The organism is Pseudomonas versuta (assembly GCF_001294575.1).
In the GTDB taxonomy this organism is placed as follows: Bacteria; Pseudomonadota; Gammaproteobacteria; order Pseudomonadales; family Pseudomonadaceae; genus Aquipseudomonas; species Aquipseudomonas versuta.
Map to the genome: position 1 here is coordinate 3,797,844 of NZ_CP012676.1, position 57,671 is coordinate 3,855,514.

The window sequence follows — 57,671 nt, forward strand, 5'->3', positions numbered from 1 at the left end:
CACTGTCGCTGACTTGGACGACTTCGCCCACGACTTCTACAGCCTCGCGCAGAAGAGCTCATTCCGCGTGCATTTGCATCCGGTGCTGAACAAATCTGCAGCATCTGCTCAAAAAGTGAAGGAGGCGTCCTGATATGGCGTTCTCAACCCAGGACAGCGATGAAGTACTCAGCGAGATCAACGTCACGCCACTGGTGGACGTGATGCTGGTGTTGCTGGTGGTGTTTATCGTCACCGCCCCGCTACTGACCAACTCCATCCCAATCAACCTGCCCAAGACCGAGGCTGTGGCCCCGGTCGAGCAGAAAGACCCGCTGGTGGTCAGCATCGACGACAAAGGCAAAGTGTTCATCAACAAGGACGAAGTACAGCCGCAAACGCTCGAATTCAACTTGCAGGCCGCCAAGGCCAAAGACCCCGATGTTCGCGTGCAATTGCAGGCGGACAACGGGGTGAACTATGGCGAAGTGGCACGGGCCATGGCCTCGATCGAACGTGCGGGGATTACCAAGCTGTCGGTGATTACAGCGAAATAGTCCGGCGCAGGCCATCGGCACCCGTAATGCGGGGTCAGATGGCCTGAACTCTTGAGCCAAAGCCTGAGTCACAACTAAGTGTGGCAGCCCTGCCGCCGTTGCGACTCGAGCATCATGAAAAAACCCGCGCCAACTTCGACTCCGCCCGTTGACGGTGATACTGCGCTGTTCAAGAAGCTCGGCCCGGGTCTCATCACCGGCGCGGCAGATGACGATCCCAGCGGCATCGCCACTTACTCGCAAGCCGGCGCCCAGTTTGGCTTGAACACACTGTGGACCTTACTGCTCACTTTCCCGCTGATGGTCGGTATTCAAGTCATCAGTGCCCAGATTGGTCGCGTCAGTGGCCATGGCCTGGCGACCAATCTGCGTACCCATTACTCCAGGCCCTTTCTTTACACCATCGTCTCGCTGTTGCTGATCGCCAATATTGCCAACATTGGTGCCGATATCGCCGCCATGGGCGAAGCGCTCAAGCTGCTGATCGGCGGCCCGCCCCATGGGTATGCGGTCGCCTTCGGAGTGATTTCCATCCTGCTGCAGGTCTTCATTCCCTATACCCGCTATGTGCGGGTGCTGAAGTGGCTGACCCTGGTGCTGCTGGCCTACGTCGGCCTCCTCTTCGCCGTGCAGATTCCATGGAGCCAGGTGCTGTTGCGAACCCTATGGCCGCAACTGTCTTTCAAACCCGAGTACGTCACCATGGTGGTGGCCATTTTCGGCACCACCATCAGCCCCTATCTGTTTTTCTGGCAGGCGTCGCAAGAAGTCGAAGAAATAAAAGATCATCCGGGCGCGCAATCCCTGATCGAGGCTCCGGAGCAGGCAAAGGTCAACTTCAAGCGAATCCGTGGCGACACTCTGGTCGGCATGGCGTTTTCCAACATCATTGCCTTTTTCATCATGCTGACCACCGCTCTGACCCTGCATAACCACGGCGTTACCGACATCCAGACCTCGGCCCAGGCGGCCAGCGCCTTGCGCCCGATTGCCGGCGAATTCGCTTTCTGGCTGTTCGCAGGCGGCATCATCGGCACGGGGATGCTGGCCATACCGGTACTGGCAGGCTCCTCGGCCTATGCCCTGGCGGGTGCTTTCCAGTGGAGCAACAGCCTGGCCGCCAAGCCCAGGGAGGCAAAAGCCTTTTACGCCGTGATTGCGGTCTCGACGCTGATAGGAATTGCGATCTGCTTTGCCCCCATCGATCCGATGAAGGCGCTGGTGTGGAGTGCGGTGGTCAATTGCGTGATCGCCGTACCCATCATGTTCTTGATGATGCGCATGGCCTCACGCAAAGACATCATGGGTAACTTCACCATTGGCCGTGGCTTGACCCTGCTTGGCTGGAGCTGTGCCGTGGCGATGGCACTTGCGGTCATCGCCATGTTCTGGGGCATGCTCCTGAATTGAGCGGGGGCTTCAGGTAATCGGCGCCGGGTTGAACAACGTGATGTCGTTGTGCAGTTTGTGGTGTTCGGCCCAGGTGTGTTTCTTGCCGCTGGCCACGTCCAGGTAGTAGTGGAACAGCTCCCAGCCCAGTTCTTCTATCGTTGCCCGTCCGGTGGCAATGCGTCCGGCGTCGATGTCGATCAGGTCCGGCCAGCGCTGCGCCAGCTCGGTCCGGGTAGAGACTTTAACCACCGGCGCCATGGCCAGGCCATAGGGTGTCCCGCGGCCTGTGGTGAACACGTGGAGGTTCATCCCCGCCGCCAGCTGCAAGGTGCCGCACACAAAATCGCTGGCCGGCGTTGCACAGAAAATCAGCCCTTTGCGCGTGAAGCGTTCGCCAGGGCCGAGCACACCATTGATCGCGCTGCTGCCGGACTTAACGATGGAGCCCAGGGATTTTTCAACGATGTTCGACAACCCGCCTTTCTTGTTGCCCGGTGTGGTGTTGGCGCTGCGATCCGCTTCGCCTTTGGCCAGGTAGCGGTCATACCAGTCCATTTCACGCACCAGCTCCTGGGCAACGCTGCGATTTTCGGCACGGGAGGTCAGCAGGTAAATGGCATCGCGCACTTCGGTGACTTCAGAAAACATGACTGTCGCCCCCGCCCTGAGCAGCAAGTCCGAGGCATAGCCCAGCGCCGGGTTGGCGGTGATCCCGGAAAACGCATCACTGCCGCCGCACTGCATGCCCAGAATCAGTTCGGAGGCCGGTACGGTTTCGCGGCGGCGCTGATCGAGTTTCTTCAGCCGGGTCTCTGCCAGCGCCATGATCTGCTCGACCATTTCGCTGAAGCCGTGACTGGAATCCTGCAAGCGGTACAGCCACGGTTCACTGAGGTCCACCGAGCTGTCGTCAGCGTGCATCACCTGGCCGGCCTGGAGTTTTTCACAGCCCAGGCTGATGACCAGCGCTTCGCCACCCAGATTCGGGTTGCGTGCCAGATTGCGCACCGTGCGGATCGGGATGTAGGCATCGGTGGCGCTGATGGCCACGCCGCAGCCATAGCTGTGGGTTAACGCGACCACATCATCGACATGGGGGTATAGGGGCAACAGTTCGTCACGGATACGCTTGACCGCATGGTTCAGCACCCCGGTCACGCACTGCACGGTGGTGGTGATTCCCAGAATGTTGCGCGTGCCCACGGTGCCGTCAGCATTGCGATAGCCCTCGAAGGTGAAGCCTTCAAGGGGCGCCTGCGCGACCGGCACCTCAGTGGCCAGCGGCAGGCTGTCCAGCGGCGGCGCGGTGGGCATGCGCAACTGGTCTTCATTGACCCAGCTGCCCCGGGGGATGGCTTGCAACGCGTAGCCGATGGTCTGACCGTAACGGATGACCTCGCCGCCCCGGGCAATGTCTACCAGCGTGACCTTGTGGCTTTGCGGCACAAAATCCAGGGTGACCAGGCCCTCAGCCAGCTCGGTTCCGGCCGGCACGCCCTGGTCGTTAACCACCACCGCGACGTTGTCCAGAGCATGCAGCCGGATAGTGCGCGGCGAGTCGGAGTGTTCAATCAAAGTCATGGCGCCGCCCTTCAAGGATGTGCTGAAACAAGTTTGGTCAGTTGCGGCCCGCTTACCGGTGGATCTTTGAGTACCACCCGTTTGATCGGGCCAACGATGACCAGATAGCTGAACACCGCCACCAGTGCATTGCAGCCGACAAACACCAGTGCCCATTTGAACGAGCCGGTGGTGCTGATGATGTAACCGATAACGATCGGAGTGGTGATGGACGCGATGTTGCCGAACATGTTGAACAGACCGCCACTCAGACCGGCGATTTGTTTCGGCGAGGTGTCAGACACCACTGCCCACCCCAGTGCGCCCACGCCTTTGCCGAAGAAGGCCAGTGCCATGAAGCCCACGACCATCCATTCAATATCCACGTAGTTGCACGCCACGATACTGGTCGACAGCAACAGGCCGCCAATGATCGGAGCCTTGCGGGCAAACGTCAGAGAATGGCCTTTGCGCAGCAGGTAATCGGAAATCACACCGCCCAGCACACCGCCGATAAAGCCGCAGATGGCCGGAAGCGAGGCAATGAAACCGGCTTTGAGAATGGTCATGCCGCGCTCCTGGACCAGGTACACCGGGAACCAGGTCAGGAAGAAATAGGTAATGCCGTTGATGCAATACTGGCCCAGGTACACGCCGAGCATCATGCGATTGGTCAGCAACTGGCGGATGTAATCCCACTTCGGGCCGTCGACCTTTTTACCCGTGCCCTTGTCCTGATCCATGTCGACCAGGCCGCCGTTGTCGGCGATGTGCCTGAACTCGGCCTCGTTGATCATTGGATGCTGGCGCGGGCTGTGGATAACTTTGAGCCAGATCAGCGAGAACACAATGCCGATGCCGCCCATCACGATAAACACGTGCTGCCAGCCGAAGGTGTAAACGATCCAGCCCATCAGCGGGGCAAAGATCACCGTGGCGAAATACTGCGCCGAATTGAAGATGGCTGACGCGGTGCCGCGTTCGGCGGTGGGAAACCAGGCGGCAACAATACGGGCATTACCGGGAAACGAGGGCGCTTCCGCCAGGCCCACCAGAAAACGCAACATAAACAGCGCCACCACAGCGGTGGAGATGCCGAATTCACCGACATAGCCTTGCAGCACGGTGAACAGCGACCAGGTGAAGATGCTCAGGGCATAGACTTTTTTCGAACCGAAACGGTCGAGCAGCCAGCCGCCGGGGATTTGTCCGGCCACGTAGGCCCAGCCAAATGCAGAAAAAATAAAACCCAGAGTAACGGCGTCGATACCGAGGTCTTTTTGCAGGCTGGAGCCTGCGATAGCGATGGTAGCGCGGTCGGCATAATTGATCGTGGTCACCAGAAACAGCATGAGCAAAATCAAATAACGGACATGCGTCGGCTTGGTCGCTGGCATGTAGATGTACTCCCACTGATTATTTTTATGCGCGGGTAACTATTTTTTATCCTGTCGGCGCGAGCTTTTAAACCCAAACAGCTCGCGAGCAAGCTCGCTCCTACAGGGTGGATCGGTGTGTCTACAACGCAAAAGGCCGCTGATTTCTCAGCGGCCTTGGTCATTCGTTACTGCGGACCTTGCTTGTCGATCAAGGCCGCCAGGGCTTCGTATTCTTCCGGCAACAGATCGGTCAGTGGCGTACGCACCGGACCTGCGGTGTAACCGGAAATAGTGGCGCCTGCCTTGACGATGCTTACGGCATAACCGGCCTTGCGGTTGCGGATGTCCAGGTACGGCAAGAAGAAGTCATCAATGATCTTGCCCACGGTCGCGTGATCTTCACGGGCAATGGCGTGGTAGAAGTCCATCGCAGTCTTGGGGATGAAGTTGAACACTGCCGAGGAGTAAACCGGTACGCCCAGCGCCTTGTAGGCAGCGGCATAGACTTCTGCGGTTGGCAGACCGCCGAGGTAGCTGAAACGGTCGCCCAGACGGCGGCGGATCGAAACCATCAACTCGATATCACCCAGGCCGTCCTTGTAACCGATCAGGTTCGGGCAGCGCTCGGCCAGTCGTTCCAGCAGCGGCGCGGTCAGGCGGCAAACGTTACGGTTGTAAACGATCACTCCGATCTTGACCGACTTGCACACCGCTTCAACGTGGGCGGCAACCCCGTCCTGACTGGCTTCAGTCAGGTAATGCGGCAGCAACAGCAAACCTTTGGCACCCAGACGTTCAGCTTCTTGCGCGTATTCGATGGCCTGGCGGGTCGAGCCACCGACACCGGCCAGGATCGGCACACTGTTGGCACAGGTATCGACAGCGGTTTTGATCACTTGGGAATATTCGCTGGCCGCCAGGGAGAAGAACTCACCGGTGCCGCCTGCAGCGAACAAGGCAGAAGCGCCATACGGGGCCAGCCATTCCAGACGCTTGATGTAGCCCTCACGGTGGAAATCACCCTGAGCATTGAAATCGGTAATCGGAAAAGACAGCAGGCCGGAAGAGAGGATGGACTTCAGTTCTTGTGGATTCATTATTCGAACACCCTGGGAGCTAATGTGATGAAAAAACGGCAGTGCCTTCGCCGTGTCGTACGTCATCGTACAACTATAAATATAATCGTCAATCCCAATTCTTCAATTTGCCTGCACGGGGGCTCAATTGCCGAGACATCAACCTGTGCAAAGCCCTGCTATAGAGGGGTTCAAGAAGGGTTGCTGGTGGATGAAATTTAATTTAACGACAAACACAGCCCGTAGTCGCTGACGAGGCACGAGGCTGCGAGCTCTTTGGAACGCCTGCCCTGCCCTGTATCCAATGGCACACCCCGGAGGCTGAATGACGACTGCTTTGCAGTCGATCGCAGCCTCGTGCCTCGTCAGCGACTACTGGGATCGCGGGCTCAACGCTTCGATCAGCCGTGCGCTTCGGCTTCTTCGTGGGCGTGGCGCAGGCGTTCGCGACTGTTGGTCAGGTGCAGGCGCATGGCGGCCCGGGCAGCGTCCGAATCCTGGCGGGCAATGGCGGTGTAGATTTCTTCGTGCTCACGGCTCAGGCGATTCATGTACTGGCGCTGGTCATCATGGGCCAGGCTGGCGGAGTTGAGACGGGTGCGCGGGATGATGCTGGTGCCCAGGTGCGTCATGATGTCGGTGAAGTAGCGGTTGCCCGTCGACAGTGCAATCTGCAAATGAAACTGGAAATCCGAGGCCACCGCATCGCCGTCACGGGCGGTATTTTCGTTCAGGGCATCCAGTGCCGCACGCATCGCGGCCAATTGCTCGTCGTTGCGGCGCTGAGCGGCCAGCCCCGCTGACTCGACTTCCAGGCTGATACGCAGTTCAAGAATCGCCAGCACGTCACGCAGAGTGACCACAGTGGCCGGATCTATACGAAAACCGCTCGGGCTTGGCGTATCCAGCACAAAGGTGCCGATGCCATGCCGGGTCTCGACCTGACCTGCAGCCTGCAACCGGGAAATTGCTTCACGCACTACTGTGCGGCTCACACCATGGGCTTGCATGATCGCGGATTCGGTGGGCAGCTTGTCGCCTCGTTTGAGCAGGCCGTCACGAATCTGCTCGGACAGCACCGTCACCAACTCCTGCGCGAGGCTGCGGCGTTTTCGAGGAAGGCGGGGGACGTCGTTTGGGTTTTCCATGGTGAAAATCTTTCTCGGATTCAAGGGCATCGGGGCAAAACATCCACGCATCATAGCTCAAGCGGGTTGTACGATCACACGCTGACCGTGCCGATGCCCTGGCAGCCCCGGTTTAGAACGTTTTACTGGCGCTGGCCAGCAGGGTTGCGCCGCACACATCGTCATAACCGGTGTAGCTCTGGCACTCGGTTTTCGACAGGCTGGTGTCGATGTAGCTCAGTCCCCAGCTGACGCCGACAAAGTCGCGAGTGAGTTTGATTTCCCAATCGGTGTAGTCCGCCCGCCCCTTTCCACTGTCGCTGAAAAAAACATCATCCTTGTAGTCCACATATTCATAACGCACCTGCAAACCGAACTCTGCGGGTAGCAAGGTGTGATAACCGATGAAGAACGTCGACAAGTCCTCGTCTTTTTTACCTTTATGGAATTCGCCGTTCTCGTCCTCGTAGCCAGGGCCTTGCATGTTGGTGACGTATTTGCCCCCCAGCAATACACCGTACACATCCAGCACGGTCTGCACGTCGCTCTGGTTGTAGCCGCTTTCACGCGCAAATTCGTAACGGGTGTAGAAAGTATCCAGGCTGATGCTGTCGCTGATTTGCCAGGCGTAGCCCCCGTAGTACTCGATTTCCTGACGCGCTTTTGAGCCATGGCCGAAATTGACATTGGAGGTCCAGATACCGGCGTACAAACCACTGGCGTGGCTGAGTGTGATGGCCAGTTGCGCGGCGGGATCGCCCTTGGTTTGTGAGAGCCCGTTGGCACGGTAATCACTGACCAGCGTGGGGGTGATCACCAGGGAAAACTGATCGTTCAGTTCTACCGCCTGTGCGCTGAGCACAGGCGACAGGGCCAGACCGGCAAGTATGAAGACAGACACTGCGTTCATGGGTTTTCTCTTGTTTTTATAGGGTTGCATGGAAATTCGCGCACGGCTGCGCCTGACGCCACTGGGTCGTGGCGCCAGAGACCGGGTTTTTCAATCAGGCTTCGGGGGCGTTTACCTGCTTACCGCCGAAGTATGTTTTCAGCACTTTGGTATCGAACAATTCGTGGTCGCCGACGTTGAATACGTCACGATCGAGAATGATCAGGTCAGCCTGCTTGCCGGGCACCAACGAACCGATCTGCTCATCCAGCCCCAGGGTTTTGGCAGCGTTGGAGGTATAGGCATAAAACATGGTCTGACGATCGACTCTTTCTTTGGCATTGAGCACACCCATGGGCCCGTCGCGAGTAACGGCCTGGCCAATGGCGTTCCACGGGTTCGGGCTCGATACCGGCCAGTCACTGGCACCGGCAATCATCGCACCCGCGTCCTGCAGGGATTTGGCCGGGTACTGATAGCCATAAGCGAAGGCGCTGATATAGGGCTTGACCAAGTCAATGGTGTAGCTCTCTTCTATGGCCCACAGCAGTTGCATCGAGGCGATCACCCCGAGCTGGGCAAAGCGTGGAAACTCTTTAGGACTGACCAGCTGCAGGTGGCTGATGCTGTGGGCGACCGGAGCCGGATTGAGCTTGCGCGCATACTCAAAGCCGTTGAGTGACTCACGTACCGCGCGGTCACCGACTGCGTGCATATGGACGATCCAGCCACGCTTTTCAGCCGCGACCACAAGTTCACCGAAGTGCGCCGGATCGATCAGCAACTCACCCTTTTTGTTGCTGTTTTTGTACGGCACGATGACGGCTGCGGTTTGCCCCGGGTACTCCAGAATGCCATCGGCAAACACCTTGATACCGGGGAATGTCAGGTTGGGTACACCTTCGAACTGCTTCATGACCCGGGCCAGCACTTCAAGATCGGCAGGCTTGCTTTTGGAGTTGGTGAGCATCAGTGCCGCGACGTGCGCAGTCAGTTCGCCATTTTCTGCAAGCTGTCGATAAAGCGGCAGTACCCCCAGGCTTTGCTCGGTAGCGGTGAAGTCAAACAACGAGTCGCCCGCTCCAGCGTTCGAGGCAGCGTCCATCCAGGCGGTCACGCCGTATTGATTGTTGACCCTCACCGCCTCGCGGGCGGCCTTGAGCATCACTTCGGGGCTAGCCGGGGGAATCTGGCCCCGCACCTGGTCCCAGCGCGACTCGGCAAAAAAACCGGTTGGAGTGAAGTCTGCTTCATGACCCACATAGCCCTGCTCGTTGGCTGGCAGACTTTTGACCAGTGCGGCATCAATTTTTGCGCGCTTGAGCATCGCGTTATTGGCCCAGCCGGTATGCCCGTCGATACCGCTCAAGACCAGCGGCTGGTCGGCCCAACGGCCGTGATTGAAAATCTTCCCCAGCTCACGGGCCTGTTCCCAGTAAGCCGAACTGACCCCGGCAATATTGATCACATCCCCCGACCGCGCCGTCCCCGCCTTGTCTTGCTCGATAATCCATTGCTCAAGTTCGGGCAGCGGTTTTTCTTCGTCGAGCAGATTCGCCCCAAGACTGTCCAGACCCGCGATAACGGGGTGGCTGTGGGTATCAATCATCCCCGGCATCAGCACCTTGCCAGCCAGATCGACACGCTGGGTCCCGCTGTCGGCCAATGCCTGGATTTCGGAATCGCTGCCCACCTTGATGATCTTGCCGTTTTCCACCGCCACAGCGTTGGCCAGTGGCTGGCCCGGCACGCCGGTAAACACCTTGCCATTGGTGAACACCAGGTCGGCTGCGGCCAGGGCCTGCAACGACGGGAGCGCAAACAGCGCAGCCAGCACACAGGGAGTGAATCGCTTCATTGGGACGTCCTTTTTGGATTTTTTGTTGTTGTCAGACACACCTTGTGGGAGCTGGCAGCCAGGTCCCACAGGTTGATTAATGCTCGCTTCAATGCCCGGCAATTTCCTTGAGCCGGTACCAGAGCATGCCCAGCGCCAGCAAGGGCGAACGCAGGTGCTTACCGCCCGGGAACGTCATGTGCGGCACTCGCCCGAACAGTTCAAAACCTGTGCTCTGCTCAAGGCTGATGGCCTGCGCCACCAGACGCGCCGCCATATGCGTGGTGTTGATCCCGTGCCCGGCATACGCCTGGGCATAAAACACGTTGGGATGGGCCTGCAAGCGGCCGATCTGCGGCAGCCGGTTGGCACCGATGCCGATCATGCCGCTCCACTGAAAATCGATCCGCTTGCCTGCCAGTTGCGCGAAGACGTCCAGCATTTTCGGGCGCATGTAACCGGCGATGTCCTGCAAGGTGCGCCCCGAGTAATGGCACGCGCCCCCGAACAACAGCCGTCGGTCAGCCGACAACCGATAGTAATCAAGCCCTACCCGCTGATCGCACAAAGCGCGATTGTCGGGAATCAGCGTCCGGGCCAGTTCCTCGCTCAAGGGTTCGGTGGCGATGACATAGCTGGCGGCGGCCAGCACCTTGCCACTGAGCGCCGGTTCCAGATCGCCCAGATGGGCATTGCCGGCGAGTACCAGGGTGTTGGCCTTGACCGTGCCGCTGGCGGTATGGACCCGAATCTGCGGGCCATATCCGATCCGGGTGGCCGCACTGTTCTCGTACAACCGGACTCCCAACTGCTGAGCCACCCGGGCTTCACCCAATGCCAGATTGAGCGGATGCAAGTGCCCCGAGCCTTGATCCGTCAGCCCGCCCAGGTAGCGATCAGAACCCACCACCCGGTGCATGTCGGCACGCCCGATCAACTCGACCTTGTGCCGGTACCCCAGCCTGTGCAGCGACTCCTGCTCGGCCATCAGGTTTTCAACATGGCGCGCGGTGTTGGCCAGCTCGCAGAAGCCCCAGCGCAAGTCACAGTCGATCCCATGTTTTTCGATGCGCTGACGCACCAGGTCCACCGCGTCGAGCCCCAGTTGTTCCAGCACTCTGACACCTTCGCGGCCGATGGTTTTTTCGTGCGCATCAAGATCGTGACCAACCCCGCGAATCAACTGCCCGCCGTTGCGGCCGCTGGCGCCCCAGGCAATTTGCTGCGCCTCGAGCACGATCACCGAATGGCCGCGCTCAGCCAGTTCAATCGCGGTATTCAACCCGGTGAAACCCGCGCCGATGATGCACACGTCCGCCTCGGCCTGCCCCTCAAGTACCGGGCAAGTGAGCTGCTGGTTGCGGGTGGCGCTGTAATAGGTTTGCGGTAAAGACAGCATGGACGTCATAAAAGAATTGCCTGTTCAGTGACCGGGCACACGTTGGTGCCCGGCACAGGATTAACGACCGGACTTGAACTTGTTCCACGAGCGCGTCGTCCAGCGCATAAGTTCAGGTGGCAGCTCGGATGACACATAGAGCTTGGCCTGCACTGACTCGGGCGGATAGATCGACGGGTTGTGGGTGATTTCATCACCCATCAGGGCCGTGGCCCGGGTGTTGGCATTGGCATACCCCACGTACTCGCTGACTTTGGCAATCACCTCGGGTTGCAGCAGGTAATTGATAAACGCATGGGCCTGTTTGGGGTTCTTGGCATCGGCCGGAATGGTCAGCATGTCGAACCACAGGTTGCCGCCTTCTTTAGGCACCACGTAGGCAACGTTCACCCCGTTGCCCGCCTCTTGCGCACGATGGATGGCCTGATACACGTCGCCGGAATAGCCAAAGGCAATACAGATGTCACCGTTGGCCAGGTCGGTCACATACTTGGAGGAATGGAAGTAGCTGATGTAAGGCCGCAGAGGCTCCAGTTTTTTCTCGGCGACCTTGTAGTCCTTGAGTTCCAGGCTTCGGGGGTTGAGCCCCAGATAGTTGAGCATCGCTGGCATTACTTCGTCGGCCGAGTCCATAAAAGCGACGCCACAGCTTTTGAGCTTCTTGAGGTTTTCAGGCTCGAACAACACGCTCCAGGAATCTATTTTGTCGATGCCCAGAACCTGCTTGACCTTGTCGACGTTGTAGCCAATGCCATTGGTGCCCCACAGGTAAGGTACTGCGTACTCATTGCCCGGGTCGTTGGCTTGCAGCCGTGCCAACAGGGCCGGGTCAAGATTCTTCCAGTTGGGAATCTGTGACTTGTCGAGTTTCTGGAATACCCCGGCCTTGATCTGACGTCCCAGAAAGTGGTTGCTCGGCACGACCACGTCATAACCGGTGCGCCCGGCCAGCAACTTGCCTTCCAGGGTTTCGTTGGAATCAAACACGTCATAAACCGGCTTGATCCCGGTCTGTTGTTCAAAATTAACCAGGGTGTCTTCGGCGATATAGTCCGTCCAGTTATAGATATTAACCACGTCTTGCGCCGACGCCTGGCCGGCAAGGCCGCAGAGTGCCGCGAACGTCAGTTTCAGGGCGATACGTTTCATCCACATGTCCTTTCTGTGAGTCCATTTTGCAATGCATTGGCGCAGGTACCGCCTACACGCTAAACAGCAGGAACTCGCGTTCCCAAGAGCTGATGACCTGCTTGTAGTTCTCGTGCTCGACGCGCTTGACCGCCACAAAGCCCTTGGTGAAACGCTCACCCAGATATTTTTTGGCCATGCCCGACTGCTCCATGCATTCCAGCGCAGCCTCCAGAGTCAGCGGCAGGCGCAGGTTGCGCCGTTCATAGCCGCGGCCGACTACAGGCGCGCTCGGTTCGATACCCTCGACCATGCCCGCGTAGCCGCAGAGCAAACTGGCGGCCAGGGCCAGGTAGGGATTGGCATCGGCGCCGGCCAAGCGGTTCTCTACCCGGCGGTTCTGCGGGTCGGAGTCCGGCACGCGCAGGCCGACGGTGCGGTTTTCTTCGCCCCACTCCACGTTCACCGGGGCCGAGGTATCGGGCAGGAATCGACGAAACGAATTCACGTTGGGGGCGAACAGCGGCAGGGTTTCGGGGATGTATTTTTGCAGGCCTCCAATGTGGTGCATGAACAGCTCGCTCATGCTGCCATCGGGATTGGAGAACACCGAGACTCCGGTCTCCAGATCAACCACGCTCTGGTGGACGTGCATGGCGCTGCCCGGCTCGCCGGTCATCGGCTTGGCCATGAACGTGGCGCTGACGTCATGCTTGAGCGCTGCTTCGCGCATGGTTCTTTTGAAGATAATGATCTGGTCGGCCAGGGACAGGGCGGCACCATGACGGAAGTTGATTTCCATCTGGGCTGTGCCTTCTTCGTGAATCAGCGTGTCCAGATCCAGCCCCTGGGCCTCGCTCCAGTCATACATGTCTTCAAACAGCGGATCGAATTCGTTGGTGGCCTCGATCGAATAAGACTGGCGCCCGGTCTCCTGGCGGCCCGAACGGCCGACCGGGGGTTTCAACGGATAGTCCGGATCAGGGCTGCGCTGGGTCAGGTAGAACTCCATTTCCGGCGCCACGATCGGTTTCCAGCCGCGTGCGGTATAGAGGCTCAGAACCTTTTTCAGCAGGTTGCGCGGCGACAGCTCTATCGCGTTGCCCTGTTTGTCATAGGTGTCGTGAATCACCTGGGCAGTGGGCTCGGTGGCCCAGGGCACGATAAACACTGCGTCCTGGTCCGGGCGGCAATGCATGTCGATATCGGCCGCGTCCAGCAGCTCGTAGTAAATATCGTCTTCGACGTAGTCTCCGGTAACGGTCTGCAACAGGACGCTCTCCGGCAGGCGCATGCCTTGCTCGTTGAGGAACTTGTTGGTCGGCGATATTTTGCCCCGGGCAATGCCACTTAAATCAGAGATGAGGCACTCAACTTCGGTGATTTTGTTTTCTTTTAGCCAATGGCTGAGTCGATCCAGATTGCCTTTCATAACGCCTCTTACAGAAATTTGACTGAGCGCCACATGACGACTCAGTTCCATGCTGCAAGGCGATAGTGCAATCGTGAGACGGGGGGCTTCTATCCGATTTGCGCTTTTATTCACGCCCCATTTTGGGGCGCCAATAACATTCAGGCGGACTTAGCGGGGGCGCAGCAAAGTCTGGCTGGGCAATTCGCCAAACAGACTGCGATAGGACTGGGAGAAGCGCCCCAGGTGCCAGAATGACCAGCGCATGGCGATTTCAGCCACCCGGGTGTCGCCCGGGGTGCAACGCAACAAATCCCGGCGCGCGAAATTCAGCCGTCGCAAGCGTTGCCACTGGCTGGGCGAAACCCCGGCAAAAGAAGTGAAGCTGTGCTGCAACTGGCGTACCGAAACGCCGACAGCCTTGGCCAGATGCAGCACATCCAGGTGTTCCTGGGGGCAGGCCATGACCAGATCAAAAACCCGCTGAATCAGCCGCCGGTCATGGGCAAGGTGGCGCTGGCGGGTGCGGTCCGGTGCCTGGCTGGGGCAGTCGAGGATATACAGGCAATCGTCGACCAGCTGCTGCGCCAGCCCTTCCTCCACTTGGGGCGGGTGCCGGGATGCCAGTTGCTGCAATGTACGGCTCAACCAACGGCCAAAGACCTGGCTTTGCTGGGACACCAACTGCGTCAGAAACAGGCCGTCCATGTTGTTCAGGTTATCGAGCCGGTTTAAATACCGGGGGCCGATCACGACCCCGACTTCCTGATAGTTCTCGGGGGTGATCCAGGTGTTTTGTGTGTCTTCGTTAAGCAGATACAGCGAGCCGTTACGCGTATCGAAACTAAACACCAGGGAGTCTGCAGGCGCGTGAAAATGCTGTTCGATGCGCGTGTTCATGCGCTCTTCATAGGCTTCAATGCCATTGAGTTCCATGTGCACCACTGCACCATGGAAACAGCCTGCAGACATCTGCTGGTAATGCTCCTGCCAGCCCGCAATGACCAATTGCTGATCCACATCCGCCGTGTCGTGGGATTGAATCTGCATACGGCTTTCCTTCCTTGTGCCCGGGTACACGCCATCGGGACACTGCCAGTAATAATTATTATTGGCGCACCTTAGCCTAATGCCCATCAGTAAAGAAACACCCAAAGAGGTCATGTGGGGATCTGACTTTCAGGGATTGCCTGTGCGGGTTTTAGAGCAAAACCGCGGCGCCTGCATCGCGGGCAAGCCCGCTCCTACAGGGGGGCTGTGAGCCCGAATGCCTCTTGTGGGAGCCTGGCTTGCCGGCGATTGGCTGTGCGGGCCCTAGAGTAAAACCGCGGCGCCTGCATCGCGGTCACGCTTTTGGGCCTTTGACCGGCCAGGCCACGAACGGCTTGATTTCCTTGAGTACGAACATGCTCTGCATCTCTTTGATTCCCGTCAGGCGCCGGATGACCGACATGGCAAAGTCGGCAAAGGTGTCCAGGTCACGCGAGACCACTTGCAACAGAAAGTCCGCGTCGCCACCAATGCTGTAGCAAGCCACCACGTCTTCGAGGGCCATGACTTCCTGCTCGAACTTGCGGGCTTCGACTTCGCTGTGGCGATCAATGGTGACCCGCACAAACACCAGCACCCCCAGCCCGATCTTGCGGCGGTCCAGTACCGCGCGGTAGCCCTGAATCACTTTGTGCTCTTCAAGCTGGCGCACCCGGCGCCAGCAAGGCGAAGCCGACATGCCGATGCCATCGGCCAGGGTCTGATTGGTGGTGCGCCCATCCTGCTGCAAGGCCGCGAGAATTCGGGCGTCGATTGCGCTTAACGTCTGCTCGGTCATAAATACCTCCCTGTGCATTTTTACCGGTAAATCTGACTCACATTCAGCAGACCCACAACCTGAATAGACAAAATTATCCAGCACTTGAGGAATATCCTTACTCCTACAAAAAACCTCGCAAGGACACCCCAGGATCATGCTTGAATTTTCTCAGGTACTCACTTACACCGCCGCCCTGGCTGTTGCCGCGGCTATCCCCGGGCCCGGCATGGCGGCACTGGTAGCCCGCAGTGTGAGCGGCGGGGCCTTGCCCGGCTTCAGTTTGCTGCTTGGGTTGATTCTGGGGGATTTGATTTATTTATCGTTCGCGGTGTTTGGCCTGAGCCTGGTCGCCCGGCACTTCGATGCCCTGTTTGTCCTGGTACGCGGCTGCGCTGCGCTGTATCTGGCTTATCTGGCCTGGCAGTTCTGGAAGGCAAAACCCCAGCCGGTCACGGTGGGCCAACCGCTGAACAGGCAGGAACTGTTCAGCGCCTGGCTCTCAGGCCTGACCATCACCCTGGGCAACCCGAAAACCATTGCCTTCTATCTGGCGCTACTGCCGCTGGTGATCAACCTGCAGGCGGTGTCCCTGCAAGTCTGGGGCGTCATGCTGGTGCCGCTGACCATTGCTGTTTTATTTATGGTCGGCGGCCTGTTTGTGCTCGGTGCGGTACGTATCCGCCATGTCCTCGCCAGCCCGCGGGCCCAACAAGGCCTGTTCAGAGGTGCAGCGATCATCATGCTCGGCGCCGCAGCGGCCATGCTGGTTCAGGCCGCCTGACGCCGGGCGCGCATGGCTTTGATCAGGCCATCTGCGGGGCAGACAGGTCCGGTTGGGGATCAATGGTTGCCGGACCATCCGGCACCCAGAACAGGAACGGATCTTTGGCCGGACGATGGTCGTAAGGGCGCACTGCACCCTCCCCGCCGGCGCGCTGGAATCCATACACCTGACGCCGCTCGACATGAATGCTCGGGGCTGCGCCTTCACCACTGCACGGTTCGATATTCATTGCCTTCAAGGTGCTCAGCAGGTCATCAATAATCAGCTGCCGATTGAGGGTGAAGGCCGATGCAAAACAGCGCCAGAAACGCCACCCGGCACGTTCCAGAATGCGCTGGCGGCGCATGTCGCTGTCCCAGCGGTCGGGGCCGTGGAAGCGGTCGCCGTCACACTCGATTGCCAGGCGACTGTCGTTGTCGCCTTCGACCACCATGTCTATGCGGTACGCGCCAACGCCGACCTGCGGAATCACTCGGTAGCCGCGCCGGGTCAGTTCATCGTACATGTCGCGTTCAAAACCGGACTCGCACAACTCGCGCAAATCGCTGACCTGTTCGGCATCCTGAGTAAAGGGCGTTTCGAAGTGCTCAATCAGACCACGGCGCAAAGCGTCGACCGCACTGAGGTCGGTCAGCTCGACACTGCGCACCAGGTACATGCGGTCCCGCGCCCGGGACGCCGCCACGTTGAAACGCTGGGCAATCGAGTCGCGGCTGTTGGCAAAACAGTCGCCGGGGGAAGCGACCAGCGAAAGGAACATCACGTCGCGCTCCTTGCCCTGGAAAGTACGTGCATCGCCACAGCTGATCTGGAACCGGGTGATGACTTCTTCGCCCAGCTCCCGGGTCAGTATTTGCATGATGGTTTGCGCTTGCTCTGCCCCCAGTAGCGAGACCACGCCGATACTGCGCCCGGCGATCTGTGGCAGGTCGATCAAACGACGGATCTCCTCGACAATCACATTGGCTTCACCGAGGTTCAACTTGCCCTTTTTCATCCCGTCCATGACCAGCAGATCAATGAGCGGCGGGTCCAGACGCTCGGTCATCAGCGGCAGGCGCAGAGGCTTGAGTTCGTGGTTATAAAATTCGCGCTTGGAATACTCGATGATCGGCGCCACACAGCGAAAGTGCTCGCGCAGCATGGTACCGCTCTTGGCAAACACCACTTTGAACAGGTCGTACAGCGAACGCTCAGGTGACATCAACGGTCGGTAGAGCCCGACTTGATTGCCCAAAAAGCGCGTCATCATGTTCTGCACCCGCTCCTCTTCCATGCCGATACCGTCAGGGGAAACCTGTTTGTCGTCGCCTACTACCAGCACTTTTTTGGCCCGCAACAGGGCCGGTAGCGCGCTCAGGTCGGATTGCGAGGCTTCGTCGATAATCACAAGGTCGAACGCACCGTACTGCGCTGGCAGGCTCTCGCAGATCCGGTAGTGCGGCATGATCCAGCACGGGATCGCCGAAATCGCCACATCGGCAGCCAGTCGCGCATCCTGTCTATAACGACCGGCCCGCACGCCGGTGCCCTTGCCAATCTTGCGAATGGCCGTGCGGTACAGCTCCAGCGCAGCCCTGACGCTGGGGGTAGCGTTTTCTGACAGTCGCAGCCAGGTCCGCTTGACCACCGCATCCTGATACAGGCGCGACAGGCTCAGCTCCAGCTCTGCGCGCAATTTAAATAGCCGCTTGAGATCTTCGCGCCCGTCGATGCTGTCCAGGTAACTGGCCAGCCGGCTCAGGCGCCATATCTCCAGGCAGTTATCCGGGAGCAAGGCATCCACCGGCCCGGTGCACGGTTCTTCACGTAACCGGGCAGCCCAGATCAGGCCCCCGCTTTGGGCAATAACCGCGGTCACCTGCTGCACCGTATTGAGGGCGTCCTTGAGCGCCAGGACGCCGCGCAACTGGTCCATCAGCGCGGACCACTGCACCTGTATCTCAGCCACTTGTACGCCCGGCTGGCCAAGGCTCAAGTCCAGAAACCCTTGCAAGCGTTCGCTCACTGCACCGCCACAACCGGCCAGTGCCTTGTTAAAGGTTTCCTTGATTACCCAGGTGGCTGCCAGCCGCTGGCGCATCAGGTGATGACGCAAAATGCTTTCACCCTGGCCCAGTACCGCCTCGTCAGTGCGCAGGTTGTTCACCTGTGGCCACTCCGGGAGCAGCTGGCGCAGTTCGGTCTGAGCACGGGTTTGCCAACGTTCGGCGCGCACAATATCGTCGAACTGCTCAATCGCCCGGGCAGCCGCCGGCAGTTGCTCGGCATCGGCCTCGAACACCGGAAGCGGCATTTCGGCGGCCAGCGCGTTCCAGCGCAGCAGCAAGGTGCGACTGTGCAGCTGAAAGTGCACGAAGCCTTGCACATGTGCCCAGTCCTGCTCGCTTTGCGGCTTGCTGCCGAGCACCACGATGGTGTCCAGCAACTGCTTTTGGCTGCCCTTGCCGATCAGGCCGGACAACCCGAATGGACGGCGCCCCTGGGCCAGGTTATCGATGGCGGCCAGTACCTCGGGCTGGGTGTGCAGCTCGAACGGCAGGCTCACCGGTCGTGCCACAAAGGCTTTGCGCCCGGCGAGGGTGTCCTCGATTTCGACCTTCAGGCTGTCAAAAAGCGCCAGCACATCACTGTTGCCGTTGCGCATCAACCAGGCCTGCATGGCGGGCACCCAGCCCTGTTGCGCAGCCGTGATAGCGGTGCGCAAGGCCTGCAAGTGGCCGATGTGTTCGAGCAAGGCCTGGGCCTGCTCCAGGGTCGGCCCACTGCAGTCCAGCAGTCGCGGCACTTCGCCGATGCTTTCCTTGTGTTGCAACTGGCTTTCCTGCGCCAGATCCTGATGGACCTGAATCAATGTCTGCGCATCCGGAAAATCGGCCAGTTGCGGCACTTTTTGCCCCAGATAAGACAGCGCATCCTTGAGCTCAAGCCGCGCCTCGCGCAAGGCGATGATGTCTTGCAGGGTAAACAGCGCACGATGTTCTGCGCCGATGCCGAGCCGGTCAGCAAAGCGGTTTATTTCGTCCTGGGCAGCGGCCACCTGTAACGCGGCATGGGTGGGGCTCAGACGTTCACCGTCGATTTCCAGCTCTGAAAGATTACGCTCGGCCCACTGGGTGATTTCACGATCAACGGCGGATATCTGACCGTGGAGCGTGTTGATTTCGTCATCAATCTGGCCGATTTCGCGCTTGTACAGCGCCCGGTCAATGCGCTGAACCTCAGCCGAAATCTTCTGGATCGCGAACTCGAACTGCTTCATGCCGTCCGCTTCGCTGCTCAGCAAACTGATCGCCAGCGGACGAATGTCTTCGGGGAGTTTGTCCTGCAACACGGCCAGCGCCGGATCCTTCATGGAGGTCACCAGCACCCGCTTGCCATTAGCCAGGTAATGACTGATGACGTTGGCGATGGTGTGGGTCTTGCCGGTGCCGGGCGGGCCTTGCACCACAACTCCGTCGTGCACCTCCAGCAACTGGATGATTTGTACTTGCTCGTCGTTGTAGGGTTTGGGGAAGTACAGTTCGTGCACTTTTGACGCGGCTGCGTCCGTACCCTGGGTGCCGCTGACATAGGACAAGCCGCGAAACGGCGGCAGAACCACCTCCTCAAGCACGTTTGAAGGCTCGGTCAAAATCGCCTGCAATGCAGGCGGCAAATGATCGAGGTCCTCGATCCCGGCGTCAAAGCGGCCCAGGTCCTCAATAAACATATTGCTGTCGCGGGCGCGGGCAAACAGGGTCCAGGTATCAGTGACGCACAAGTGCTCGGCAGCCTTGGGCACAGAGCGGTCCCCGTCGGCAATTGTCATCGGCAAGAACTGCCCCTGGGCATCGAGCAATGACGATGCCGAACGGATCACCGGGTCGTAGCTGGAAGGGTTGAACGGGCTGATTCCCGCCTGGTCCTTCTTGAAAAAATCCTTGGCCAGCTTGTCCAGGGCACCGACCCCGGCAATATCAGCGGCCACATAGGCGTCCACTTCAAGACGCGGCTCGGCGACCCGCGGGCGCACTTCGAGCGCCATGCTGTCCGGGTTGATGTCGATCTCGACCAGTTGACTGATCAGCGGGTAGTGGATGACGCCGACCTCGGGATGTTCCCACGTCGAAACGCCCATGCCCCACACCAGCTCCAGCTGTGCGTCCCCCAGGTTGCCCTGCATCTGCTGCACCAGCAAAAACAGTTCAGCGTAGAGCTCGATACTTTTGCGCCGCTGCTTTTCTTCTTGCGCCCACATTCGCCAGGCAGTCTGACTGTAGGACTTGAGCTGAGCCTTGATCTCACCGGCTTCCAGGCAGTCTTCCAGATTGATCCACTCATCCTCCACGGGCTCTTCACTGCCCGGGGTGCCGGTGAGCGTTGCGGGTTCAGTCAGGACGCCACTGGCGCGCAACGCCTCGCGCGCCACCCGATGTTTGAGCGCAGGCTCGACTTGCGGCGTGCCCTTGAGCTCAATCCACACCCCCAGCAACGGGCTGAGCGGCGCAGGTGGCCGGGTCTCGTGCAAACGCTCGAGCCGAAGCCAGATTTCATCTTCATCGCCCACGTGAACATCCAGACTGACACCCGGTAATGAGCGCAGTTTTTCTTCACTGGCACTGAATGTGTTGTGCTGGCTGACGGTTAACGCGGGGCGCTTTTGCATGAGCGCGGTCTGTTTGACGAACTCAATCAGACTGGCGAGACGTGCACGTACTGTATCCATGTCGGGGCTGAACCACTTCGATGAGAGGGCGCGGTAGTGACTGAAAAAAACCTGAAGGCGCCAAAAAAGGTGAAAAACTCACAAGTGGCGACACGATACAGAGGTTCAGGTTGTATTCAGATACATCATTTTGTAAAAACTGCTCGCTATACAGCACGGCCCGCTTATTCCAAATAAGGTCGTCCGTCATGCCCGCCTCACCCCTGCGCCTGGCGCGGCTGATAGCACCACTCCTGTAGGAGCGAGCTTGCTCGCGATCTTTGTTAAAAAAGCTCGCGAGCAAGCTTGCTCCTATAGGAGGTTCAGGCATAAAAAAGGCCCTCCCCGAAACCGGGGAGGGCCTTTTGCATAACGCTGGGGTTTAGCCCAGGTTAACGCCAAAGTTCGATGCCAACGGTGCCAGACCGCCTGCAAAACCCTGGCCGATTGCCTTGAACTTCCACTCTTCGCCATTGCGATACAACTCGCCGAAGACCATAGCGGTCTCGGTGGAGGCGTCTTCGCTCAGGTCAAAACGTGCCAGCTCTTTGTTATCCGCCTTGTTCAGTACGCGGATGTAAGCGTTCGATACCTGACCGAAGTTCTGCTTGCGGCCATCAGCCTCATGGATGGTCACGGCGAAAGCCAGTTTCTTGGCTTCTTGTGCCAGGCCCGCCAGGTTGACGTTGATTTGCTCATCGTCACCCTCGCCAGCACCGGAGCGGTTGTCGCCCTGGTGCACGACGTTGCCGTCCGGTGAGGTCTTGTTGTTGTAGAACACAAAGCTGCCGTCGTTCAGCACTTTGCCGCTCTCGCCAACAATGAACACCGAGGCGTCGAGGTCGAACTCGGTACCGTCAGTGACGCGAGGATCCCAGCCCAGGCCAACAATAACTTCTGTCAGGCCAGGTGCTTCTTTGGTCAGGGAGACGTTGCCGCCCTTGCTCAGACTTACTGCCATGTTCGTGAACCCTTATATAAAAAGATGAATGGGTCGATTAAAACTTCAGGCCGAAGCTTTCAGCCAATGGCTTGAGGCCACCGTTGAAGCCCTGGCCTACTGCGCGGAATTTCCACTCGGCGCCATTGCGATACAGCTCGGCAAAGATCATTGCGGTTTGGGTGCTGGCATCTTCTGCGAGGTCATAGCGAACAACTTCGTTGTTGTTGTCCTGATTGACCAGACGGATGAAGGCATTACGCACCTGACCAAAGTTCTGCTTACGAGCGTCGGCTTCGTGGATGGTCACAGTGATCGCGATCTTGTCGATCTCGGCAGGCACTTTGGACAGGTCGATCTTGATCGCCTCGTCGTCGCCGTCGCCTTCACCGGTGCGGTTATCGCCGGTGTGCTCAACCGAGCCGTCGGTGCTTTTGAGCTGGTTGTAGAAAATGAAATCGGAGTCAGCGCGTACTTTGCCGTCAGCCTTGAGCAAGAAAGCGCTCGCATCCAGGTCGAAGTCTTGACCATCGGTGGAGCGAGCATCCCAGCCCAGACCCACGAGGACTTTAGTCATCCCCGGAGCTTCTTTGGACAGGGACAGGTTGCCACCTTTGGAAAGGGAAAGTGCCATGTGTAATTCTCCTTAGTAATGTGCGATCAAGCGTTCGTATCGTTTTTAACGTCGGATGGCTCTTCTTTACCGGGAAACATGATGCTGGCCACAACACCGATGGCCAGTACCACCAACACCACGATCAGGCTGGTGTTTGGATCAATTTCATAGCCATGGCCAAACAGGTGGTCGGTTGCGTTCAAGGCCAGCTTGCCGGCGATAAAGAACAACAGCGCGATAACCGATTTTTCCAGGTGAACCAGGTAGCGCTTCAGCGCTTCGAGAACGAAGTACATGGTCCGCAGGCCAAGAATGGCGAACATCATGGCCGAATACACGATCAACGGTTCACGGCTCACTGCGATCACTGCAGGTACGGAGTCGAAGGCGAACAGGATGTCCGATACCTCGACCACTACCACACACAGAAACAACGGTGTCGCGAACAAGGTGCCTTTGGCAGCCAGGCTCATTCCCTTGTTCTGCGGCTTCGTGATCTCTTTTTCAAGCTCTTTGCGCGAAACAAAGAAATTATGTCCGTGCAGCTTCGGCCAGACCGGGAACAGTTTTTGCGCAAAGCGGTAGGCCATGTGCTTGGAGTAATCCTCCTCTTCGTCCTCTTCCTTGCTGCGCAACATCATGATTGCGGTCCAGGCCACAACCACCGCAAACAGCACTTCGACCCAGGGACCGAACGCCAGCAGGCCAGTACCGATTGCCACAAAGATCAGGCGGAAGACGATGGCACCGATGATGCCCCAGTACAGAACGCGGTGACGCAGCGCATCTGGCACCTTGAACCAGGCAAAGATCGCCATGAACACGAACAGGTTGTCGACGCTGAGCACTTTTTCCAGCGCATAACCGGTCACGAACAGGCTGGCCACACTTGGGCCGTGGGCGTAGTACAGGTAACCCGCAAATGCGAGCGAGATCAGCACCCAGAACACCGACCAGACGGCGGCGTTGGTCAGCGTGACCGGTTTATCGCTTTTGTGGGTGAACAGGTCGATTGCCAGAGCAATGACCGCTAACGCCACAAATACAGCGATGGTAGTTGGCGGAAAGCCAATTGCCGTGTTTTCCATGATGTCCTCAGAGATCAAAATCGCCAGGGTTCAACCCCAGCTCATTGCAGATAGTGCGGCAAGCAGCCCGCTCACTTTCATCGAAGTTGCCGTCGGCACTGCCGATTGCGCAGCAAACACGCACCAGCAGACGGGCAGCATCTTCTTTTTTACGCAACTGACCGATCGACTTCAGGGCTTCTGCGCGACCGATCTGCTGATCAAACTCAAACTTGGCACAGACCTCATTGAAGGACTTGATCACGTCTTTGACGTCAAAAGCCTTCAACTCATTGGAGTTCTGGATGAACCCGACCATCTTCTGCTTCTCGTCGCTGCTGATGTTGCCGTCGGCAGCAGCCACCAGCGCGCATCCGGAAACCACGGCTTCCATGAACTCGCGGTTCTTGAATTTGCTGACTTCCGCCGAAAGCTTGTCACGGGCAGCGGTTGCATTGGTTTTCAGCCATTCGAGCATTGGATTCACCTTGTCAGAAATTGAGTGAGTGCCGCCGGCCTCGGCCGGCGGCCAATTACATAACGCTCATTTGGACCCGGCAGCCCAGCGCATGCCCCAGCCAAATGCTTTGTCCATGTCCGAGTGCCCTTTGAAAAACTCGACCTTGCGGTTGACCTTGACGCTGCCACCGACGTTTTCGAGCAAGGCAATGGCGCACATGCCCTTGGTGCCGCCCTCTTCGCTCAGACGCACTTCAATTGGCGGCTCGCCCGGGATGTACAGAGTAATTACGCCATCGGTGGCCTGCCAGTTCGGGGCGCCCTCATAGATGAATGCGTACACCAGCACGCGCCGCATCTTGCGCCACTCCTTGCCGTTGATGCGCAACCACTCGCCGTCGCTCACGGAGCCGGTCCGGTCGTCGCCCATCAATTGAATGAACGGCTCGTCGCGGAAATCGCCAAACGCATTGCCCAGGGCCTGAACGGCACCCTTGCGCCCGTTTTCCATTTCGTACAGGCAGCCTACATCGAGGTCGATACCGCCCGACTTGCCGCGCAGCGAGGCAAAGAAACCACCGCCGCCGCTCGGCGTGGTGCGGTTCCAGTTGAGGTTGATCTTGATCTCGCCAAAATCACCGTCCTTTTTGTCCAGGCTGATCGAAGGACGCTGCTTGTCGAGGGTGATCTTCGACAGGTTGACCCTGGATGCCGGGGCAGGGGCAACTGGTGGTGCAATCACTGGTGCGGGCGCTGCTGCAGGAGCTGGCGCTGCAATATCAACGCCGAAGTGCTGGGCCAAAGGCGCCAGACCACCGGCAAAACCCTGGGCTACGCAGCGGAACTTCCACGCCCCCTGGCGGCGATAAAACTCGCCGAGGATCAACGCGCTTTCCTGCATGCCCACCGTCGGGATCGGGGCTTCAATGCCGCCGGTCACAGACACATTAAGCTGCGGGAACGCGTCGAATCTGGCCTTGTTCTCGTAGATGGTCGCGGTCAGTGCAACTTTATCGATGGCCGCGTCAATGATGTCCAGATTGAGGCTGAACACGCTGCGCCCCGGTGCGGACTCCACCAGTTTTACGGCGCCGTTGTTGACACTCTGCTGGCCGAAGAAGCACATGTCATTGTCACCACGTACCTTGCCCGACTCATTAAGCAGGAAGGCGGATACGTCCAGATCGGCACCCGGCACCGGGGTATAGGTGATGGTCACGCTCGGGGTGCCTGTGGTCACGGCGGTGTTTGCGCCTGGAGTCAGAGTACTCATGGGCGCACCGCACTGGCGGCTTCGTTGCTCAGGTCCTGTGCTGTGCGACCGTTGGCAACCGTGCCGATGGCCGTCAGGTCCCAGCCCGCAGACGTGCGGCTGAGGTAAGCCATGACCACGCCGGTATGACGACCCTTGTCTGAAAGGTTGAAGCGCGCCAGTTCTTTGCCGGTCAGCTCATCAACAATGCGGCAGTAGGCATTTTCTACGGCCTCGAAGTTTTGCCCGGTGAACGAGTTAACGGTGAACACCAGATGCCTGACGCCCGCCGGCAGCTGTTCAAGGTTGACCAGAATCGACTCATCGTCGCCATCGCCCTCACCCGTGCGGTTGTCGCCGGAGTGAACGATGGAGCCGTCAGTGGATTTGAGCTGGCGGAACCACACCAGATCCAGCGGTTGCCTGGCACTGTCGAGCAGGATGCATGAAGCGTCCAGATCGATGGCGGTATCGCTGTTGAGCAATTTGGCAAAAAAGCCGCTCGGCTTGACCGGGTCCCATCCCAGGCCCATGCGGATTTTCTTAAGACCGGTTCCGGCTTCTTTCTCGAGAGAAATGGTTTGGTTCTTGGATAGCGAAATGGCCATGAAGCGTCTCCTTGTCTGCACTGAAGCACGATAGGTTGGTGCTGATTATTGACGTGCTTTGCTTACGCCTTGCTTACAGCTCTTCGCGCAAGCACACATCAAGTGGCCGCTTGCGACGCCACAGCGCATGAAATTCGCGCCAATGTGGTTCCTGAGCGGCTCCGAGCATTTGTTCATCGCCCCGGGTGTCACCCCAGGCGCGCAATGTGTATTGATCCAGAGGTCCGTACCTGGCTTCCAGGCGAATGACCTTTTGTTCGCAACGACAGTTGATACCGTCGATCTCACCTGTCAGAACGCCGTCGACTGAGGCCAGTCGGGTTCCGATCAGGCCGATACCCAGTTTTTTGGCGAAAGGCGCGAGCACCAGCTCAGGGGACGCCGAACAAATAGTCACCGTGGCCCCTTGCTCCAGCTGGGCGGCGACAGATGTTAAGCCCAAAGGGCGCATTAGACGCTGCCACGAAACGTCACAAAATGCTTCAGCGCGCTCCTTCACCCAAGCCTCTTTGGCACCGGTCAGATAGACCGTAATCAGCTTTTCCTTCAAGTCATTACGCGATATCTGCCCCAGCAAGTAACTAAGGGTCGATGGAATCATGCGCAGCAAGCGCATGGCGAACAGCCGGTTGCCAAAGGCAAAGCGCAAAAACGGCACAAACGTATCGTGATAGGTCAGCGTGCCATCGAAATCGAACGCGGACAGAATCTGTTTGCCTTGGCCTGATGTATTCAAAACGTCGTTCAACCCACTAATTCAGCCAATCGCAGGCTGCCTCCAAAAGTGTCCGGCGAGCAGCCGGTTTCGGGGCGAACCCCTTGCCAATGTGCTCGCTCAATAATTGTTTGCGCCCATTTGTAATGGGTCGCAGGTTCGCACATGGCGTCGTTGAACTTGAACACCGCAGGCGCCGCCTCACTCAATATGTGGCGTGCGCTGTTGAGATCTTCAAGGCTGACTTGCAACGCCCTGTGGATAACTGCAATTTGCGACGGATGAATTGCGGTTTTACCCACCAGCCCGTGGGCCATGTCAAGCGCCAGTTCCTGCTCCAGCAACTGCGGGCTATTGAGTTGTTCAAATACCGGGGCCGTAAGGGCGAAACCGGCGGAGCCCATCACCCCGCACAGCATCGGGATTACATAGCTCATGGGCGTGCTGTAAAGGGTCAGCGCCGGGCTACGACGCAAGCCCAGACACCCCATCAAATCGTTGCCTCCTATGCGCAAGGCGATGATGCGCCCCGGCAATTGCTCAAGCATTGCACTGCGCAGTTCGACCATGGCTCCCGGGTCATACACCTCGGGTGTCTCCAGGGTTGGCATCAGCATCAATTCGCTGCGAGTGACCGCCTGTTCCCACTCGCGGATGTTGCTCAGGCGCAGTTTGGGCACGACAAAACCGTCGACGTGGCGCATCAACGACCATTCATTCAGCACCGCCGCCATCGCCGCATCCCGGGGACGAACAAACAGGATCGGGCCGCCGGACGGACGGGCCCCGCGTGCCTCGATCCCCAGCAACAGATTTCTCAGATTGTTGAGCCCCTGCTGCACGTCGGTCTCGGCCACTGCGTCTTCAAGGCACACCACCAGCGAGCGCAAGCCCTGGAGCTTTTGCCCCATGACCACATCCAGAATATCGGGACGGGTGGCCGGCATATAAAGAGTGGCGCCCAAGGCATAGGCGGAATGTTTGATCATCAGCGAACACTCCTTATTACAGTGACGGCGCGATACGGCCCCAACTCTTCACCGACTTCTTCGACCTCGATGTTCGCCTGCCTTGTAAGGTGCAGCAGCAATTGAACATCCTGATCGTCGCGACTGCGCACCAGCACGTGATCCGGCACCCGACGCATGACCGCGCGCGTGGCCTCGGCGATGCCCGGTTTGACGCGGTTAGGGTTACTCACTGCAAACCGTGTCGAGATACGTTCGACCGCAGCCACGGCTGAGTGTTGCAACACTTGCGCCTGCTCCGGTGTCCAGGGCTGGGCGGCTGCCCGGGGCGCCAGTTGCGCGCGCTCGGCTTCGATGCTGTGGATAAAGTCTTGAGTCACGTCGTGGCCGGCCAGATGGTCATACACCACGCAACCATGCAGGCCGGGGTCTTGCGGCCAGATAGAACGGGAAACAAGGCCCGACACTGTCGCCCCCAGAATGCCCGAAGGGATCAACCAGTCTTCCGCCGAAGCCGCCAGCCAGGCACGCCCGCAAGGGTCGGCCAGCACGACCAGCCGCGGATCGGCCGGGAACCGCGAATCACCCGCCAGGCTGTCGCGGATTTGCCCGCTGATCGCACCTTTGCCGGTCCAGCCATCCACAAACACGATGTTCTCGGCGCCGTGGGTCTTGATGATAGCTTCGAGTGCGACGTTGTCGATTCCGCGATCACGAATAATGCTGATCCCGTAATGCCGGGCATCGCGCCCCGCCTCGACCAGCGCGCGACGCAACAACACGCCCAGCGGCAACCCGGCCCGCACAAACGACACCAGCGCAATCGTCGGGCCGTTGTAGCGCTGGTCCAGTGCCTGGGCCAGTGCCTGCACATCTGCCGCCATGCGCGCGCCATTTTGCGCCAGCGCCAGCCGGTACAAGCTTTTATGGGTCTCGGAAGGCGGATGTTCCTGGCTGATCATTTCCGAGTAGTGCCGCTGGCGGGTCTGGATCAGGCGCTCTTTTTCCTGCACATCGGTGACTTCAATCTGCATCGTGCGGAGCAGAAAATGCACGTCATCCGCGGCATAACTGCCACTGCCGACCGTTTGCAGCCCTTCGAAAGCATTACTCATGGCTGAGACTCGCCAATACATGGCTGGCCAACTGGCCCCGCTTGGGCGTACCCCACCAATCGCACTCGGTCATGAAGCCCATGTCCGAGACACTGTCGCCAAAGCCCAGCAACGGCCGTTTACCGTTGATCGCCTGATCGCGCCGCACCCATTCACGTACCGCGGCGCGCTTTTGCAGCGCCACCGGCAGGAACGCCAGGTTGTTACCGTTGCCGTGCACGTACAGCCCGTCCAGCAAACCGCGCGCCTTGACCACGGCCAGCACGCTGAGCAGTGCATCATCGGTTTCGTTGTTGTGCTTGGTAACCACGTAATTGGCCAGGCCTTGCTCTTCAACCACCCAGCCACGCAGGGAAAACCCCAACTCGGCGCCAATGGCCAGGGTTTGCTCGCTCAACTGGTGCAGACGGGTTTGCTCCAGCGCCAACTCATCGCACATATGCGCATGCCAGAGCGGATCCAGCGAACCATCAGGATTGAGAATTACCCCGCCGTGGGCACACACCGCACCGTGGACGAATGGCAATTGCACCCGTTGATAGGCCTCGATGCTGCGAGCGGTTACCGGAACCACATCGGCAGTGGCCAGCAGCCATTCGACAAAGCTTTTCTGCGTCGCGCTCATAAAGCCGTTGGGCTCACCGTCCACATCCAGCGTCGCCGGGAAGCGTGGCTCGTCGCCCATTTTGCGGGCGGTCTGAAACAAGGTGTCGTCCAGATCAACGAACACCAGCGGACGATTAACGCTCATCAACAATCACCTGTGCATTCAATGCGCTGATCAACGCCGGATCGACCGCCGCCGCCGGGGTTTCAGTACAAATCAGCACCCGGTCGAACTGGCCGGGGGCGACGTTGTACAGGAAGTTGGGAATGCCCAGACCATAGTTGTCGCAGAACGACAGCGCATGATCGATGGCATGCCCCAACGCAATCGGCGAACGGCTGGTGGAACTGAAGTGCACATCGGCACCGGCTCGCTCCAGGCGCTCGGCCAACAGGAACGGACGCCAGACGTACTCGCTGGTGCCTATGACCAATACCCGCTCTCCGGGCGAAACCTGCAAGCCGGGCGCCAGCGTATCGAGGTGTTCACGCACCCCCATGCGGGCCCAGTCGCGATTCGGGTCCAGAGGCCAGTCGCCTTGGGCAACACTGCCTACTTCAGGCATGTCCGGCAGCTCTGCGGCGGGGTCTTCGGTGAAGGTGTAGCTACCGTCGAGCAACGACACGCTGCTGACGTGATCGCCCATCGCCTTGCGCACCGCATCCCCGGACCAGTCGGTCAGGGTGGCCGTGACGATCCGCTCAATGGAATCGAGACCGGCGTCGGCAAGGGCCTTGCTCAGGTTGATAAAGGTATTGCCGGTCGACGCTTCGTCGTCCACCAGTACCAGCGAACGGGCTGTCAGCATCATCTCGCGGGTCTTGGCATCCTGTGGCAGGTGCAGCAAATGCGAGCTGGCGTGGCTGTGCTCTTCCTCAAAACGGGTAAACAGTTCGCCACCGGTCGGGTGGCGGCTGCTGCACAGGTACAAGCTGTCATCACGGGTACGGCTCAGGGCACGGTGCACACCTGCACCAAGCCCCACGGCAGTTTCAGCCATGCCGATCACCAGCACGGGGCCCGGCAGGTCGGCAGGGATCTTAGCTGCCAGCGCGTTAAAGCTTGCGGCCATCAACGACGGACGGGCCGGGATATGCCGACCGAGCACACGGGAAACAAACAAAAAAGCGCGCTTGGGATTGCGGCGCTCGGCAAAACTGAAAAGTGCCTGTGGATCAAAGGTCGATGCATTGACCTCAACGTCCAGTCGACCGCGTTTAAGGTTTGCGTGCAAAGCCTTGGCTCCGGTCATGGGGTTACCGCTGTTCATCAATGTTTTACTACCTGCAAATACGTAAAAAGTGAGGGACGATCTGGGAGTCCGGGGCTTGGGACAAGTAAAAAATGGTTACTGAAGATGCCCGAAGTCAGCTCAGCCGGTTTACCAGAGTCTCCCCGCTAACCGGAACGACGACCGTGATGGCCTTGACCTGAATATTCTCGCGCCAGACACCGACCGGCTCGGGCAGCCCCAAGCGACGGGCGGCAAAGATACCGGGCAGGTTAATCCCCGCTTCACGGGTATATCCGATGCCGCCGGAATAACGCAGATTGATCTCCAGCAGATGCGGATTGCCTTCGGCGTCATCGCGGGTTTGTACGTTAACGATGCCGTCGCACCTGAAATGCCGGGCGGCCCGCAGTGCCAGTTCGACGGCAGCACCGTCGCATTCGAATGACTGCATCAGGCCCTGTTTGCGCCGCCCCACATACGCCACCGCGTTGCCCGCCTCGCACACCATATCCACCGACACCTCGCTGCCGGGCATGTATGGCATGACCAGCAATGGTTTGGGCTCAACGGATTGGCCATAGGCCCGGGCAAACACCGCCGCGTTCACTTCATGGGCATCGGCATTGGCAAAGCTGCGAAATGGATCGACATCATCGCCCAGGCGCCAGAAGCCCTGACCATAAATGCCGCGTGTCGGTTTCACACACACCTGGCCATCAAGGGACAACCGGGCGTAGGCCTCTTGCAGCTCGGCCTGATTGTGCACGGTAACCGCCGGAATGCACGCCAGCCCTGCGGCCAGCGCCTGACGGGTGAATACCGACTTGTCGTCGACCCGCTCAAAGGTGTCCAGATCCAGAGCGCCCGTGACCAGCTGCAGCCCCGCGGCCTCGAATTCACCGCGATGGGCTTCATACACTTGACCCGCGCGCCCGGCCAGCACCACCTTGATCTGATGGCTGCGGGCCTGCTCAATGACCCAGGCAATGCGTTCTTGATTGTCCTGCGGCTCACGCCAGGCGACATCGGCCAGTCCGGTTATTTCAGGGCGATTTTGTCGGTGCGAGGCGAAAACCCGCACCGCATCGGGCAGTGCCGCGCGCGCGCCGGCAATCACATCGCGCTGGCTGGATTGCCCTTCAAGAAACCAGATCATGAACATCCTTTGCTACAGAGGGAGGAAACACACGTTAAGCGCGGGAGTCTAGCGGATGGGGCCAGCAGATGCCCCCAGTGATTAAGCGCGCCAGCCCCCACATAAGTACTTCCCTCACCCCGTACCACTTTTGCAGAGCAGACAGCACAGGTTTCACATTTTGTTAAGAATTCCCCTCCTATACTCCAGCGCACAATTTCTCCCGACTCTTGCCTGGTAGCCCAATGCGTCTGACTCGCCCTGCTGTGCTGTTACTGCTGCTCGGTTGCATGCTGTTCTTTTTTGTACTGGGCAATCACCAACTGCAAGGCTCGACCGAGTCCCGGGTAGCGGGCATCGCCATGCAGATGCACCTAAGCAACGATTGGGTGACGCCCTCATTGCTCAACCAGCCCTTCCTCGAAAAGCCGCCTTTAAGCCTGTGGCTGGATGCGGGCGCCATTCGCCTGTTCGGCGGTGAGTTATTCGCCGTGCGCCTGGCGTCAGCCTTCGCCGGATTATTTTGCGTCATGTTGCTGTACACCATGCTGCGCAAGCTTGGGCGCCCCACGGCATGGGCCTGGACGGCCGCGGCGATGCTGGCAACCATGGCCAGCTTTTGGAGCAATAGCCGTCAAGTGGGAGAAGACGCCCTGCTGACACTGGGCGTGAGCATGGCGCTGCTGGCGTTTTTTCATGCCAGCCGCCAACCGGGGTTTGCCCGCGGCAGCTGGCTGCTGTTTGCGGCCGGGATTGCCATTGCAACCCTGAGCAAAGGCGTATTCGGTCTGGCACTGCCCGGCGTGGTGATCTTTTTCTTCCTGCTGAGCGAGAGCCTGATAGCGAAACGTTTTGTCCTGCGCGACTGGCTGCGACCGGCCCTGTTGACCCTGCTCGGACTGATCCCGCTGATGATCTGGCTATGCCTGCTGTATCAGCGCGGCGGGCTTCAGGCTGTGGGCCAGGTGCTGTGGACCAACAGCGTGGGGCGCTTCAGCGGATCGTTTGTCGAAGCCGGGCATTACGAAGCCTTTGACTACTACCTGAGGAAATTGCCCGAAGCCTTCATGCCGTGGAACCTGTTGACCTATCTGGGGCTCTGGCATTTTCGCAAGCAACTGCGAAGCAACCCGTACTTGCTGTTTTTCTGTGTCTGGCTACTGGCGCAATTTCTACTGCTGAACCTGGCTTCAAGCAAACGCGCGGTGTACCTCATGTCACTGGCGCCGGCAGCAGCGGTCATTGCAGCTGAATATGCCCGCGTGGTGCTGGGCTGGCTGCGCAAGAAAAGCGCGACCAGCGCTGTGGCCCGGTTCCTGAGCGAACATCATCGTGCTCTCGCAGCCGGGCTGTTTGCCTGCATCGTGATCGCCTATCTGCTGGCCGCTCTATGGGCTCCACGCGCCGACAAGGAAGAGTCATTTCAACCGGTAGCGGCGCAAGCGCTAAGCCTGCAAGCCAGTGGCAAACACATCGGGTTAATGCAGCCCGACGAGCGCCTCGGAGCGCTGGTGTTCTACAGCCAGCAATTGCAGAAGACGCTGGACTCCACAGCTGAGCTGCAAGCTTTTCTCAGCGCCTCGCCCGATAACATCGCAATCGTCGAGCAACCGGATGTCCCCGGCCTGCCCTTGAACATCGTGAGCAAGGTCAGTGTCGGACGTCACAACTATTATTTCGTGAGCCTGGCCACACCCGCGTCCCGGACTTGATCCTGAGCAACATAAGCGCGGTTACCGTGGCCGATTGCGGTGTATTGACTACGCTCCCTGTGCTGAACGTTTCCCAGCCAAGGAGCCTGTCATGACCATCAGTATTACCAGCAAGACCCTGAGCGACTATGACGCCAATCTGGCGTTCAATACGGCTACCGCGTTCCTGCGCAAGTCCGATCTCGCCAATTATTTGATCGATCAACTCGAGCAGCAACACGTGAAAATCAACCTTGAAGTCAGCGCTGACCCGGCGCTGGCGGACAAGGACTCTTCGAACGACGGCTCGATTTTATGGAACCTGCACACCGCCACTTCACCCAGCCCGCAACTGTCCGACGTTTCGGCCCTGCTCAGCCGCATCCCGGCCGGGCAAAAGCAATACATCACCAGCCAGTGGGTGCTGATGCATTTACTGGCACTTGCCTGCCATCAGTTGAACGATCAGCTGAATTTTCGCGATGCGGATGCGACGTGGCCATGGCTGGACGAAAAAGTCCTGAGCGCCGGCGATATCGAAAATGTTGTGGCCCGTGAACTCAGCGACTTGCCGTTGCCCGAAGAGCAAAACTGGAATCGCCTGCTGGGACGTGTTTGATCTGCAAACAGATCTGGAGAGGTCGCTTGCCAGGGCAAACTGTGTAGGAGAGCGGCTTGCCCGCGATAGCATTCCCGCGGTTTATCAGCACCATCACGTTGCCTGCATCGCAGACAAGCCGACGTCAGGTCAGAACTGCGAGGCTTCAACCCCGTGCAGCACCGGCGTGACCATCGGGGTGATGTTCGACCAGTCTTTAGTCTCGATATAGCCCAGCATCTGCGGGCCATGCGCGCCATCGTCCTGGATGAACAATGAAGCCCCGTAACCGAACGTTGTATCCGTTGGCACATGCATGTCCGCTTCCAGCGCGTCCATACATTCGCTGTGGGTCACCAGCACCAGGTTGCGGCCTGGAAGCTTGTGCTTGAGAGCGTCACGCAACATTGTGCCGCGGCAATTGAATAGCCAGTCCTGCGCCTCCACCGGGCGAATGAACATGGCATCGGCGGTTTGCCGGGCACGGGTCAGTTCACTGCTGTAAATATCGGCGTTCTTGAGCCCCAACTGTCTGAAATTGGCGCCCAGTTCCTGAACCACCACTTCGCCATGTACCGTGATTCCGTCGGCCAGCCCCAGGCATGGCGTCGTCGTGCGATCGCAACGTTCGCCATGGCGCACCAGAGCAATCACGTCACCTTTGGCCCAGCTTTGGGTCAGGGCCAGCACCTGGCCGGCATTTTTCGGCTGAGCCAGGTTGGGAGCCGGTACCGGTGACAGGAGGTGCCACGTGACCGCACCGGTCAGCACACTGGCCGCCACGATCACAAGAGTATTTCTATAACGCGCCAGCACACTGCGCAGCATTGCGCGAGTGGTTCCAGCCAGACGAAGACTTGAAATCACGGAAGAAGTATCCCCTACAACAGTCAATGGACGACATTGGCCGCCACGCTATAACGCGAATATGACAATGGGTCGATGCGCGCCTTTTTGTGGAAACAAGACTTGCACACAGCAGGCAACTACAAGCTGAACCAGAGTCTAAAAAACCCCGCGTCAGAGGCAGGTGAAACGAATGTGAAAAAAAGCGTAAAAGCGCCCTTATCCCCATGGTTAAAAGGGCCTTTGACCAAATATTCATTGTTATCAAGAAAACGTTTCAGCTCTGGGAAGTGCCGCCGATACAGCCCAACACAAGCATTCTGCTGGGCCAATAACTAAAACCCTCCAGCGAAATTCGATCCTGCGTGCACCGTTCCTGGAGAACTATTATGAATAGCTGGCTGAGTAACATCAGCGTCAACCTGAAACTGACCCTGGGCTTTGGCCTGGTACTGCTCCTCACTTGCGTCATGGCGATTTTTGACTGGCTGAGCCTGGACAAAATGGTTGATCGCAGTAACTGGATGAGCGATATCACACGGCTCAATACTGCGTTTACCAACCTGCGGGTCACGCGCTTGCAATACATGCTGACTGACGGCGACGAGACCGCCGCGCAAGCCGTGCAAACCAGTATCGACGCGTTTCAGGAACAGCAAAAAAAACTGATCAGCACCTTCCAGAGCGCGGAAAACCTCACGCTGCTCAAGGAACAGCAAGCCATCATCAGCGACTACGAGCGCGCACTGGTGACCATGCGCAAGGCGTATGTTGAATCTGCCGAATCGCGGACCATCATGGACCGCAATGCCAAACTGGCCCAGGAGGCCATCGCCACGCTGTTGAACAGCGCCCTGCAATTGCCTGCCGGCGATGAGTCTCGCTTTGCAATGTTCCAGACCGTGTCTGAAGTCCGTGAACAGTTCCTGCTCTCGCGCTATCAGGTGCGTGCTTATATTGCTTTACCGACTCCAGCCACCGAACTGGCCGCACGCCAGCAACTGGACCGGACCGTCGCCAGCCTTGAAAAGCTCAATCCTTATTTCGCCACGAGTGCCACACAAACCCTGAGCACCCTGACGCGGACCATGGAGCAGTACCAACAGGCACTGCAGCTGTACGCCAGCACCGACAACACCATCATCGACATGCGCAAGAAGATGACCGAGTACGGCAGCAGCGTTTTGAGCCGCAGCGATGAGCTGTACAAAATCCAGCTGCAACGCCGCGACATCGAAAGTGCCACAGCCAATAGCATGCAATTGATCACCACCTTGCTGGTACTGCTGTTCGGCATCGCCGCTGCCGTGATCATCACGCGCCAGATTACCCGCCCGCTGCGTGAAACCCTGGACGTGGTCGAGCGCATTGCCAGCGGCGACCTGAGCCACAACCTGCGGGTTACCCGCCGTGATGAACTGGGCGTGTTGCAACAAGGCATTGCGCGCATGGGCACCACCCTGCGGGACTTGATCGGCGGCATTCGCGATGGCGTTACTCAAATCGCCAGCGCTGCCGAAGAGCTGTCAGCCGTCACCGAGCAAACCAGCGCCGGGGTCAACAGCCAGAAGATCGAGACCGATCAGGTGGCCACTGCCATGCATGAAATGACTGCCACCGTGCAGGAAGTTGCACGCAATGCCGAGCAAGCCTCGCAAGCCGCCGCAGCCGCTGACGGCGAAGCCCGTGACGGCGACAAGGTGGTCAATCAGGCCATTGACCAGATCGAGCGCCTGGCAGTGGAAGTCGGCCGTTCGACCGAAGCCATGGCCGTGCTGCAACAGGAAAGCGACAAGATCGGCAGCGTCATGGACGTGATCAAGGCGGTTGCCGAGCAAACCAATTTGCTGGCCCTCAACGCCGCAATCGAAGCCGCACGTGCCGGCGACGCCGGGCGCGGTTTTGCCGTAGTGGCTGATGAAGTGCGCGGCCTGGCCCAGCGCACGCAGAAATCCACCGAAGAGATTCAGACCCTGGTAGCGGCCTTGCAAAGCGGCACCCAACATGTGGCCAGCGTCATGAATAACAGCCGCTCCCTGACTGACAGCAGCGTGACCCTGACCCGTCAGGCGGGGACTTCGTTGCAGGGTATTACCCGCACCGTGTCGAACATTCAGTCAATGAACCAGCAGATTGCCGCCGCCGCCGAGCAACAAAGCGCAGTGGCCGAAGAGATCAGCCGCAGCATCGTCAACGTGCGCGACGTCTCCGAGCAAACCGCCGCCGCCAGCGACGAGACCGCCAAGTCCAGCGTTGAACTGGCGCGCCTGGGCAATCAGCTGCAGGAGATGGTGAGCCACTTTAAAATCTGACCCTGAACGTGTAGCCAGCTCCCACAACGTGTAATTCACAACATCTTCACTGTGGGAGCCGGCTTGCCGGCGATAGCCACACCGCTATGTTTCCCGCCTGCCTGGTCGCCCGAATCGCTGGCAGCCAGCGCCCGCAAGGGCCATTGCCTCCCTCTCTATCGAGGCAGGAATACACCGGCTCGGTGACCGTTGGCCACGCCATTCTCATAACTCATCACACCGTTGACCCACACCCCGTCGATCCCTTGTGCAGCCTGTTGCGGAGCATTGAAGTCCGCTACGTCGCGCACAGTCTGGGGATCGAACAACACCAGATCCGCCCAGTTGCCTTCGCGTATCTCTCCCCTGCCCTCAAGACCAAAACGAGCCGCCGACAACCCGCTCATTTTGTGTACCGCCGTGTGCAGCGGGAACAATCCCAGATCACGACTGAAATGCCCGAGAACCCGTGGAAACGCCCCCCACAAACGCGGATGCGGAAACGGATCGTCAGGCAGGCCATCGGAGCCGATCATTGACAGCGGGTGCGCCAGAATCCTGCGCACGTCGCTTTCATCCATACCGTAATACACCGCGCCCGCCGGTTGCAGGCGCTGCGCAGCGGCCAGCAACGACACGCCCCACAGCCCTGCAATGTCCTGCAAGTCACGCCCGCCCATCTCGGGATGCGGTGTCGACCAGGTGATGGTGATCCGGAACGCGTCGGTCACCTGTTTGAGATCAAGGGTCGAAGAACTGGCGGCGTAGGGATAGCAGTCGCAACCCACCGCATGGGTTTTCGCTGCCTGTTCCAGGGCTGCCAGTAAGTGCGGGCTACGCCCCCAATTACCCGCACCCGCACATTTAAGGTGGGAAATAATCACCGGGACCCGGGCCTGGCGACCGATCAGAAACGCTTCGTCCATGGCCTCCAGTACCGGCTCGAACTCGCTGCGCAGATGGGTGGTGTACAGCGCACCGCAAGCCGTCAATTCTGCAGCCAGTTGCAACACCTCGTCGGTCTCGGCGTTAAACGCACTGGCGTACGCCAGCCCTGTGGATAACCCCAGCGCACCCGCCTCCAGGCTTTCGCGCAGTTGCTGACGCATACCGCGTATTTCGCTGACCGTGGCGGTGCGCTGCAAATCGTCCATGTGATTGCTGCGCAAAGCCGTATGGCCGATCAGCGCGCCAACATTCAGTGCGGGCCGCGCAGCCGTCACGGCGGCGCGGTAGTCACTGAAACGCGGGTAGACAAACGCGGCTTTGCTGCCCAGCAGGTTCATCGGGTCAGGCGGCTCATCACGCAAAGTCACCGGCGAAGCACTGATGCCGCAGTTGCCGACAATCACCGTGGTCACGCCCTGACTGAGCTTTGGCAGCATCTGCGGCTGACGGATCACCACCGTATCGTCATGGGTGTGTACATCAATAAAACCCGGTGCCAGTACCCGGCCCGCTGCGTCTATTTCCCGTGTGCCACGTGCATCGCCCAGCTCGCCAATACGCTCGATACGCCCGGCGCGTACCGCCACATCTGCGCTATAGGCTGGCACGTTGCTGCCATCGATTACCCGGGCATTGCGAATCACTGTGTCGTAGTGCATTTCAATCCCCCAATGGCAGGCAGTCGTCGCCGCCACGATAGTCATCCAGTGCCAGTTTGATCCGGCGCAAGCGCTCCTGATTGGCTTCAGGCATCGACAGCGCCAGCTCGGTGGAAAGTACGTCAATGGCCAGCATCATCCCGTAACGGGCCGCCGTGGGTTTGTAGATGAAGCTGGTTTCCACCCCTTGCAGCGCCAGCACCACATCGGCCAATTGCGCCAGAGGCGTATCGGGCCGGGTGATGGCGATCACTTTGGCGCCATAGTTGTGGGCCAGCCTGACCACATCGATCAACTCCGGGGTCAGGCCGGTCAGCGAGCACACAATCACCGCATGCTCCGGGCCCAGCGTGGCCGCCGTGATCCGCATCATCACCACGTCGCGACAGGACGCCACGGGATAGCCCAGGCGCACCAGACGCACCTGCAATTCATCGCTGTACACGCTGGAACTGCCGCCCATGCCGAACGCATGAATCATTTTCGCCTCGCCCAGCAACCTGACCGCATCGGCAAAATGCACGCCATTGAAGCCGGCCAGATGCTCGTGCAAGGTCGATTCGATATCACTCAGGATCTGGCGAAAAAAAGCCGACTGCTCAGGCATGCTGCCGGTATCGAGAAAACGCTTGCCCACCCCGCTGGCCTGCGCCAGCTGCAGACGCAAGTCTCGCAAATCGCGGCAGCCGACACTGCGGGCAAAGCGCGATAACGTGGCGCTGCTGACCTCGGCCCGCAGCGCCAGCTCGTCAAGGCTGGCGTTCGCGGCAAAAGCGATATCGCTGAGCATCAGCCGGGCAATTCGGGCCTCGGCGGCGCTGAAGGTGTCCTGACGAACCCGGATTTGATACAGGATGTCCATTTAAATCAGCTCTGAAAGGATCAGGGTAAAACCGAATGCGATGACTGAAATCAAGGTTTCCAGCACCGTCCAGGTTTTGAAGGTCTGCGCGACGGTCATATTGAAGTATTCCTTCACCAGCCAGAAGCCGCCGTCATTCACGTGGGAAAAAATCACCGAGCCTGCGCCCGTGGCCAGCACCAATAACTCCGGATGTGGATAACCCAGCCCCAGCGCCACGGGCGCCACAATCCCCGACGCCGTGGTCATGGCGACGGTGGCCGAGCCTGTGGCGATGCGCATCAGGGCTGCAAACACCCACCCCATGAACAGCGGCGACAACTGAAAGTCCTGGGCCAGGCCAACAATTTCGGTGGTCACCCCAGAGTCGATCAGAATCCGGTTCAGGCCGCCCCCGGCCCCCACTAGCAAGGTGATGCTGGCCGTAGGCGCCAGACACTCATTGGTGAATTTGAGGATCGATTCACGACTGAAGCCCTGGGCCAGCCCCAGGGTCCAGAAGCTGACAACGGTCGCGATCAGCAGAGCCATTACCGAGTTGCCGATAAATTGCAGAAACTGATTAAAACCGCTGCCCGGGGTCGAGATCAGGTTGGCCCAGCCGCCGACCAGCATCAGCAATACCGGCAGCAAAATCGTGCCCAGGGTAATGCTGCAACTGGGTAGCCGTGCGCGCGGTTCGCGATTGATGAACTGCTGTTCCAGCGGGTTAACGTCCGGCAACTGAATACGCGGCACGATGAATTTGGCAAATACCGGACCGGCGATGATCGCCGTGGGAACGCCGATCAGAATCGCGTACATCAGGGTTTGCCCGACCGACGCCTGATACGCCTGCACCGCCAGCATCGCAGCCGGGTGCGGCGGCACCAGTGCATGCACCACCGACAACCCGGCCACCATCGGCAAGCCGACCATCAGCACCGACACCCCGACCCGCCGGGCAACGGTAAAAGCGATTGGCACCAGCAGCACAAAACCGACTTCGAAAAACAGCGGCAGGCCCACCACAAAGGCGATGCAGACCATGGCCCAATGCGCGTTGCGCTCACCGAAACGATCAATCAGGGTACGTGCTACCTGCTCGGCGCCACCCGACTCTGCCATCATCTTGCCGAGCATCGTGCCCAGGGCCACCACCAGCGCAATATGCCCCAGGGTTTTGCCGACACCGCCCTCATAAGCCCCGATCACACTGCCCGCAGGCATGCCCGCCATCAGGCCCAGGCCGATGGCAACCAGGGTAATGACGATAAACGGATTGATCTTGTAGCGCGCAATCAGAACGATCAGCGCAATGATGGCAATGGCCGCATACAACAGCAGCCCGTAGCCCGAAGATGGCGTCATGCGATGTTCCCCCGGCAATAGTTCTTGAGTTGTCTTGAAACTCAAAAAGCATTACCAGGGCGATTTGACAATCTTTATGAAAATAACTTTCGCGCAGTGACATGTGCTGTCGCACACAGGCATGAGCGAACAGCACAAATGAAAATCACAGGGGCGAATTTTCATTGATCGGGACCGGGTCCGTAGGAGCGAGCTTGCTCGCGAGCTGTCGGAAAGGCTCGCGAGCAAGCTCGCTCCTACAGGGGGTGTAGTGGCTACCGCGGATAGTGTGGGCGCTGGCTTGCCAGCGATGCGGGCAACCCGTTATGCCGGATAGACATCGTCGCTGTCGTTCCTGGATTACTCGTGGTGTACCCGCGCGCGCTTGAGCAGTTTTTTGCTGCGCTCGGACAAATGCAGGACCCGCAGGTGCTTGTCCGCTTTTCTGTAACGCTCGCGCAGGGTGTCCAGCGCGGCAATCGCCGAGTAGTCGACAAAGCTCAGATGGCTGCAATCAAGGGTCACTTTGGCAGGGTCGCCGGCAGGGTCGAACTGTTTGAGAAAGGCCGCCGTCGAAGCAAAAAACAGCGTGCCGTGAACCCGGTACAGCTTGCTGCCGTCACTCTCAAGATACGTGTCGGCGTACAGCTGTCGCGCTTGCTGCCAGGCAAAATTGAGTGCCGCAATGATCACTCCGCACAGCACGGCGACGGCCAGATCGGTGAACACGGTAATCACCGTTACCGCGATGATCACCAGTACATCGTTGAGCGGCACCTTGTTCAAGACCCGTAATGAAGCCCAGGCAAAGGTCTGCTGCGAGACCACGAACATCACGCCAACCAGCGCGGCCAGCGGAATGCGCTCGATAAACGGCGACAGAAACAGTATGAACATCAGGATCATGAGCCCCGCCGTTACCCCGGACAATCGACCGCGCCCGCCGGAGCTGAGGTTAACCACGGTCTGGCCGATCATTGCGCAGCCGCCCATGCCGCCAAACACCCCTGACACCATGTTCGCGGCCCCCAAGGCCACGCACTCGCGGTCCGGGAAGCCACGGCTCTCGGTAATTTCATCGGTCAGGTTCAGGGTCAGCAGGGTTTCCAGCAGGCCGACCAGCGCCATCACGATGGCGTAGGGCGCGATGATGCGCAGGGTTTCAAGGCTCCACGGGATATCGGGCAGACTGAACGTCGGCAAGCCACCGGCAATGTGCGCCATGTCACCCAGGGTGCGGGTCGGCAACCCCAACAGCCAGACCGCCAGCCCCACCCCCAGGATTGCCACCAGGGCCGGCGGCGCGGCGCGGGTCACCCGGGGCAGCCAATAGACGATGGCCATGGTCAGCGCCACCAGCCCGATCATCAGGTACAACGGCGCGCCGGTCAGCCAGGTTGCACCATCCTTGAAATGATCCAGTTGGGCCATGGCAATGATGATCGCCAGGCCGTTGACGAAACCCAGCATCACCGAGTGCGGCACCATGCGCACCAGCTTGCCGAGCCTGAGCAGCCCGAACGCCAGCATGATCAGCCCGCCCAGCAGCACCGTGGCCAGCAGGTATTGCACGCCCTGTTGCACCACCAGCGCGACAATCACCACGGCCATGGAGCCGGCAGCGCCGGATACCATGCCCGGCCGTCCGCCGAAGAGCGCGGTAAGGGTGCAAATGATGAACGCCCCGTACAGCCCCATCAACGGATTGAGGTGGGCAACCAGGGCGAAAGCAATGCACTCGGGCAGCAGGGCGAACGACGTCGTGAGTCCGGCCAGGACATCAGCGCGCAGACGTGTGAGTTTCATGGCGTACCTAAAATTCGGGGCGGGGAAAGCGGAGGGAATATCGAGAAACGAATGGTAACAAATTGCGAAGAGGCGGGATAACCGTAGGAGCGAGCTTTTCAGCGCAGAGCTCGCGAGCAAGCTCGCTCCTACAGGTTTTTCAGGGCGTTCTTACTTCACAACCCTGCCAACCCCGCGACCACGGGGGTCAGAGGCGGTTTCCAGCTGAGTGCCGTTAACCCGGATCGCCTGAATATCGCCCATGTTCCAGCCCTGATCTTCCAGGGTGTAGCCCATGGTTTTCAGCTCGTCGGCCACGTTGCCGGTGAGTGGCGCGTAGGCGTCGTAGTAGATCGTGTCTTTAGGCAGCAACTGGTGATGCACGCGCTGCGCGGAAACGGCTTTTTCCAGCGCCAGGTTGTAGTCGTAGATATTGTTCAGCACCTGGAAGATCGAGGTGAAGATCCGCGAACCACCCGGCGTACCGAGCACCAGAGTGACCTGACCGTCGCGGGTCACCAGGCTTGGGCTCATCGACGACAGCATGCGCTTGCCCGGCTCGATGGCGTTGGCATTGCCGCCGACCACACCAAAGGCATTGGCAACCCCCGGCTTGGAGCTGAAGTCGTCCATTTCGTCGTTGAGCAGGAAGCCCGCACCTTTAACCACAACCCCGTTGCCGTAATCCCAGTTCAGGGTGTAGGTGTTGCTGACAGCGTTGCCTTGTTTATCGACGATGGAGAAGTGCGTGGTCTGATGCGGTTCCAGGCCTGGCTTGACGTTGGCCGTTGTCGAAATCGCTTGCGGGTTCACTTCTTTCGCCCGCTTGGCGATGTAGGCCGGGTCGGTCAATTCAGCCACCGGCATCTTGCCGAAATCCGGATCGCCGAGGTAATCGGCACGGTCGGCAAACACGCGCTTTTCAATTTCAGCCAACAGGTGGATGTAAGGTGCCGAGTTCAGCTCCACGCCTTTGAAGTCCGCCGCACGGTCTTCCTTGATGCCGATCAGTTGCGCCAGCGCGATACCGCCAGAGCTCGGCAGTGGTGCGGTGTACAAGGTGTTGCCGCGAAAATCGACCCGCATCGGCTCACGCCAGTTGACCTTGTAGTCATTGAGATCTTCTTTGGTGATCAGGCCTTTGTCCTGCTGCATTTGAGCGACCAGCAGGTCGGCAGTCTTGCCCTGGTAGAAGTCTTTGGCGCCCTGGTCGGCAATGCGCTCCAGGGTGGCGGCCAGCTCTGGCTGCTTGAAGGTCTCGCCAGGCTTCATGGTGCCGAAATAGTCGCTGAAATTGGTGGTGCCGTTAAACAGGGCCAGGGCATCTTCGCGGTATTGATATTGCTGACCGGCCACCTTGAAACCGTTTTTTGCATAACCCACGGCCGGGGTCAGCAGCTCGCTCCATGGCAATTTGCCAAAACGCTGATGCACCTCCCACAAGCCCATCACCGTACCCGGCACGCCAGCAGCGCGCGAGCCAACCAGGCTCAGGTTCTCGATGATTTCGCCCTTGTCATTGAGGTACATGTCGCGGCTGGCAGCCTTGGGCGCCGTTTCACGATAGTCGAGGAAGTAGGGTTTGCCATCGATAAACAGGGTCATGAAACCACCGCCACCAATGTTCCCGGCTTCGGGGTAAGTCACGGCCAGAGTGAACGCGGTAGCGACCGCTGCGTCGACGGCATTGCCGCCTTTTTTGAGAATTTGCGCCGCGACTTCAGCACCGTATTGATCCGGTGCCGCCACTGCCCCGCCTTCCAGCGTGACGGCAAACGCTGAAGAGCTGGCTGCGATGGCAGCCGTCAAGGCCAGGGTTTTGAACCATACAACACGCATTGGTACTTCCTTTTGTTTTTATAGAACGATGCCGAACCTTGTCTGATTTCAGTAACGTTTTCAAACAACAAAAGTAAATGTGCGGGCCGGTGCACAAACCGAAAACCAATCTGAAAACTGTAGGCGCGAGCACGCTTGCGCCTACAGGGTCAGCGATGCGCAATCAGGATCTGGGGTTACAGCATTTCGTTTTTGATCCACTCCACCACGCAGGTGCGTTTAGGTACCCAGCCCAGCAGTTCACGGGCATTTTTACCGCGTACGCGGCTGTTGGAGCCCAGGCCGTAGTTGGCCATTTCATAGCCCCATTCGGCTTCAGCTTCGGCCAGTGGCCAGTCGTGGGCTTCGCCCAGACCCAGCACCCGGGCGATGGCGTTGCTCATGTCGCGAAACGACGCTTCGCCGCTTTCAACAAAGTAGAACGTCCCGGCCGGGGTCTTTTCCAGCGCCAGCAGGTACAACGCCACAACGTCTTCGATATGCACGTTGGACCAGATGTTTTGTCCCAGCCCCACATGGCGCACGACTGCGCTTTTACGCGCCTGTTTGAGCAGGCGCGGCAGTTGCACGCTGTCGCGTTTTACACCCAGGCTGTGGCCGTAAATCAGGGTGTTGCAGATGACTGCCGAGCGCACATTGTCGTGAGCCGCCGCCAGCACCAGGGTGTCGATGGCAACCCGCGCCGCCTTGTCCACAGTCGGCTCGGGCAACTGGCCTTCGTAGTAAATGACCTCGCTGGCCTTGCCACCCGACGCGTCGCCAACAATGCTCGAACCGCTAGTGTGCAACAACACTTTGCCTGTGCCACGAAGGGCTTTGATCAAGGCTTCGACAGCGCCCCGATGGTCGCTGCTGGCCGCGTTGATCACGGCATCCGCCTGGCTGGCCTGTTGCGCGAGCAAGTCGCTGTCATCCAGAGAACCCAGCACCGGAGTGATGCCCAGGGCGAGCATTTCCTGCTCCTGATCCGTGCTGCGTACCAGGCCCGTGACCTGATGCCCGGCCTTGACCAGAGCAGTGGCAATTGAACCGCCGATAAAACCTGCTGCGCCGGTAACAAAAACTTTCATGGAATGACTCCCGCGTGAATAAGTGATGGACCCAGTATCGGAGAGTGAAGGCAGCAGAAAAACCCGCTGCGGGCCAATTCAGTCTTGCGCGCAGATCACGAGTCAGCGGGGAATTACCCCTTGAAGTACGGCACTGCATAGCTGGCGAGCTTGTCCTGGATGAAGTCCAGAAAGCACTGAATCCGCAGCGCCAGCTGCGAGTTACGGTAGTACACGGCGTTAATCGGCTGGCGGTAGCCGCTGTTGAACTCCTCGAGCACCACTTGCAGGCGCCCGGCCTTGACGTCTTCATGGGTCATGAAGTGCGACAGGCAGGCGATGCCCTGCCCTTGCAGCGCCAGGTGGCGCACCGTCTCGCCGCTGGAAGCGCTGATTTCGGGCTCGATGGCCCAGCGATCGCCCTGTGCATAACGCAACGGCCATTGGTTCAAACCGTCATTTTGGGTAAAGCCGATCAGGGTGTGACGGGCCAGATCTGCAACGCTGGCGGGTGCGCCGTGCCGGGCGATGTAGTCAGGGCTGGCGAGGATGCTCAAGGGGCTGCAGCCCAATGAACGGGCGTGCAAGGTGGAGTCGGCCAGGGTGCCGATACGGATCGCGATGTCGGTGCTTTGCTCCAGCAAGTCGATGATCAGATCGTTGCTGTTGAGCTCCAGCTGAATCTCGGGGTAAAGCGTTCGGAATTCGCTGACGTACGGCACGATGGCATGCAGCATGAACGGTGAGGCGGCATTGATCCGCAGGCGCCCGGACGGCGTGCGCTGGTGCGAACTCAAACGCTCTTCAAGTTCCTCCATTTGCGCCAGGATCAGCTTGGCCCGTTCAAAGAAAAACTTGCCTTCTTCGGTCAGGTCCATGCGCCGCGTGGTGCGGTTGATCAAGGTGGTTTCGAGCTTGGCCTCAAGCCGTGACAACGTACGACTCACGGCCGAAGGGGTTTGCCCGGCTTGTTCGGCAGCAGCGGAAATGGAGCCGCACTCAATCACCGAAACAAAAATTTGCAGCTCATCGGATCTGGCTTTCACAGATGTCCCTCATTGGTAACTGCCTGCAGCGTAGTCGCTGACTCGCGAAGCGAGGCTACGAGCCTTTGTTTCGCAAAGCGAGTCAGCGATTACGGTACTGCAGGCGTTACATGCCGAACACTTGTTTCAGGTGTTGCTCATAACGGGCGGCATCTTCTTGCGGTTGCGGACGTTTCATTACGTCGACACACAGGAAGGTCGGCAAGGCGGTCATGCCGAGGAACTCGTTGGCCTTGTGGAACGGGAAGTACACCGCGTCCACACCTTTGCCTTCAAAGAAGTCGGCCGGATCATCGAACGCTTGCTGCGGGGCGTTCCAGGTCAGCGACAACATGTATTTTTTGCCGTGAATCAAACCACCGCTGCCATAACGTTGCGAGGCGTCGGAACGGGTACGGCCGTCGCTGGCGTAGAGCTTGCCGTGACCTTCGGTGAAAACTTCGTCGATGTATTTTTTAACGATCCAGGGTGCGCCCATCCACCAGCCCGGCATTTGATAAATGATCACGTCGGCCCACAGGAATTTTTCGACTTCCTCGGCTATGTCGTAACCCTCATCGATGTGGGTCACTTTGACTTCGAAGCCTTGGCGATCGAAAAAGGCCAGTGCAGTGTCGTGCATGGTCAGGTTGTAGCGACCATCGGAATGTGCAAATTTTTTGGCACCATTAAGCAAGAGTATTTTTTTCATCATCAGCCTCATTCGGGATTAACCCTCAGCGCTGTTGAGCTGCCTTCGGGTGTTAAAGATTCAATACCTGGCAGGGTATCGATCACTGCCCCGGGGAAAAACCCGCAATCAAGCAAATCACCTTTGCCTAAGCAGCACGAATAACTGCCAGATTGTTGCTGAAAAACTTTAGCCACCGATCAGCAGGTGCACACCCAGCAGCGCCATACCGATAAAAAACACACGTTTGAACAATGTGGCGCTGATGCGCCGGCGCAACCATTGCCCCAGCCACATGCCGAGCATCGCGGGCAGCAGCGCCAGCAATGAAGCATTAAGCTCGCCGCCCCCCAGATTGCCGCGCCAGTAAAGACCGGCAGCCAGGGCCAATGTGGAGACGCTGAACGACAATCCCAAGGCCTGTACCAACTGGTTCTTGCTAAAGCCCAGGGCCTGCAGATACGGCACGGCCGGGATCACAAACACACCGGTGGCCGAGGTAATGATTCCGGTGATCAGCCCGCATGCTGGCCCCAACCAGTGTTCGGCGGCAGGCGCGACCCGCAGCACGGGTAGCAACAGGCCACTCAAGGCATACAGCAACAAAGCCGCACCCAAAGCCCGGACCACCCAACTGCCGCCATCGCTACTCAGCCAAAGCATGCCCAGGCCGGTGCCCAGAAAAATCCCCAGTTGCATGGGCCACAGGCGCTTTATGAGCCCGCGCAACTGCCCGCCCGCAACCAGTTGCCAGGTGTTGGTAACTATCGAGGGAATGATCAGCAACGCCGCAGCCTGCGCCGGAGCAATAGCCAGGCCCAGCAAGCCCATTGCCACCGTGGGCAAGCCGAGGCCAATCACGCCCTTGACCGTGCCAGCCAGTAAAAATGTGACCAGCACCAGCAGCGACACAAGCAAGCCTAGATGTTGGTAGAACTCGATCAGGGTTTTCATGGGCCTATGCTGGGCCAAGGTACCGGGCTTGAAAATGCGCCATATACTGAGCCAGCCTCTTGCACAGCAAGAGGCATATCTATCAATGCAGCGCGCCAGCAAGACCGGGGGGCTGAATCGCGGGCAAGCCCGCCCCCAAGGTGTGTGACAGGGAGGCTTATGCATTTCGATTTGGTGGATTTACGGCTGTACCTCAATTGCCTGCAGACCGGCAGCATCACCGCCGGCGCCGCTCTCAGCCATTTGTCGCTGGCCGCCGCCAGTGCGCGGATCAGGGCTATGGAGGCGGCGCTGGGGGTCGAATTCCTGCAGCGCAGTCGACGCGGGGTCAGCCCGACGCCCGCAGGACAGGCGCTGGCCCAACATGCCCGGCTGTTGCTGCAACAGGTGGAGCGCATGAACCACGATCTGGCCGAGTACGCTCAAGGCTTTAAAGGTCAGGTACGCCTGCTCTGCAATACCGCGGCACTGACCGAATACCTGCCCGAGTTGCTGGCCGATTTTGTACGCCTGCATCCCAACATCAGCGTCGACCAGCAGGAATTGACCAGCCTGCGTATCACCCACGCCCTGCGCCAGGACGCCGCCGATATCGGCGTCATTTCCAATGCGGTGGATACCCGGGGTCTGCAAACCCGGGCGTTTCGCGATGATCCGCTGGTGCTGGCGATACCGCTGGAGCACCCGCTGATCCGCATTCCGGCGCTCAGATTCGGCGACACCCTGAGCCACCCCTATGTCGGGCTTTCAGCCTGCAGCGCACTGGCGGTTTACCTGGAAGAACAGGCGTTGCACTGCGGTCTTCGCATGCAGGTCCGAATCCGTGCCGAAGGTTTTGACGGCGTGTTGCGCATGGTCGCCCGGGGCGCCGGGCTGGGCATCGTGCCCAAAGCCACCATCGAACGCTGGCAAGCACCGCGCACGTTTAAGGTGGTGAGCCTGAATGAGCCGTGGGCAGACCGCAAACTGCTGCTGTGCGCCCGTTCCTTTGAACAGTTGCCAAGCTATGCCAGAACCCTGCTTGAGGCGCTTTCGGCCAATTGCTGTTAAGAATTGTCTTAGAGTCGTTTACGCCTGTATGCCTGAATTTTTACCAAGAGTAATATCCGCGTCTTGCTGAACCGACGTGGCGCCCGGCGCCCCGTTGATTTGATCAACATTGAGAATAACCACCCACAAGGCACCCGATGGCTGACGCTAATTCCCCTCCGGTCACACTCAAACGCGGTTTGAAAAATCGCCATATCCAGCTGATTGCCTTGGGCGGCGCTATCGGTACGGGGCTGTTTCTGGGCTCGGCCGGCGTGCTCAAGTCGGCAGGCCCGTCGATGATTCTCGGTTATGCGATTGCCGGTTTTATCGCGTTTCTGATCATGCGCCAGCTCGGCGAGATGATTGTCGAAGAGCCCGTCGCTGGCTCGTTCAGCCACTTTGCCCATAAATACTGGGGCGGCTATGCAGGGTTCTTGTCGGGCTGGAACTATTGGGTGCTGTACGTGCTGGTGGGCATGGCCGAGCTGACTGCGGTCGGCAAATACATCCAGTTCTGGTGGCCCGAGGTGCCGACCTGGATCAGTGCCGTCGTGTTCTTTGTGCTGGTCAACCTGATCAACACCCTGAACGTGAAGGTCTTCGGCGAGATGGAATTCTGGTTCGCGATCATCAAGGTGGTGGCGATTGTCGGCATGATCGTGCTCGGTTGCTACCTGCTGATCAGCGGCACCGGCGGCTCCCAGGCGTCGTTTAGCAACCTGTGGAGCCACGGTGGATTCTTCCCCAATGGCGGCACCGGCCTGCTGATGGCAATGGCCTTTATCATGTTCTCCTTCGGTGGCCTGGAGCTGGTGGGCATCACCGCCGCCGAGGCCAGTGAACCGAAAAAAGTGATCCCCAAGGCCATCAACCAGGTGGTGTACCGGATTCTGATTTTCTACGTCGGCGCACTGACGGTCCTGTTGGCGCTGTACCCGTGGGACCAGTTGCTGGTGACGCTGGGCGCTGGAGGCGATGCGTACGGCAGCAGCCCGTTTGTGCAGATTTTTGCATTGATCGGCAGCAATACCGCAGCCCAGATCCTCAACTTTGTGGTGCTGACAGCCGCGCTGTCGGTCTACAACAGCGGCGTTTACTGCAACAGCCGCATGCTCTTCGGCCTGGCTGAACAGGGCGATGCACCCAAGGCGCTGATGAAGCTGACCAAAAACGGTGTGCCATTGCGGGCACTGGGGGTGTCGGCACTGGTGACCTTGCTGTGCGTGGTGGTCAACTACGTGGCGCCGCACAAGGCACTGGAGTTGCTGTTCGCACTGGTGGTCGCCTCGTTGATGATCAACTGGGCGCTGATCAGCCTCACCCATATCAAGTTCCGCAAGGCCATGGCGGTACAGGGTGTGAAGCCTTCGTTCAAAGCGTTCTGGTTCCCGTTCAGCAACATCCTGTGCCTGGTGTTCATGGCCACCATCGTCTCGGTGATCTGGATGATCCCCGATGTACGCGCTTCGGTGTACGCGATCCCGGTGTGGCTGCTGATCCTTTACGGGTTCTATCGGGTGCGCCTGCGTACTGGCAAAGCATTGGCAAACCCGCGCTGATCTGACCCACAAAAGCCCCGGTCCTTGTATCAAGTGCCGGGGCTTTTGCGTATCCGGGGGCTGCGTAATCGAGTCACTGGGGGTCGGAACCAGGCATCTGCCACAACCCGGTGCCGGTTAGGGTGAGGTTTGTACCTTGTCCATCACCGGAGTTCTTATGTCTGCGCCAATTACCGTGCTTCGCGATACCCATCCCCTGCCCGTGCTTGATGCCTGCAAATGGGAAAAGCTTGAAGGCGACCCGCACACCGTGAACCTCAACGCGTACACCAGCGAAGACGGCAGCAAGATCATGGGCACGTGGATTTGCACGCCCGGCAAGTGGTACGTGGAATACGTGAAGTGGGAATACTGCGACTTCCGTGAGGGCTACTGCATCATTACCCCTGAGGGCAAAGAACCGATCCATCTGCGGGCCGGGGACATCTTTGTGGTGGAGCCGGGTATGAAAGGCACATGGGAAGTGGTTGAAACGGTGCGCAAGTATTTTGTCTTTGCCTGACTGACACCCCGCAAAAAACCGGGAGTCCGCCCGACGCGGACTCCCGCAAATGCCCTATTCGGGCTTGCGATAGCTGTTAATGATGGCCGAGAAGTCCTTGCCGCCTTCTCCGCGCAAACTCATGGCCTGATACAACTGTTGCGCCACGGCCCCCATGACTACGGGCTGATGCGCCTGACGTGCAGCTTCGGTGGCCAGCCCCAGATCCTTGAGCATCAGTTCGGCACCAAAGCCTCCGGTGTAGCCGCGCGAAGCAGGTGCGGTTGCCACAATGCCCGGCCACGGGTTGTAGACTTCGGAACTCCAGCAGCGGCCGGTGGAACTGTTGATCACGCCTGCCAGCACTTCACTGTCGATGCCCAGTGCCGCGCCCAAAGCCATGGCTTCACTGACACCGACCATGGAGATGCCAAGCAGCAGGTTGTTGCAGATTTTAGCCACTTGGCCGGTGCCCACATCCCCGCAATGGACTATGTTGCGGCCCATTTGCGAAAGGACCGGGTGCAGCGTATCGAACAGAGCCTGAGTGGCGCCGACCATAAAGGTCAGGGTGCCCGCTTGCGCCCCGCCGGTGCCGCCGGACACCGGGGCATCGGCCATTTGCACGCCTTGTCTGGCCGCTGCGCCAGCCACATCGCGGGCGGTTTGCGGGTCAATGGTGCTGCAATCCACCGCCGGCACACCTTCGCCGATACCGGCCAGCACCCCGTCCTCACCCAGCCACACACTGCGCACATGGGCGGCGGCCGGCAACATGGTAATCACCAGTTCTGTACCTTTTGCCGCCTCGCGGGGCGAAGCGCTAATGTGGCCGCCCAGAGCTGAAAGCTCAGCCAGGATGTCCTTGTTCAGATCAAACAGGTTCAACGAATGCCCGGCCTTGAGCAGGTTGCGCGCCATCGGTGCGCCCATGTTGCCCAGGCCGATAAATGCAATGTTCATGGTCTGTGCCCTTAACGAAGATTGATGGTGGTGTTGACGCCATCATTCACGCTGTCGTCGTCGAACCAGCGACTGGTGACGGTCTTGGTCTGAGTATAGAACTGCACGACTTGCTTGCCGTACGGACCCAGATCGCCAAGTTTGGAGCCGCGCGAACCGGTGAAGCTGAAGAACGGGACCGGTACCGGGATCGGAATGTTGATGCCGACCTGGCCCACATCAATTTCGTTCTGGAATTTTCGCGCCGCCGCACCGCTTTGGGTAAACAGGCCGGTGCCATTGCCGAACGGGTTGGCGTTGACCAGCGCAATGGCCTGGTCGAGGGTGTCGACTTCAATCACCACCAGTACCGGGCCGAAGATTTCCTGGGTGTATATCTGCATGTCGGTGGTGACACCCGAGAACAGGGTCGGGCCCACGAAGTTGCCTTGCTCGAAACCCGGCACCTTGATGTTGCGACCATCGAGTTCCAGCACCGCGCCTTCTTTGATCCCGCTTTCAATCAGCCCCAGCACGCGCTCTTTGGCACGCTTGGAAATGACCGGGCCGACATCAGTGCCCGCCTCGCTGCCCGCATTGACCTTGAGCTTTTGCGCCAGTGCCTTGAGGTCCGGCAGCCATTGTTTGGCCGCGCCCACCAGCACCACCACCGAGGTGGCCATGCAGCGTTGGCCGGCAGCACCGAAACCGGCGCCGACCAGCGCGTTCAGGGTTTGCTGGCGATTGGCGTCGGGCAGCACCACCGCGTGGTTTTTGGCGCCCATCATGGATTGCACGCGCTTGCCGTGGCGGCCTGCCAGGTCATATACGTGGGTGCCCACGGCGGTTGAACCGACGAACGACACCGCCTTGATATCGGTGTGGGTGCAGAGCGCGTCCACCACGTCCTTACCGCCATGGACCACGTTGAGCACACCCGGCGGAACCCCGGCCTCAAGGGCCAGTTCGACCAGCATCAGGGTCGACAGCGGGTCTTGCTCGGAAGGTTTGAGTACGAAGGTGTTACCGCAGGCAATGGCCATCGGGAACATCCACAGCGGGATCATTGCCGGGAAGTTGAAAGGCGTAATGCCTGCACAGACGCCGATAGGTTGACGCAAGGTGTAGGTATCCACCCCGCTCGCAACGTTTTCCGCGAACTCGCCCATCTGCAGGGTGCCGATAGAGCACGCGTGCTCGACAACTTCCAGGCCACGGAAAATATCGCCTTCTGCGTCGGCAATGGTTTTGCCCTGCTCGGCACTGAGAACGGTGGCGATGCGCTTTGAGTGTTCACGAATCAGCGCCTGCAACTTGAGCATGATGCGCATCCGCGCGCCGATCGGCGTCAGCTTCCAGGTCTGGAAGGCGCGTTGCGCAGCAGCAATGGCGGCGTTGACTTCATCGGGGGTGGCGAAAGGGACTTTGGCCAGTACCTGCTGAGTTGCCGGGTTGACGATGTCGTGCCACTCGGTGGTCTGTGACTCGATCCATTCGCCATCAATCAGCAGTCGGGCATTTTGGTACGGGGTCGTAGAAACGTTCATGGAAGTCTCCGAAATTATTTTTATGTCCGATTACGCCAATCTGTAGGAGCGAGCTTGCTCGCGAGCAAGCTCGCTCCTACAGATTAAGTGGTGCACCGGTGCGCCCGGATTGGTCGCAGGGCTGTTTTTGGAGTATAGGTGTGCGTTCTTCTAATAAGAACGCACATAAAAGCCGGTCTAACATGCAAAAAAACATCACATCGTTAAGTGCACTGAACTGGGACGACCTGAAGTTTTTCCTCGAGGTAGCCCGCACCCGCAAGGCCAGTAGCGCCGCCAAGCGCCTGGCGGTCGACTACACCACCGTGTCACGGCGCATCAGCTCGCTGGAGGCCGCACTCGGTACCTTGCTGTTCGAAAAATCACGTACCAATGGCTTCACCCTGACCCCTGAGGGCCAGCGTTTGCTGGGCTATGCCGAGTCCATCGAGAGTACGTTGCATATGGCCTGCGAGCAGGTTTCGGGCTCGGGCGTGGCGCTGTCGGGGCATGTGCGGATGGGGTGTACGGAGGGTTTCGGGAGCTTTTTTATTACCCCTCAGCTGAGCCACTTTGTAGATGCGTACCCGGCCATATCGGTGGACATCCTGCCGCTACCGCACTTCATCAGCCTGTCCAAGCGCGAAGCGGACATCGTGATAGCCCTGGAGCGCCCGGAACACGGGCCGTACGTGTGCTGTAAGCTCTGTGACTACCGGCTGCAGCTATTTGCCACCCAGGAATACCTGGACCAGCACCCGCCGATTCACCGGGCGGCCGACCTGGTGGATCACCCGTTTATCAGTTACGTCGACGATCTGGCGTTCAGCTCAGAGTTGCTGTACCTGGCCAATGTGCTGCCCGGCGCCAGCGCCAATCTGCGCAGCACCAGCGTGATCGCGCAGTTCGTAGCGGCGCAACAAGGTCGCGCGCTGGCAATCCTGCCGTGCTTTTTAGCGGCTCAAGACCCGCGTTTGCTGCCGGTATTGCCGGACGAGATCAACCTGACACGCCAGTTCTGGATGTACTGCCGCGAGGATCTCAGGAAGTTGAAACGCATCACTTTGCTGTGGGATTACATCCGTGAAGTGACGGAGCTGAATGCGTCACTGTTGCTGGGGGAAACTCAAAAGATGCGCTTTGCCGACTGACTGCTACTCAGCATTCAAACAGTCGCAGCATGTCGACCGCAGAAGTGGCTTGGCAATTTAAAGCAGTGACGGGCATCCGTTGCTGCACCGGTACTAATGGCAGTAATGACTTGCTGAATGTTTACCAAGGTTACAGTCACAAAAAGACGCACAAGCGCTGATTAACCAGCCCTGCTTTTCGGATAAATCCCATATCTCCAATCCACTACCCCCTCCTACTCTTCGCGTCCGGCCAAATTCCACCTGCCAGCCTCCGACCATCGATGAGCCGAGGAGCCATGGCGTCAATGACCAAGAGTGTTCCAGCCTATGTGCAAAACAAGCGAGCCATCCCCTGTGCCCACCATCAATCATCGCCGCAATTTCCTCCGGCTGGCCGGGGGCGGTGCCGGCGCGCTGATGCTGGCCGGCGTGCTGCCCGCGCAACTGGCGCAAGCGGCCAGCGACGGCCCTCTCCCTAAACCGCAGAACAAACTTGACCCGCAACAGGCATTGACCCGCCTGATGGCAGGTAACGCCCGTTACGCTAATGGCGTGACCCGACGCCATGACTTCCTGACAGAGCGTGAAGCGCTGGTCAACGGCCAAAATCCTTATGCAGCCGTACTGGGTTGCGCCGATTCGAGAATCGCTCCGGAGTATGCATTCGACACCGCTCGAGGCGACCTTTTCGCGGTGCGAGTAGCTGGCAACTTCGTGACTTCCGATGGCCTGGCAAGCCTTGAGTACGCCGTGGCAGTACTGGAAACACCCTTGATCCTGGTGCTGGGCCACGACAGTTGCGGGGCTGTCTCTGCCGGCGTCAAGGCACAAAAAGATGGCGCGAAGTTTCCTGGGCATATTCAAGGCCTGGCGGATGCCATCAAGCCATCGGTCGCAAAGGTCTTAACCATGCCCGGAGTGCTGCTGGACAACTCTATCGCGCAAAACGTCAAAGACACGGTGGCCCGCCTCAAGAGCGAATCAAGCCTGCTGGCCGACGCGCTGGCCAAGGGCAAGCTGGCCATCGTGGGTGGCATCTACAAACTCGACAGTGGCAAAGTCGAGTTGATCGCCTAGACCCTGAACATGTCCCCGGGCTGCAGCCTTTGCGTGCTTTACGCAGGCGACCAGCGCGGGACATGCACCCCGGTGTTAGAAAACGCTACTGGCTTCTAATGAATAATCCGGTTCCCGTCCCGCAGCCTCCGAGCAGAGACCGCCATGAAATTCAGGACGATCCCCTCCCTTTTGTTACTGGGTGTACTGTCTGGCGGTGCCGGTGCCGCGGACCTGATTTCCTTCTGGGAAAAGCCTGAGCGTGGAGGAAACAGTTTCAATCGACTCCCGCCCGATCAAGCCTACTTCGACGCTCTGCAGGACTATGGTGCGAGCTGGGTGCGCCTGTCCTATGACAAATGGCAGCCGGCAGAACGGGACTTCCTCCTGGGCAATGCCGACCACTACAAGGGGCTGGTTGAGAAGGATCTGGAGCAGTTGAAAGCTGCGCTGGACCGGGCACATGTTGCGGGTCTCAAAGTGGTGATCACTCCCCTTTCGCTGCCGGGCATGCGCTGGGCGCAAAACAATGGTGATCGCTTTGATGACCGGTTGTGGCAAGACAAGGAGTTCTGGGCACAAAGTGCTGCGTTTTGGCGCGATCTCGCTGCGGCGCTAAAGGATCATCCGGCCGTTGCGGCCTACAACTTGATCAACGAGCCGGCGCCGGAAAAGCTGGGAGGAGTGGCAGAGCATGCCGATGCTGCAAAGATGCGGGACTGGTATGAAAAAAATGCTGGCACCGCCCGTGATTTGCCCGAGTTTTACACATCCATCATTAACGCCATTCGCGAAGTCGATCAGCTCACGCCGGTCATGGTCGACGCCGGCTGGTACGCCGCTGCCGATGCGTTCTCATATTGGCCAGCGCCATTGGCTGATACCCGTGTGCTGTATAGCTTTCACATGTATGAACCCTATGCGGCAACCAGCGCCCCCAACTTGCTAAGCGATAAACCTCATACCTATCCAGGCGTAGTGCCATTTGCTGCGGGCATGCAACAGTGGGACACGAAGCAGGTCCAGAGCTATCTTCAGCAGCCACTTGACTGGGCCGAGCAGCATGCAATACCTACCAACCGGCTGGTAGCCGGAGAGTTCGGATGCATGCGTAAATTACCGGGCTGCCAACAGTATCTTGAGGATGTGCTCACCACACTTGAGGCTGCCAAGGTGCACTGGGCGTTTTACAGCTTTCGCGAGGACAGCTGGGACGGCATGGATTACGAGCTCGGAACTGGCAATGTTCCATGGTCTTACTGGAAAGCCATTGACGACGGGCAACCGGACCCGGTCAAACGCAATGCCACAAGTGAATTCGAACCCATCAGCAAGCGGCTGAAGATTGATAAGTAAGTGGCGGCCCACTTGATGAGGCGATGAGCTGCGCTGACAAAACCCCGGTTTTTTTCAGACACGCAGCCAACTCATTTCACAGTGATGACAGAAAAAAAACCGGGGCGATAACCTGAGCCGCTACTCGGCAATCACCACAATCGCAACCCGCCGGTTTTCAGTGCGCCCGGTACGAGTGTTGTTGGACGCTACCGGCACGCGACTACCCAGCCCGCGGACCTGAATATTCTCAGGCCGCATGCCGACTTTGGTCAGCGCTTTGACCACGCTGTTGGCACGGCGCACGGA

At 59.0% G+C, this 57,671-nt stretch carries 50 protein-coding genes and 1 pseudogene (2 of these 51 cut by a window edge); 14 read left to right on the forward strand and 37 right to left on the reverse strand.

Annotated elements, in window-relative coordinates:
* The 3 genes from AOC04_RS17075 to AOC04_RS17085 all read left to right on the forward strand — a co-directional run.
* Positions 1-133, forward strand: the final stretch of a protein-coding gene (locus tag AOC04_RS17075; protein ID WP_060695410.1) for a MotA/TolQ/ExbB proton channel family protein. The gene continues 590 nt to the left of window position 1, outside the view; only the last 133 of its 723 coding nucleotides appear in the window; its start codon lies beyond the left edge, outside the window; the stop codon is at positions 131-133.
* Position 134: 1 nt separating this feature from the next.
* Positions 135-536, forward strand: coding sequence for an ExbD/TolR family protein (locus AOC04_RS17080; RefSeq protein WP_060695411.1), 402 nt, complete (start codon positions 135-137; stop codon positions 534-536).
* A gap of 114 nt (positions 537-650) precedes the next feature.
* Positions 651-1,946: an NRAMP family divalent metal transporter gene (locus tag AOC04_RS17085; protein ID WP_060695413.1), complete on the forward strand. Its 1,296-nt coding sequence runs from the start codon at positions 651-653 to the stop codon at positions 1,944-1,946.
* A 9-nt stretch (positions 1,947-1,955) separates the two neighbouring features.
* Here AOC04_RS17085 and garD read toward each other — a convergent pair whose 3' ends face one another.
* From garD to AOC04_RS17140, 11 genes are all read right to left on the reverse strand, one after another.
* Positions 1,956-3,509 (reverse strand): galactarate dehydratase, encoded by a 1,554-nt coding sequence (gene garD, locus AOC04_RS17090; protein WP_060695415.1) that lies wholly within the window; start codon positions 3,507-3,509, stop codon positions 1,956-1,958.
* 11 nt (positions 3,510-3,520) lie between these two features.
* Positions 3,521-4,885 carry an MFS transporter gene (locus AOC04_RS17095; protein WP_060695417.1) on the reverse strand — a complete coding sequence of 455 codons (1,365 nt, stop codon included), beginning with the start codon at positions 4,883-4,885 and terminating at the stop codon, positions 3,521-3,523.
* 167 nt (positions 4,886-5,052) lie between these two features.
* Positions 5,053-5,964, reverse strand: a complete 912-nt coding sequence (kdgD, locus tag AOC04_RS17100) for a 5-dehydro-4-deoxyglucarate dehydratase (protein ID WP_060695419.1) — start codon at positions 5,962-5,964, stop codon at positions 5,053-5,055.
* 380 nt (positions 5,965-6,344) lie between these two features.
* Positions 6,345-7,091 carry a FadR/GntR family transcriptional regulator gene (locus AOC04_RS17105; RefSeq protein WP_060695422.1) on the reverse strand — a complete coding sequence of 249 codons (747 nt, stop codon included), beginning with the start codon at positions 7,089-7,091 and terminating at the stop codon, positions 6,345-6,347.
* A gap of 112 nt (positions 7,092-7,203) precedes the next feature.
* The gene (locus AOC04_RS17110) at positions 7,204-7,980 is read right to left on the reverse strand and encodes a TorF family putative porin (RefSeq protein WP_060695425.1); all 777 of its coding nucleotides are present in this window, start codon (positions 7,978-7,980) and stop codon (positions 7,204-7,206) included.
* A 94-nt stretch (positions 7,981-8,074) separates the two neighbouring features.
* Positions 8,075-9,817 (reverse strand): amidohydrolase, encoded by a 1,743-nt coding sequence (locus AOC04_RS17115; RefSeq protein ID WP_060695428.1) that lies wholly within the window; start codon positions 9,815-9,817, stop codon positions 8,075-8,077.
* 88 nt (positions 9,818-9,905) lie between these two features.
* A complete protein-coding gene (locus AOC04_RS17120) occupies positions 9,906-11,204 on the reverse strand; it encodes an NAD(P)/FAD-dependent oxidoreductase (RefSeq protein WP_060695430.1) in 1,299 nt (432 codons plus the stop codon).
* A 51-nt stretch (positions 11,205-11,255) separates the two neighbouring features.
* The gene (locus AOC04_RS17125; protein ID WP_060695433.1) at positions 11,256-12,344 is read right to left on the reverse strand and encodes a polyamine ABC transporter substrate-binding protein; all 1,089 of its coding nucleotides are present in this window, start codon (positions 12,342-12,344) and stop codon (positions 11,256-11,258) included.
* 52 nt (positions 12,345-12,396) lie between these two features.
* On the reverse strand, positions 12,397-13,755 hold the full coding sequence (locus AOC04_RS17130) for a glutamine synthetase family protein (RefSeq protein WP_060695435.1): 1,359 nt from the start codon (positions 13,753-13,755) through the stop codon (positions 12,397-12,399).
* Between the two features lie 150 nt (positions 13,756-13,905).
* Positions 13,906-14,784 carry a helix-turn-helix domain-containing protein gene (locus AOC04_RS17135; protein ID WP_060695437.1) on the reverse strand — a complete coding sequence of 293 codons (879 nt, stop codon included), beginning with the start codon at positions 14,782-14,784 and terminating at the stop codon, positions 13,906-13,908.
* 295 nt (positions 14,785-15,079) lie between these two features.
* A complete protein-coding gene (locus AOC04_RS17140) occupies positions 15,080-15,562 on the reverse strand; it encodes an Lrp/AsnC family transcriptional regulator (protein ID WP_003439435.1) in 483 nt (160 codons plus the stop codon).
* A 136-nt stretch (positions 15,563-15,698) separates the two neighbouring features.
* Here AOC04_RS17140 and AOC04_RS17145 point away from each other — a divergent pair, with 136 nt between their 5' ends.
* Positions 15,699-16,325 carry a LysE family translocator gene (locus tag AOC04_RS17145; protein WP_060695439.1) on the forward strand — a complete coding sequence of 209 codons (627 nt, stop codon included), beginning with the start codon at positions 15,699-15,701 and terminating at the stop codon, positions 16,323-16,325.
* Positions 16,326-16,347: 22 nt separating this feature from the next.
* Here AOC04_RS17145 and AOC04_RS17150 read toward each other — a convergent pair whose 3' ends face one another.
* The 13 genes from AOC04_RS17150 to AOC04_RS17210 all read right to left on the reverse strand — a co-directional run bounded on the left by AOC04_RS17150 (position 16,348) and on the right by AOC04_RS17210 (position 31,752).
* Complete coding sequence (locus tag AOC04_RS17150) at positions 16,348-21,036, reverse strand: AAA domain-containing protein (protein WP_060695441.1); 4,689 nt, start codon at positions 21,034-21,036, stop codon at positions 16,348-16,350.
* 361 nt (positions 21,037-21,397) lie between these two features.
* Complete coding sequence (locus AOC04_RS17155) at positions 21,398-21,976, reverse strand: TerD family protein (RefSeq protein ID WP_060695443.1); 579 nt, start codon at positions 21,974-21,976, stop codon at positions 21,398-21,400.
* Between the two features lie 37 nt (positions 21,977-22,013).
* On the reverse strand, positions 22,014-22,589 hold the full coding sequence (locus AOC04_RS17160; protein ID WP_060695445.1) for a TerD family protein: 576 nt from the start codon (positions 22,587-22,589) through the stop codon (positions 22,014-22,016).
* Positions 22,590-22,615: 26 nt separating this feature from the next.
* Positions 22,616-23,659, reverse strand: coding sequence for a TerC/Alx family metal homeostasis membrane protein (locus tag AOC04_RS17165; RefSeq protein WP_060695447.1), 1,044 nt, complete (start codon positions 23,657-23,659; stop codon positions 22,616-22,618).
* A 7-nt stretch (positions 23,660-23,666) separates the two neighbouring features.
* Positions 23,667-24,116 (reverse strand): tellurite resistance TerB family protein, encoded by a 450-nt coding sequence (locus tag AOC04_RS17170; RefSeq protein WP_060695449.1) that lies wholly within the window; start codon positions 24,114-24,116, stop codon positions 23,667-23,669.
* Between the two features lie 66 nt (positions 24,117-24,182).
* Entirely contained in the window at positions 24,183-25,370 is a 1,188-nt protein-coding gene (locus tag AOC04_RS17175) for a TerD family protein (RefSeq protein WP_060695451.1), read from the reverse strand.
* On the reverse strand, positions 25,367-25,957 hold the full coding sequence (locus tag AOC04_RS17180) for a TerD family protein (protein WP_060695452.1): 591 nt from the start codon (positions 25,955-25,957) through the stop codon (positions 25,367-25,369). The genes AOC04_RS17175 and AOC04_RS17180 overlap by 4 nt, the downstream gene beginning before the upstream one ends.
* Positions 25,958-26,030: 73 nt before the next feature.
* Positions 26,031-26,705, reverse strand: coding sequence for an HAD family hydrolase (locus AOC04_RS17185; RefSeq protein ID WP_060695454.1), 675 nt, complete (start codon positions 26,703-26,705; stop codon positions 26,031-26,033).
* Positions 26,702-27,661 carry an HpcH/HpaI aldolase/citrate lyase family protein gene (locus AOC04_RS17190; RefSeq protein ID WP_060695456.1) on the reverse strand — a complete coding sequence of 320 codons (960 nt, stop codon included), beginning with the start codon at positions 27,659-27,661 and terminating at the stop codon, positions 26,702-26,704. Before AOC04_RS17190 ends, AOC04_RS17185 begins: the two co-directional genes overlap by 4 nt.
* Positions 27,661-28,755, reverse strand: a complete 1,095-nt coding sequence (locus AOC04_RS17195; protein WP_060695458.1) for a cysteine protease StiP domain-containing protein — start codon at positions 28,753-28,755, stop codon at positions 27,661-27,663. The genes AOC04_RS17190 and AOC04_RS17195 overlap by 1 nt, the downstream gene beginning before the upstream one ends.
* Positions 28,748-29,506, reverse strand: coding sequence for an HAD family hydrolase (locus tag AOC04_RS17200; RefSeq protein ID WP_060695460.1), 759 nt, complete (start codon positions 29,504-29,506; stop codon positions 28,748-28,750). Before AOC04_RS17200 ends, AOC04_RS17195 begins: the two co-directional genes overlap by 8 nt.
* The gene (locus AOC04_RS17205) at positions 29,496-30,632 is read right to left on the reverse strand and encodes a phosphoribosyltransferase domain-containing protein (RefSeq protein WP_060695462.1); all 1,137 of its coding nucleotides are present in this window, start codon (positions 30,630-30,632) and stop codon (positions 29,496-29,498) included. Before AOC04_RS17205 ends, AOC04_RS17200 begins: the two co-directional genes overlap by 11 nt.
* A gap of 97 nt (positions 30,633-30,729) precedes the next feature.
* Positions 30,730-31,752: an ATP-grasp domain-containing protein gene (locus AOC04_RS17210; protein WP_060695465.1), complete on the reverse strand. Its 1,023-nt coding sequence runs from the start codon at positions 31,750-31,752 to the stop codon at positions 30,730-30,732.
* 224 nt (positions 31,753-31,976) lie between these two features.
* On the opposite strand from AOC04_RS17210, the gene AOC04_RS17215 reads away from it, so the two are divergent.
* Together AOC04_RS17215 and AOC04_RS17220 are read left to right on the forward strand one after the other, a co-directional pair.
* A complete protein-coding gene (locus tag AOC04_RS17215) occupies positions 31,977-33,443 on the forward strand; it encodes an ArnT family glycosyltransferase (RefSeq protein WP_060695467.1) in 1,467 nt (488 codons plus the stop codon).
* A gap of 91 nt (positions 33,444-33,534) precedes the next feature.
* Positions 33,535-34,041, forward strand: a complete 507-nt coding sequence (locus AOC04_RS17220) for a hypothetical protein (protein ID WP_060695469.1) — start codon at positions 33,535-33,537, stop codon at positions 34,039-34,041.
* Between the two features lie 129 nt (positions 34,042-34,170).
* On the opposite strand, the gene pmrG is transcribed toward AOC04_RS17220, so the two are convergent.
* Positions 34,171-34,848, reverse strand: coding sequence for a lipopolysaccharide core heptose(II)-phosphate phosphatase PmrG (gene pmrG, locus AOC04_RS17225; protein WP_060695471.1), 678 nt, complete (start codon positions 34,846-34,848; stop codon positions 34,171-34,173).
* Between the two features lie 542 nt (positions 34,849-35,390).
* Between pmrG and AOC04_RS24510 the strand changes: the two are divergent.
* Positions 35,391-36,275, forward strand: a pseudogene (locus AOC04_RS24510) (methyl-accepting chemotaxis protein); the annotation flags it as partial.
* A gap of 198 nt (positions 36,276-36,473) precedes the next feature.
* Positions 36,474-37,178, forward strand: a complete 705-nt coding sequence (locus AOC04_RS24515) for a methyl-accepting chemotaxis protein (RefSeq protein WP_397457312.1) — start codon at positions 36,474-36,476, stop codon at positions 37,176-37,178.
* 155 nt (positions 37,179-37,333) lie between these two features.
* Here AOC04_RS24515 and AOC04_RS17235 read toward each other — a convergent pair whose 3' ends face one another.
* From AOC04_RS17235 to AOC04_RS17275, 9 genes are all read right to left on the reverse strand, one after another.
* Positions 37,334-38,764, reverse strand: coding sequence for an N-acyl-D-amino-acid deacylase family protein (locus AOC04_RS17235; protein WP_060695475.1), 1,431 nt, complete (start codon positions 38,762-38,764; stop codon positions 37,334-37,336).
* Between the two features lies 1 nt (position 38,765).
* Positions 38,766-39,626, reverse strand: coding sequence for a MurR/RpiR family transcriptional regulator (locus AOC04_RS17240; RefSeq protein ID WP_060695477.1), 861 nt, complete (start codon positions 39,624-39,626; stop codon positions 38,766-38,768).
* On the reverse strand, positions 39,627-40,976 hold the full coding sequence (locus tag AOC04_RS17245; protein WP_060695479.1) for a GntT/GntP/DsdX family permease: 1,350 nt from the start codon (positions 40,974-40,976) through the stop codon (positions 39,627-39,629).
* 339 nt (positions 40,977-41,315) lie between these two features.
* Positions 41,316-42,761, reverse strand: a complete 1,446-nt coding sequence (locus AOC04_RS17250; RefSeq protein WP_060695480.1) for a SulP family inorganic anion transporter — start codon at positions 42,759-42,761, stop codon at positions 41,316-41,318.
* 150 nt (positions 42,762-42,911) lie between these two features.
* Positions 42,912-44,579, reverse strand: coding sequence for a gamma-glutamyltransferase (gene ggt, locus AOC04_RS17255; protein WP_060695482.1), 1,668 nt, complete (start codon positions 44,577-44,579; stop codon positions 42,912-42,914).
* A 176-nt stretch (positions 44,580-44,755) separates the two neighbouring features.
* On the reverse strand, positions 44,756-45,649 hold the full coding sequence (locus AOC04_RS17260) for an NAD-dependent epimerase/dehydratase family protein (RefSeq protein WP_060695484.1): 894 nt from the start codon (positions 45,647-45,649) through the stop codon (positions 44,756-44,758).
* 113 nt (positions 45,650-45,762) lie between these two features.
* Entirely contained in the window at positions 45,763-46,674 is a 912-nt protein-coding gene (locus tag AOC04_RS17265; RefSeq protein ID WP_060695486.1) for a LysR family transcriptional regulator, read from the reverse strand.
* 106 nt (positions 46,675-46,780) lie between these two features.
* Positions 46,781-47,365 (reverse strand): NADPH:quinone oxidoreductase MdaB, encoded by a 585-nt coding sequence (mdaB, locus tag AOC04_RS17270; protein ID WP_060695488.1) that lies wholly within the window; start codon positions 47,363-47,365, stop codon positions 46,781-46,783.
* A gap of 168 nt (positions 47,366-47,533) precedes the next feature.
* On the reverse strand, positions 47,534-48,298 hold the full coding sequence (locus AOC04_RS17275; protein WP_060695491.1) for a sulfite exporter TauE/SafE family protein: 765 nt from the start codon (positions 48,296-48,298) through the stop codon (positions 47,534-47,536).
* Positions 48,299-48,457: 159 nt separating this feature from the next.
* Here AOC04_RS17275 and AOC04_RS17280 point away from each other — a divergent pair, with 159 nt between their 5' ends.
* The 3 genes from AOC04_RS17280 (at position 48,458) to AOC04_RS17290 (ending at position 51,391) form a co-directional block, all read left to right on the forward strand.
* Positions 48,458-49,348, forward strand: a complete 891-nt coding sequence (locus tag AOC04_RS17280; protein WP_060695493.1) for a LysR family transcriptional regulator — start codon at positions 48,458-48,460, stop codon at positions 49,346-49,348.
* A gap of 137 nt (positions 49,349-49,485) precedes the next feature.
* Complete coding sequence (locus AOC04_RS17285; RefSeq protein WP_060695496.1) at positions 49,486-50,889, forward strand: amino acid permease; 1,404 nt, start codon at positions 49,486-49,488, stop codon at positions 50,887-50,889.
* Between the two features lie 157 nt (positions 50,890-51,046).
* Positions 51,047-51,391: a cupin domain-containing protein gene (locus AOC04_RS17290; RefSeq protein WP_016783536.1), complete on the forward strand. Its 345-nt coding sequence runs from the start codon at positions 51,047-51,049 to the stop codon at positions 51,389-51,391.
* 54 nt (positions 51,392-51,445) lie between these two features.
* On the opposite strand, the gene mmsB is transcribed toward AOC04_RS17290, so the two are convergent.
* Positions 51,446-52,333: a 3-hydroxyisobutyrate dehydrogenase gene (gene mmsB, locus AOC04_RS17295; RefSeq protein ID WP_060695498.1), complete on the reverse strand. Its 888-nt coding sequence runs from the start codon at positions 52,331-52,333 to the stop codon at positions 51,446-51,448.
* An 11-nt stretch (positions 52,334-52,344) separates the two neighbouring features.
* A complete protein-coding gene (locus tag AOC04_RS17300; RefSeq protein ID WP_060695501.1) occupies positions 52,345-53,859 on the reverse strand; it encodes a CoA-acylating methylmalonate-semialdehyde dehydrogenase in 1,515 nt (504 codons plus the stop codon).
* Positions 53,860-54,041: 182 nt separating this feature from the next.
* Here AOC04_RS17300 and AOC04_RS17305 point away from each other — a divergent pair, with 182 nt between their 5' ends.
* From AOC04_RS17305 to AOC04_RS17315, 3 genes are all read left to right on the forward strand, one after another.
* A complete protein-coding gene (locus AOC04_RS17305) occupies positions 54,042-54,989 on the forward strand; it encodes a LysR family transcriptional regulator (RefSeq protein WP_060695504.1) in 948 nt (315 codons plus the stop codon).
* Positions 54,990-55,298: 309 nt separating this feature from the next.
* Positions 55,299-56,048 carry a carbonic anhydrase gene (locus AOC04_RS17310; RefSeq protein ID WP_060695506.1) on the forward strand — a complete coding sequence of 250 codons (750 nt, stop codon included), beginning with the start codon at positions 55,299-55,301 and terminating at the stop codon, positions 56,046-56,048.
* A 144-nt stretch (positions 56,049-56,192) separates the two neighbouring features.
* Positions 56,193-57,383 carry a glycoside hydrolase family 5 protein gene (locus tag AOC04_RS17315; protein WP_060695507.1) on the forward strand — a complete coding sequence of 397 codons (1,191 nt, stop codon included), beginning with the start codon at positions 56,193-56,195 and terminating at the stop codon, positions 57,381-57,383.
* A 120-nt stretch (positions 57,384-57,503) separates the two neighbouring features.
* On the opposite strand, the gene yfiB is transcribed toward AOC04_RS17315, so the two are convergent.
* Positions 57,504-57,671 carry the 3' end of an outer membrane lipoprotein YfiB gene (yfiB, locus tag AOC04_RS17320; protein ID WP_060695509.1) on the reverse strand. 336 nt of this gene lie beyond the right edge of the window, so the window shows 168 of its 504 coding nt (coding positions 337-504); its start codon lies beyond the right edge, outside the window; its stop codon occupies positions 57,504-57,506.

Excerpts from the sequence above, each read along its gene's own strand:
- AOC04_RS17165 (WP_060695447.1), bottom strand. The coding sequence starts at position 23,659 with ATGGAAAACACGGCAATTGGCTTTCCGCCAACTACCATCGCTGTATTT.
- AOC04_RS17215 (WP_060695467.1), top strand. The coding sequence starts at position 31,977 with ATGCGTCTGACTCGCCCTGCTGTGCTGTTACTGCTGCTCGGTTGCATG.
- AOC04_RS17135 (WP_060695437.1), bottom strand. The coding sequence starts at position 14,784 with ATGCAGATTCAATCCCACGACACGGCGGATGTGGATCAGCAATTGGTC.
- AOC04_RS17285 (WP_060695496.1), top strand. The coding sequence starts at position 49,486 with ATGGCTGACGCTAATTCCCCTCCGGTCACACTCAAACGCGGTTTGAAA.
- AOC04_RS17290 (WP_016783536.1), top strand. The coding sequence starts at position 51,047 with ATGTCTGCGCCAATTACCGTGCTTCGCGATACCCATCCCCTGCCCGTG.
- AOC04_RS17235 (WP_060695475.1), bottom strand. The coding sequence starts at position 38,764 with ATGCACTACGACACAGTGATTCGCAATGCCCGGGTAATCGATGGCAGC.
- AOC04_RS17095 (WP_060695417.1), bottom strand. The coding sequence starts at position 4,885 with ATGCCAGCGACCAAGCCGACGCATGTCCGTTATTTGATTTTGCTCATG.
- AOC04_RS17175 (WP_060695451.1), bottom strand. The coding sequence starts at position 25,370 with ATGAGTACTCTGACTCCAGGCGCAAACACCGCCGTGACCACAGGCACC.
- AOC04_RS17105 (WP_060695422.1), bottom strand. The coding sequence starts at position 7,091 with ATGGAAAACCCAAACGACGTCCCCCGCCTTCCTCGAAAACGCCGCAGC.
- AOC04_RS17240 (WP_060695477.1), bottom strand. The coding sequence starts at position 39,626 with ATGGACATCCTGTATCAAATCCGGGTTCGTCAGGACACCTTCAGCGCC.
- AOC04_RS17305 (WP_060695504.1), top strand. The coding sequence starts at position 54,042 with ATGCAAAAAAACATCACATCGTTAAGTGCACTGAACTGGGACGACCTG.
- AOC04_RS24515 (WP_397457312.1), top strand. The coding sequence starts at position 36,474 with ATGACTGCCACCGTGCAGGAAGTTGCACGCAATGCCGAGCAAGCCTCG.
- AOC04_RS17195 (WP_060695458.1), bottom strand. The coding sequence starts at position 28,755 with ATGAGTAATGCTTTCGAAGGGCTGCAAACGGTCGGCAGTGGCAGTTAT.
- pmrG (WP_060695471.1), bottom strand. The coding sequence starts at position 34,848 with ATGCTGCGCAGTGTGCTGGCGCGTTATAGAAATACTCTTGTGATCGTG.
- AOC04_RS17080 (WP_060695411.1), top strand. The coding sequence starts at position 135 with ATGGCGTTCTCAACCCAGGACAGCGATGAAGTACTCAGCGAGATCAAC.
- AOC04_RS17170 (WP_060695449.1), bottom strand. The coding sequence starts at position 24,116 with ATGCTCGAATGGCTGAAAACCAATGCAACCGCTGCCCGTGACAAGCTT.
- AOC04_RS17250 (WP_060695480.1), bottom strand. The coding sequence starts at position 42,761 with ATGAAACTCACACGTCTGCGCGCTGATGTCCTGGCCGGACTCACGACG.
- AOC04_RS17280 (WP_060695493.1), top strand. The coding sequence starts at position 48,458 with ATGCATTTCGATTTGGTGGATTTACGGCTGTACCTCAATTGCCTGCAG.
- AOC04_RS17200 (WP_060695460.1), bottom strand. The coding sequence starts at position 29,506 with ATGAGCGTTAATCGTCCGCTGGTGTTCGTTGATCTGGACGACACCTTG.
- AOC04_RS17180 (WP_060695452.1), bottom strand. The coding sequence starts at position 25,957 with ATGGCCATTTCGCTATCCAAGAACCAAACCATTTCTCTCGAGAAAGAA.
- AOC04_RS17120 (WP_060695430.1), bottom strand. The coding sequence starts at position 11,204 with ATGACGTCCATGCTGTCTTTACCGCAAACCTATTACAGCGCCACCCGC.
- AOC04_RS17115 (WP_060695428.1), bottom strand. The coding sequence starts at position 9,817 with ATGAAGCGATTCACTCCCTGTGTGCTGGCTGCGCTGTTTGCGCTCCCG.
- AOC04_RS17260 (WP_060695484.1), bottom strand. The coding sequence starts at position 45,649 with ATGAAAGTTTTTGTTACCGGCGCAGCAGGTTTTATCGGCGGTTCAATT.
- AOC04_RS17125 (WP_060695433.1), bottom strand. The coding sequence starts at position 12,344 with ATGAAACGTATCGCCCTGAAACTGACGTTCGCGGCACTCTGCGGCCTT.
- AOC04_RS17205 (WP_060695462.1), bottom strand. The coding sequence starts at position 30,632 with ATGAACAGCGGTAACCCCATGACCGGAGCCAAGGCTTTGCACGCAAAC.
- AOC04_RS17140 (WP_003439435.1), bottom strand. The coding sequence starts at position 15,562 with ATGACCGAGCAGACGTTAAGCGCAATCGACGCCCGAATTCTCGCGGCC.
- AOC04_RS17190 (WP_060695456.1), bottom strand. The coding sequence starts at position 27,661 with ATGATCAAACATTCCGCCTATGCCTTGGGCGCCACTCTTTATATGCCG.
- AOC04_RS17110 (WP_060695425.1), bottom strand. The coding sequence starts at position 7,980 with ATGAACGCAGTGTCTGTCTTCATACTTGCCGGTCTGGCCCTGTCGCCT.
- AOC04_RS17310 (WP_060695506.1), top strand. The coding sequence starts at position 55,299 with ATGTGCAAAACAAGCGAGCCATCCCCTGTGCCCACCATCAATCATCGC.
- AOC04_RS17155 (WP_060695443.1), bottom strand. The coding sequence starts at position 21,976 with ATGGCAGTAAGTCTGAGCAAGGGCGGCAACGTCTCCCTGACCAAAGAA.
- AOC04_RS17220 (WP_060695469.1), top strand. The coding sequence starts at position 33,535 with ATGACCATCAGTATTACCAGCAAGACCCTGAGCGACTATGACGCCAAT.
- AOC04_RS17160 (WP_060695445.1), bottom strand. The coding sequence starts at position 22,589 with ATGGCACTTTCCCTTTCCAAAGGTGGCAACCTGTCCCTGTCCAAAGAA.
- AOC04_RS17300 (WP_060695501.1), bottom strand. The coding sequence starts at position 53,859 with ATGAACGTTTCTACGACCCCGTACCAAAATGCCCGACTGCTGATTGAT.
- AOC04_RS17085 (WP_060695413.1), top strand. The coding sequence starts at position 651 with ATGAAAAAACCCGCGCCAACTTCGACTCCGCCCGTTGACGGTGATACT.
- AOC04_RS17210 (WP_060695465.1), bottom strand. The coding sequence starts at position 31,752 with ATGATCTGGTTTCTTGAAGGGCAATCCAGCCAGCGCGATGTGATTGCC.
- ggt (WP_060695482.1), bottom strand. The coding sequence starts at position 44,579 with ATGCGTGTTGTATGGTTCAAAACCCTGGCCTTGACGGCTGCCATCGCA.
- mmsB (WP_060695498.1), bottom strand. The coding sequence starts at position 52,333 with ATGAACATTGCATTTATCGGCCTGGGCAACATGGGCGCACCGATGGCG.
- mdaB (WP_060695488.1), bottom strand. The coding sequence starts at position 47,365 with ATGAAAAAAATACTCTTGCTTAATGGTGCCAAAAAATTTGCACATTCC.
- AOC04_RS17315 (WP_060695507.1), top strand. The coding sequence starts at position 56,193 with ATGAAATTCAGGACGATCCCCTCCCTTTTGTTACTGGGTGTACTGTCT.
- AOC04_RS17150 (WP_060695441.1), bottom strand. The coding sequence starts at position 21,036 with ATGGATACAGTACGTGCACGTCTCGCCAGTCTGATTGAGTTCGTCAAA.
- kdgD (WP_060695419.1), bottom strand. The coding sequence starts at position 5,964 with ATGAATCCACAAGAACTGAAGTCCATCCTCTCTTCCGGCCTGCTGTCT.
- AOC04_RS17145 (WP_060695439.1), top strand. The coding sequence starts at position 15,699 with ATGCTTGAATTTTCTCAGGTACTCACTTACACCGCCGCCCTGGCTGTT.
- AOC04_RS17245 (WP_060695479.1), bottom strand. The coding sequence starts at position 40,976 with ATGACGCCATCTTCGGGCTACGGGCTGCTGTTGTATGCGGCCATTGCC.
- AOC04_RS17275 (WP_060695491.1), bottom strand. The coding sequence starts at position 48,298 with ATGAAAACCCTGATCGAGTTCTACCAACATCTAGGCTTGCTTGTGTCG.
- AOC04_RS17130 (WP_060695435.1), bottom strand. The coding sequence starts at position 13,755 with ATGAAAGGCAATCTGGATCGACTCAGCCATTGGCTAAAAGAAAACAAA.
- garD (WP_060695415.1), bottom strand. The coding sequence starts at position 3,509 with ATGACTTTGATTGAACACTCCGACTCGCCGCGCACTATCCGGCTGCAT.